56 protein-coding genes and 2 pseudogenes (1 of these 58 cut by a window edge) are annotated in these 54,853 nt (G+C 65.5%); 37 read left to right on the forward strand and 21 right to left on the reverse strand.

The annotated features are described in order from the left end of the window. The 5 genes and pseudogenes from AQY21_RS21450 to AQY21_RS21465 all read right to left on the reverse strand — a co-directional run. Nucleotides 1–194: transposase (locus tag AQY21_RS21450; protein ID WP_152988312.1), on the reverse strand; the 194-nt coding region annotated here is incomplete at its 3' end. 119 nt (nt 195–313) lie between these two features. After that, nucleotides 314–1,429: an alpha/beta hydrolase gene (locus AQY21_RS21455; RefSeq protein WP_058099631.1), complete on the reverse strand. Its 1,116-nt coding sequence runs from the start codon at nt 1,427–1,429 to the stop codon at nt 314–316. Between the two features lie 392 nt (nt 1,430–1,821). Then, nucleotides 1,822–2,010 (reverse strand): annotated as a pseudogene (locus AQY21_RS28100) (transposase); the annotation flags it as partial. A 52-nt stretch (nt 2,011–2,062) separates the two neighbouring features. Further along, nucleotides 2,063–2,677 carry a glutathione S-transferase gene (locus AQY21_RS21460; RefSeq protein WP_082658219.1) on the reverse strand — a complete coding sequence of 205 codons (615 nt, stop codon included), beginning with the start codon at nt 2,675–2,677 and terminating at the stop codon, nt 2,063–2,065. Beyond that, entirely contained in the window at nt 2,677–3,420 is a 744-nt protein-coding gene (locus AQY21_RS21465) for a GntR family transcriptional regulator (protein ID WP_058099632.1), read from the reverse strand. The genes AQY21_RS21460 and AQY21_RS21465 overlap by 1 nt, the downstream gene beginning before the upstream one ends. 105 nt (nt 3,421–3,525) lie before the next feature. Here AQY21_RS21465 and AQY21_RS21470 point away from each other — a divergent pair, with 105 nt between their 5' ends. The 6 genes and pseudogenes from AQY21_RS21470 to AQY21_RS29910 all read left to right on the forward strand — a co-directional run bounded on the left by AQY21_RS21470 (nt 3,526) and on the right by AQY21_RS29910 (nt 8,241). Then, nucleotides 3,526–4,284 (forward strand): SDR family NAD(P)-dependent oxidoreductase, encoded by a 759-nt coding sequence (locus AQY21_RS21470; protein WP_058099633.1) that lies wholly within the window; start codon nt 3,526–3,528, stop codon nt 4,282–4,284. Between the two features lie 16 nt (nt 4,285–4,300). Then, nucleotides 4,301–4,807: a TRAP transporter small permease subunit gene (locus AQY21_RS21475; protein ID WP_058099634.1), complete on the forward strand. Its 507-nt coding sequence runs from the start codon at nt 4,301–4,303 to the stop codon at nt 4,805–4,807. Nucleotides 4,808–4,816: 9 nt separating this feature from the next. Next, nucleotides 4,817–5,587, forward strand: a complete 771-nt coding sequence (locus tag AQY21_RS21480) for a TRAP transporter large permease subunit (protein ID WP_238986859.1) — start codon at nt 4,817–4,819, stop codon at nt 5,585–5,587. Beyond that, the gene (locus AQY21_RS21485; RefSeq protein ID WP_058099635.1) at nt 5,536–6,720 is read left to right on the forward strand and encodes an SLC13 family permease; all 1,185 of its coding nucleotides are present in this window, start codon (nt 5,536–5,538) and stop codon (nt 6,718–6,720) included. The genes AQY21_RS21480 and AQY21_RS21485 overlap by 52 nt, the downstream gene beginning before the upstream one ends. Nucleotides 6,721–6,904: 184 nt before the next feature. Then, a pseudogene (locus AQY21_RS29430) lies at nt 6,905–8,006 on the forward strand (glycerate kinase). Nucleotides 8,007–8,100: 94 nt separating this feature from the next. Further along, on the forward strand, nt 8,101–8,241 hold the full coding sequence (locus tag AQY21_RS29910; RefSeq protein ID WP_238986871.1) for a hypothetical protein: 141 nt from the start codon (nt 8,101–8,103) through the stop codon (nt 8,239–8,241). A gap of 335 nt (nt 8,242–8,576) precedes the next feature. Here the strand turns inward: AQY21_RS29910 and AQY21_RS21500 are convergent, their stop codons facing one another. Further along, nucleotides 8,577–9,488, reverse strand: a complete 912-nt coding sequence (locus AQY21_RS21500) for a LysR family transcriptional regulator (RefSeq protein WP_058099637.1) — start codon at nt 9,486–9,488, stop codon at nt 8,577–8,579. A gap of 95 nt (nt 9,489–9,583) precedes the next feature. Between AQY21_RS21500 and wrbA the strand changes: the two genes are divergently transcribed. Both wrbA and AQY21_RS21510 read left to right on the forward strand, forming a co-directional pair. Then, on the forward strand, nt 9,584–10,210 hold the full coding sequence (gene wrbA / locus AQY21_RS21505) for an NAD(P)H:quinone oxidoreductase (protein WP_058099638.1): 627 nt from the start codon (nt 9,584–9,586) through the stop codon (nt 10,208–10,210). After that, nucleotides 10,210–11,388: an MFS transporter gene (locus AQY21_RS21510; RefSeq protein WP_058099639.1), complete on the forward strand. Its 1,179-nt coding sequence runs from the start codon at nt 10,210–10,212 to the stop codon at nt 11,386–11,388. The genes wrbA and AQY21_RS21510 overlap by 1 nt, the downstream gene beginning before the upstream one ends. Here the strand turns inward: AQY21_RS21510 and AQY21_RS21515 are convergent. Further along, nucleotides 11,376–12,239, reverse strand: a complete 864-nt coding sequence (locus tag AQY21_RS21515; RefSeq protein ID WP_058099640.1) for an EamA family transporter — start codon at nt 12,237–12,239, stop codon at nt 11,376–11,378. The two genes, AQY21_RS21510 and AQY21_RS21515, sit on opposite strands and share 13 nt — an antisense overlap. A 19-nt stretch (nt 12,240–12,258) precedes the next feature. Then, complete coding sequence (locus AQY21_RS21520; RefSeq protein WP_058099641.1) at nt 12,259–12,876, reverse strand: nitroreductase family protein; 618 nt, start codon at nt 12,874–12,876, stop codon at nt 12,259–12,261. 109 nt (nt 12,877–12,985) lie between these two features. Between AQY21_RS21520 and AQY21_RS21525 the strand changes: the two genes are divergently transcribed. Further along, nucleotides 12,986–13,879: a LysR family transcriptional regulator gene (locus AQY21_RS21525; RefSeq protein ID WP_058099642.1), complete on the forward strand. Its 894-nt coding sequence runs from the start codon at nt 12,986–12,988 to the stop codon at nt 13,877–13,879. A 166-nt stretch (nt 13,880–14,045) separates the two neighbouring features. On the opposite strand, the gene AQY21_RS21530 is transcribed toward AQY21_RS21525, so the two are convergent. From AQY21_RS21530 to AQY21_RS21540, 3 genes are all read right to left on the reverse strand, one after another. Then, nucleotides 14,046–16,838 (reverse strand): bifunctional aconitate hydratase 2/2-methylisocitrate dehydratase, encoded by a 2,793-nt coding sequence (locus AQY21_RS21530; protein ID WP_058099643.1) that lies wholly within the window; start codon nt 16,836–16,838, stop codon nt 14,046–14,048. Between the two features lie 488 nt (nt 16,839–17,326). Next, nucleotides 17,327–17,947 (reverse strand): TetR/AcrR family transcriptional regulator, encoded by a 621-nt coding sequence (locus AQY21_RS21535; protein ID WP_058099644.1) that lies wholly within the window; start codon nt 17,945–17,947, stop codon nt 17,327–17,329. Further along, on the reverse strand, nt 17,932–19,212 hold the full coding sequence (locus AQY21_RS21540) for an amidase (protein ID WP_203416607.1): 1,281 nt from the start codon (nt 19,210–19,212) through the stop codon (nt 17,932–17,934). Before AQY21_RS21540 ends, AQY21_RS21535 begins: the two co-directional genes overlap by 16 nt. A 364-nt stretch (nt 19,213–19,576) precedes the next feature. On the opposite strand from AQY21_RS21540, the gene AQY21_RS29190 reads away from it, so the two are divergent. Together AQY21_RS29190 and AQY21_RS21550 are read left to right on the forward strand one after the other, a co-directional pair. Continuing rightward, nucleotides 19,577–19,909, forward strand: a complete 333-nt coding sequence (locus AQY21_RS29190; protein WP_058099645.1) for a hypothetical protein — start codon at nt 19,577–19,579, stop codon at nt 19,907–19,909. A gap of 2 nt (nt 19,910–19,911) precedes the next feature. Beyond that, a complete protein-coding gene (locus AQY21_RS21550) occupies nt 19,912–20,175 on the forward strand; it encodes a hypothetical protein (protein ID WP_203416609.1) in 264 nt (87 codons plus the stop codon). A 113-nt stretch (nt 20,176–20,288) separates the two neighbouring features. Here AQY21_RS21550 and AQY21_RS21555 read toward each other — a convergent pair whose 3' ends face one another. Continuing rightward, complete coding sequence (locus AQY21_RS21555) at nt 20,289–21,479, reverse strand: MFS transporter (RefSeq protein WP_058099702.1); 1,191 nt, start codon at nt 21,477–21,479, stop codon at nt 20,289–20,291. Nucleotides 21,480–21,758: 279 nt separating this feature from the next. On the opposite strand from AQY21_RS21555, the gene AQY21_RS21560 reads away from it, so the two are divergent. Both AQY21_RS21560 and AQY21_RS21565 read left to right on the forward strand, forming a co-directional pair. Continuing rightward, nucleotides 21,759–22,595 carry a DMT family transporter gene (locus tag AQY21_RS21560; protein ID WP_238986860.1) on the forward strand — a complete coding sequence of 279 codons (837 nt, stop codon included), beginning with the start codon at nt 21,759–21,761 and terminating at the stop codon, nt 22,593–22,595. Nucleotides 22,596–22,762: 167 nt separating this feature from the next. Further along, nucleotides 22,763–23,722, forward strand: a complete 960-nt coding sequence (locus AQY21_RS21565; RefSeq protein WP_058099647.1) for an aldo/keto reductase — start codon at nt 22,763–22,765, stop codon at nt 23,720–23,722. Between the two features lie 249 nt (nt 23,723–23,971). Here AQY21_RS21565 and AQY21_RS21570 read toward each other — a convergent pair whose 3' ends face one another. Continuing rightward, complete coding sequence (locus AQY21_RS21570; RefSeq protein WP_203416625.1) at nt 23,972–24,781, reverse strand: LysR substrate-binding domain-containing protein; 810 nt, start codon at nt 24,779–24,781, stop codon at nt 23,972–23,974. 73 nt (nt 24,782–24,854) lie between these two features. Between AQY21_RS21570 and AQY21_RS28110 the strand changes: the two genes are divergently transcribed. Further along, on the forward strand, nt 24,855–25,001 hold the full coding sequence (locus AQY21_RS28110; protein WP_238986861.1) for an SDR family oxidoreductase: 147 nt from the start codon (nt 24,855–24,857) through the stop codon (nt 24,999–25,001). A 509-nt stretch (nt 25,002–25,510) separates the two neighbouring features. On the opposite strand, the gene AQY21_RS21575 is transcribed toward AQY21_RS28110, so the two are convergent. From AQY21_RS21575 to AQY21_RS21585, 3 genes are all read right to left on the reverse strand, one after another. Next, complete coding sequence (locus tag AQY21_RS21575) at nt 25,511–25,864, reverse strand: cupin domain-containing protein (protein WP_058099648.1); 354 nt, start codon at nt 25,862–25,864, stop codon at nt 25,511–25,513. A gap of 22 nt (nt 25,865–25,886) precedes the next feature. After that, the gene (locus tag AQY21_RS21580; protein WP_058099649.1) at nt 25,887–26,267 is read right to left on the reverse strand and encodes a helix-turn-helix domain-containing protein; all 381 of its coding nucleotides are present in this window, start codon (nt 26,265–26,267) and stop codon (nt 25,887–25,889) included. A gap of 137 nt (nt 26,268–26,404) precedes the next feature. Then, nucleotides 26,405–27,268: a LysR family transcriptional regulator gene (locus tag AQY21_RS21585; RefSeq protein ID WP_203416613.1), complete on the reverse strand. Its 864-nt coding sequence runs from the start codon at nt 27,266–27,268 to the stop codon at nt 26,405–26,407. A gap of 171 nt (nt 27,269–27,439) precedes the next feature. Between AQY21_RS21585 and AQY21_RS21590 the strand changes: the two genes are divergently transcribed. The 6 genes from AQY21_RS21590 to AQY21_RS21610 all read left to right on the forward strand — a co-directional run bounded on the left by AQY21_RS21590 (nt 27,440) and on the right by AQY21_RS21610 (nt 30,838). Further along, on the forward strand, nt 27,440–27,676 hold the full coding sequence (locus AQY21_RS21590; RefSeq protein ID WP_058099651.1) for an SRPBCC family protein: 237 nt from the start codon (nt 27,440–27,442) through the stop codon (nt 27,674–27,676). Nucleotides 27,677–27,696: 20 nt separating this feature from the next. Then, entirely contained in the window at nt 27,697–27,933 is a 237-nt protein-coding gene (locus AQY21_RS21595) for a hypothetical protein (RefSeq protein WP_152988315.1), read from the forward strand. A 53-nt stretch (nt 27,934–27,986) separates the two neighbouring features. After that, nucleotides 27,987–28,859, forward strand: coding sequence for a MurR/RpiR family transcriptional regulator (locus AQY21_RS21600; protein WP_058099653.1), 873 nt, complete (start codon nt 27,987–27,989; stop codon nt 28,857–28,859). Nucleotides 28,860–29,046: 187 nt separating this feature from the next. Beyond that, on the forward strand, nt 29,047–29,313 hold the full coding sequence (locus tag AQY21_RS29435; protein WP_203416615.1) for a LysR family transcriptional regulator: 267 nt from the start codon (nt 29,047–29,049) through the stop codon (nt 29,311–29,313). Continuing rightward, complete coding sequence (locus AQY21_RS29440; RefSeq protein WP_203416617.1) at nt 29,244–29,582, forward strand: LysR substrate-binding domain-containing protein; 339 nt, start codon at nt 29,244–29,246, stop codon at nt 29,580–29,582. The genes AQY21_RS29435 and AQY21_RS29440 overlap by 70 nt, the downstream gene beginning before the upstream one ends. A gap of 62 nt (nt 29,583–29,644) precedes the next feature. Beyond that, complete coding sequence (locus AQY21_RS21610) at nt 29,645–30,838, forward strand: ABC transporter substrate-binding protein (RefSeq protein WP_238986862.1); 1,194 nt, start codon at nt 29,645–29,647, stop codon at nt 30,836–30,838. Nucleotides 30,839–30,877: 39 nt separating this feature from the next. Here AQY21_RS21610 and AQY21_RS21615 read toward each other — a convergent pair whose 3' ends face one another. After that, nucleotides 30,878–31,432, reverse strand: a complete 555-nt coding sequence (locus AQY21_RS21615; RefSeq protein ID WP_082658223.1) for a type II 3-dehydroquinate dehydratase — start codon at nt 31,430–31,432, stop codon at nt 30,878–30,880. Continuing rightward, a complete protein-coding gene (locus AQY21_RS21620) occupies nt 31,429–31,920 on the reverse strand; it encodes a type II 3-dehydroquinate dehydratase (RefSeq protein WP_058099657.1) in 492 nt (163 codons plus the stop codon). Before AQY21_RS21620 ends, AQY21_RS21615 begins: the two co-directional genes overlap by 4 nt. A 497-nt stretch (nt 31,921–32,417) precedes the next feature. On the opposite strand from AQY21_RS21620, the gene AQY21_RS21625 reads away from it, so the two are divergent. Both AQY21_RS21625 and AQY21_RS21630 read left to right on the forward strand, forming a co-directional pair. Next, complete coding sequence (locus AQY21_RS21625) at nt 32,418–33,458, forward strand: cupin domain-containing protein (RefSeq protein ID WP_058099658.1); 1,041 nt, start codon at nt 32,418–32,420, stop codon at nt 33,456–33,458. Between the two features lie 73 nt (nt 33,459–33,531). Further along, complete coding sequence (locus AQY21_RS21630; RefSeq protein WP_058099659.1) at nt 33,532–35,178, forward strand: FAD-dependent oxidoreductase; 1,647 nt, start codon at nt 33,532–33,534, stop codon at nt 35,176–35,178. A gap of 58 nt (nt 35,179–35,236) precedes the next feature. Here the strand turns inward: AQY21_RS21630 and AQY21_RS21635 are convergent, their stop codons facing one another. After that, nucleotides 35,237–35,932 carry a dienelactone hydrolase family protein gene (locus AQY21_RS21635; protein ID WP_058099660.1) on the reverse strand — a complete coding sequence of 232 codons (696 nt, stop codon included), beginning with the start codon at nt 35,930–35,932 and terminating at the stop codon, nt 35,237–35,239. 125 nt (nt 35,933–36,057) lie between these two features. Here AQY21_RS21635 and AQY21_RS21640 point away from each other — a divergent pair, with 125 nt between their 5' ends. The 6 genes from AQY21_RS21640 to AQY21_RS21665 all read left to right on the forward strand — a co-directional run bounded on the left by AQY21_RS21640 (nt 36,058) and on the right by AQY21_RS21665 (nt 43,365). Next, nucleotides 36,058–37,242: a CaiB/BaiF CoA-transferase family protein gene (locus AQY21_RS21640; RefSeq protein ID WP_058099704.1), complete on the forward strand. Its 1,185-nt coding sequence runs from the start codon at nt 36,058–36,060 to the stop codon at nt 37,240–37,242. A 131-nt stretch (nt 37,243–37,373) separates the two neighbouring features. Next, nucleotides 37,374–38,618, forward strand: a complete 1,245-nt coding sequence (locus AQY21_RS21645) for a cytochrome P450 (protein ID WP_238986863.1) — start codon at nt 37,374–37,376, stop codon at nt 38,616–38,618. 51 nt (nt 38,619–38,669) lie between these two features. Further along, nucleotides 38,670–38,879: a ferredoxin gene (locus AQY21_RS21650; protein WP_238986864.1), complete on the forward strand. Its 210-nt coding sequence runs from the start codon at nt 38,670–38,672 to the stop codon at nt 38,877–38,879. Next, nucleotides 38,872–40,110 carry an NAD(P)/FAD-dependent oxidoreductase gene (locus AQY21_RS21655; protein ID WP_058099662.1) on the forward strand — a complete coding sequence of 413 codons (1,239 nt, stop codon included), beginning with the start codon at nt 38,872–38,874 and terminating at the stop codon, nt 40,108–40,110. The genes AQY21_RS21650 and AQY21_RS21655 overlap by 8 nt, the downstream gene beginning before the upstream one ends. Nucleotides 40,111–40,132: 22 nt before the next feature. Next, nucleotides 40,133–41,623 (forward strand): aldehyde dehydrogenase, encoded by a 1,491-nt coding sequence (locus AQY21_RS21660; protein ID WP_058099663.1) that lies wholly within the window; start codon nt 40,133–40,135, stop codon nt 41,621–41,623. Between the two features lie 29 nt (nt 41,624–41,652). Beyond that, complete coding sequence (locus tag AQY21_RS21665) at nt 41,653–43,365, forward strand: GMC family oxidoreductase (protein WP_058099664.1); 1,713 nt, start codon at nt 41,653–41,655, stop codon at nt 43,363–43,365. 63 nt (nt 43,366–43,428) lie between these two features. Here AQY21_RS21665 and prpB read toward each other — a convergent pair whose 3' ends face one another. Then, nucleotides 43,429–44,328, reverse strand: a complete 900-nt coding sequence (prpB, locus tag AQY21_RS21670) for a methylisocitrate lyase (protein WP_058099665.1) — start codon at nt 44,326–44,328, stop codon at nt 43,429–43,431. Nucleotides 44,329–44,442: 114 nt separating this feature from the next. On the opposite strand from prpB, the gene AQY21_RS21675 reads away from it, so the two are divergent. The 9 genes from AQY21_RS21675 (at nt 44,443) to AQY21_RS21715 (ending at nt 53,793) form a co-directional block, all read left to right on the forward strand. After that, nucleotides 44,443–45,582, forward strand: coding sequence for a CaiB/BaiF CoA-transferase family protein (locus tag AQY21_RS21675; RefSeq protein ID WP_058099666.1), 1,140 nt, complete (start codon nt 44,443–44,445; stop codon nt 45,580–45,582). Beyond that, complete coding sequence (locus AQY21_RS21680; RefSeq protein ID WP_058099667.1) at nt 45,579–46,478, forward strand: fumarylacetoacetate hydrolase family protein; 900 nt, start codon at nt 45,579–45,581, stop codon at nt 46,476–46,478. The genes AQY21_RS21675 and AQY21_RS21680 overlap by 4 nt, the downstream gene beginning before the upstream one ends. Before the next feature lie 22 nt (nt 46,479–46,500). Next, nucleotides 46,501–47,760, forward strand: a complete 1,260-nt coding sequence (locus AQY21_RS21685; protein ID WP_238986865.1) for an ABC transporter substrate-binding protein — start codon at nt 46,501–46,503, stop codon at nt 47,758–47,760. 71 nt (nt 47,761–47,831) lie between these two features. Beyond that, complete coding sequence (locus AQY21_RS21690; RefSeq protein ID WP_058099669.1) at nt 47,832–48,713, forward strand: branched-chain amino acid ABC transporter permease; 882 nt, start codon at nt 47,832–47,834, stop codon at nt 48,711–48,713. 5 nt (nt 48,714–48,718) lie between these two features. Then, complete coding sequence (locus tag AQY21_RS21695) at nt 48,719–49,720, forward strand: branched-chain amino acid ABC transporter permease (RefSeq protein ID WP_058099670.1); 1,002 nt, start codon at nt 48,719–48,721, stop codon at nt 49,718–49,720. Beyond that, on the forward strand, nt 49,717–50,526 hold the full coding sequence (locus tag AQY21_RS21700; RefSeq protein WP_058099671.1) for an ABC transporter ATP-binding protein: 810 nt from the start codon (nt 49,717–49,719) through the stop codon (nt 50,524–50,526). The genes AQY21_RS21695 and AQY21_RS21700 overlap by 4 nt, the downstream gene beginning before the upstream one ends. Next, on the forward strand, nt 50,513–51,241 hold the full coding sequence (locus tag AQY21_RS21705; RefSeq protein ID WP_058099672.1) for an ABC transporter ATP-binding protein: 729 nt from the start codon (nt 50,513–50,515) through the stop codon (nt 51,239–51,241). The genes AQY21_RS21700 and AQY21_RS21705 overlap by 14 nt, the downstream gene beginning before the upstream one ends. A gap of 18 nt (nt 51,242–51,259) precedes the next feature. Then, entirely contained in the window at nt 51,260–52,675 is a 1,416-nt protein-coding gene (locus AQY21_RS21710; protein WP_065169975.1) for an FAD-dependent oxidoreductase, read from the forward strand. A 26-nt stretch (nt 52,676–52,701) separates the two neighbouring features. Continuing rightward, entirely contained in the window at nt 52,702–53,793 is a 1,092-nt protein-coding gene (locus AQY21_RS21715; protein WP_238986866.1) for a zinc-binding dehydrogenase, read from the forward strand. On the opposite strand, the gene AQY21_RS21720 is transcribed toward AQY21_RS21715, so the two are convergent. Continuing rightward, nucleotides 53,780–54,853: the 3' portion of a Bcr/CflA family efflux MFS transporter gene (locus AQY21_RS21720; protein WP_058099675.1), read on the reverse strand. Its footprint extends 135 nt past the window's final position; 1,074 of the gene's 1,209 nt are visible here — the last part of the coding sequence; its start codon lies beyond the right edge, outside the window; it ends in the stop codon at nt 53,780–53,782. The genes AQY21_RS21715 and AQY21_RS21720 overlap by 14 nt on opposite strands.

Below are 54,853 nucleotides of genomic sequence, written 5' to 3' on the forward strand. Positions count from 1 at the left end.
CGATAGTCCTTCCGCCAGCGCGTCAGCAACGCGCGAGAGATATCGTGACGCCGCGCCGTCAGCGCCACGCTGCGCGGGCGCGACAGGCTTTCCTCGACGATACGGATCTTCTCGGCAGCCGACCAGCGACGCCGCCGACCACTATCGGTCACCGAGAGAACCTCGACTTGGGAACTGAAGCTATGGGTGTCCATAGCTTCAGCCTCCTACATCCATCCCACCTTCAGCGTCAGACGGTCCTCACCGGGAGCTTACGTTTCGGGAGAGCAAGAGCTTCCAGAACCGCGCCATCGGCGATCATCCCGGCATCCGCTCAGTTTCCGATGATGCGGATCGGCATGCCTGCCATAAGCTGCGCAAGCTCAGGCGTGTTGCTTTCGTCGAAGCCGCCGACAGAGTTGAGCCCGGCGCCGATGAGACGGACGACCTCGGGCGAGCCGGCGAACTTCGAATGGCTGCCTGAGCTTGAATCGTGGATCTCGGAAAGGTCGATAACGGTCACCCCGAGCTGTTCCAGTTCCGCCGCGTCGGCGGCGCCGACGCGTGGAACGCCGCCCGCGATCCGGCGCGATATGCGCAGCGCGCTGTCGTCCCTGGAAACCAGGAGATACATCTTCCTGCGTATTTCCGGGGGCAGCAGCGCGAGCTGAGTCCGAAAAAGATCTAGGTCGATATCGGGCGAGGCCAGCATGATGTGGTTGATGGTCTTGCGGCGGCCCAGCCGGCCGGCCTGCTGGGCGTCGATCAACCCCTCCATTGTAAGAAGCGTTCCCATCGAATGGGCAAGGATGTCGGCGCTCTCCGCATTCGTCCGGACGAGAATGTCGGAGACTTCCTTTACCTTGAAGCGCGCGACCAACGCGCTATTGAGGTCGTAGACATAGCGTGGCGTTCTGGCCGCAGAGGCCCATGTGAACAGCACCGGGACGCCCTCGAATCCGGTGTCCTCGACGAACTGCGCCAGCCGGAGCAGCGCATCGCTCGTGGTGTTGTTGTAGCCATGGACAAAGAGAAGCAGCTTGCGCTCGCCCGCCGGACGGGTCGCAAGCTCGCGGTTGATCTCGGCGATGAAGGAAGCATCGGTGCGATAGATCAACGGATCGACAACCGCGAATTCGCGCCGCGGATCGGGCGGCAAGCGCCATGGTCGTTCAACCTGTCCAGGGGCATGGTTCGGTGGAATGGTCACGTCAACCGAGGCGAGGCCAAGCTCAGGCGCACGACCGGACGAGTAGAAGGCGCCCACCACCTCGGATGCCTCGCGCGTCGTGGTGATGAAGATGCGGTGCCGGCTGAGATCGGCCACGGATTCGACTGGAATCGCCGGGTTTTCGATACCGACGAGCTCCGGCGGGCGGCTGCACCCAACCAGCGTCAAAGCAAGGAAAGTGACAACCAAGGGCAACGAACGCAAGCGACCGTGGGTCATCACATGCCTCCGGAGCAGTTTGGTTGTCGGGCCGCTGGGCCCAGTTGCTGTGACGCGAAATGTAACATGCGGGTGGATCGATGTATAGGATGAGCTGCGAGCTCGCGTTATAGCTAAACGATTTTAGTTGACTACGTTTTTTGTGAATTGCTCCGGGTTTGCCGGAGGCTCACTGTGTGGATGCCCCGGTTGATGCAGTTGCCTTTTTCGCCGTGGCGCATGTGATCCGGTGCGGATCATGTGTCAGGCCTGTTCATGCGGCGCCATGGTTGCCGCCGGCCGTCATGGAGATACGCGGAGCAGGCGCAGATCGACTCGACGAGCTTTGCGTTCCGGGAGCCTCGGTGCTTTCCTGATCCCGCAGCGTCAGATCGCTAGCCCATGCTGCTGCGAGGCCGGGATCCCGATAGTCCGAGCCAGGCAGCAAAGTCGCGACCGCGCTTGAAGGTGGTCTTAGATTGTGCGATCGCCTCCGCCGCCATGGCTGTGATCGGGCCAATTCCCGGCATCGTCTGCAAGCGGCGCGTTTCTTCGCCGCATGGGGCTTCATGTCGAAGCGTCTTTTCCAGGCCGGCCACTCTCGGAGAACAACTCGCTGAGGACAGGTTCTGGGTTCCGATTCCGGCATGTGCTTCAGGCCGCGGGCACCGACGCGGCCAGCGACGGGCGTGCCGAAACGCCGGCGAACCACTTGGCGAGCTTCGGATGGGTCGCGCGCCAGTCCTTTCCGGCAAAGCGAAAGTCTAGATAGCCGAGGGCGCAGGCAGCGGCGATGCTGCCGGCATGGAAGCCGTCCGAGATCGCATCGAACCAGCGACCTTCCAGGTCATCAAGGCCGGAATCGACCTTTTCCATCTGCCCGCGCGACCAGTCGTCCCAGCGTTTCTCCTCGGGCCGCAGCACATTTTCGTAACGGTGCAGCAATGCCGCCTCCAATATCGCGTCGCCAAGCGCCTCGAGCGTCAGAATGGTGAACCGCCGCGCGTCCTGCGGATACAGCGTTTCCCCCACCGTGCCCTTGGAATCGACATAGGCGCAGATCACGCGGCTGTCGAAGACCGGGGTGTCGTCCTCGAGCAGCAGGCAGGGCACCTTGCCGGTCGCGTTGTGGCGCACGATTTCGGGGTCGCGCTTGACCGGCCAGGCCGCCGAGGGCAGTTTCTCGATCTCGACACCGCGCTCATGAGCGACGACCATCACCTTGCGCACGAAGGGCGAGGCGGGTGAGAAGAAGAGGCGGATGGTCATCAGGGGTTCCTCCGATTGCGGTTGCCGTTTCGGCCTTTTGCGGGTTTGTCAAAGCTGGGCATGCGCAGGAAATCCTGCGGGTAGAGCTTCATCTGCTCGTGCAGATGTTCCAGGGCGAAGGTGATGTGCTCGCGCATGAGGGCGGCCGCGCGCTCGCCCTGACCCTTGGACAGGGCAAGGGCGATGCGGTGATGGTCGTCATGGGATCGTTCGAGCACGCCAAAATCGCGCCACATGATCACGCGGTCCGATGCGGCGGGCACGTTGTGCAGGCTTTGCACGAATTCCATGATCCAGGCATTCCCGGAAAGCGTCATCACCGCCGTGTGGAAGTTCACGTTCATCCGGCGATAGTCGGCCAGGTTTTCAGGCAGCAGTTCGCCGGGGCTCAGCAGCCTGTCGCCCTCGGCGACCAGATCGGCCAGATGCCGGCTTGCCTCCTCCGTCATGTTGCCGGCTGCCAGGCGGCAGGCCAGCGCCTCGAGCTCCGCGCGCACCTCGAAGGCGCCGGACACTTCGGCGAACGAGAACTCGCGCACGTAAAAGCCGCGACTGCTTGCGTATGAGACAAGGCCCTTTTGCGCCAGCGCCGTCAGTGCCGCGCGCAGGGGCGTGCGCGAGATGCCCAGCATTTCCGCCAGTCGATCCTGGTGCAGCTTGTCGCCCGGCAGAAGCTCGCCGCTGAGAATTGCCTCGCGCAGTTTCTGCGTCGCCACTTCGGTGCTGGTATGTGCTTGGGTCAAGGGTCCCCCGGTCGGGCAGAGATAAAATGTACCTCATGCAGATTCTCTTTGGAATATACGCATAAATGCGTTCATTGCGTTTGCAACGAGTAGGGGCCTCAAGCCATGTCTGGAATCGTGCTTGTCACCGGTGCCGCCGGTGGCATCGGGGAAGCTGTTTGCCATCGCCTTGCGCAGGACGGCTTTGCAGTCCTTGCCGCGGATCTGTCGCAGGAGGCGGCAGGGCGGGTCGCAGCCGCCCTGCCGGGCCGGGGTCATCGCGCCATCGCGCTGGATGTCGCGAACGAAGCCGCGGTGATCGCCGCCTTCGCCGAGGCCGAGGCGCTGAACCAGCCCGTCGGCCATGTGGTCGCCGCCGCCGGCATTCTGCTGTTTGCCGCCAATGGCGACCGCCCGCCGATCACCGACATCCTGCTGGCCGATTGGGAGCGGACGCAGGCCGTCAATTCGACCGGCACCTTCCTTCTGCTGCGGGAATACCTGCGCGGCGCGAATCGGCGGGCCATCGCCGGCGGGCGCTTCGTGGGCTTTGCCTCGGTCGCGGCCCAGCTGGGCGGCTATCGCTCCAGCTCGGCCTATATCGCCTCGAAAGGGGCGGTGATGGCGCTGGTCAAGGCCGGCGCGCGCGAGGCGGCAAACCTGGGCATCACCGTGAACGCGGTGGCGCCGGGGCTGATCGATGCGCCGATGCTGCGGCAGTCGCTGCCGCCGGAACGGGATGCGACCGTCGCGGCCAATATTCCGCTGAACCGCATCGGCACGCCACAGGACGTGGCGGGGGCGGTGTCGTTCCTGATGGGGCCGGATGCGGCATACATCACCGGCGCCGTCGTCGACGTGAACGGCGGCTATCGCATGCAATGACGCCGGGGAGGACGTGATGGTCAAGCTGACGGAAAAACTGACCCATCTTCTGGGGTGGATAGCGGGGGTGACGGTCCTGCTGATGATGTTCCACGTCATGATCGACGTGATCGGCAAATATGCCTTCAATGCGCCCCTGCCGGGCACGGCCGAGGTGGTGGCGGCCTATTACATGATCGCCTGCGTCTTCCTGCCGCTGGCCTGGGTCGAGGCCGCGGGCGGATCGATCGTCGTCGAGGTCGTCTATGAAAAGGTCCCGCCCCGCGCCCAGGCCGTCATGCTCAGGATCGCCGATATGGTCTCGGCCGTCTACTACGCGATCCTTGCCTGGTTCTCCTGGGGCGTGGCCATGCATGCCTGGCGCATCAACGAAACGGTGGACGGCATCTGGCGGATCGTCACCTGGCCGGCCAAATTCCTGCTGCCCTTCGGTTTTTTCCTTGCGGTGGTCGTGATCCTGCTGCGGCTGGTCCTGGGGGACCGGGGCCGCATCCGCACCGCAGCCCATGCTCTGGATATCTGAGGTCGCCTCATGGAACGTCTTGAAATCGGCTTTGCCGGCGTTGCCGCCATTCTGCTTCTGATCGGCGTCCGCGTGCCCATCGGGGTGGCCATGGGGTCGACCGCCTTCTTCGGCATCTGGGCGATGATGGGGCTGAAGCCCGCCATCGGTATCACCAAGGCCATCCCGTTCAACCTGATCGGGGACTGGAACCTGTCGGCGATCCCCATGTTCCTGTTCATGGGTTTCGTCGCGGTCGAGGCCAGGCTGACGCGCGGCCTGTTCGGCGCGGCCCGCATCTTCCTGGCGCGCATCCCCGGCGGGCTTGCCTCTTCGACCGTCTTCGCATCGGCGCTGTTCGGCGCAGCGAGCGGGTCGAGCGTCGCGACCTCGGCCGCCTTTTCGCGCATCGCCGTGCCCGAGATGCTGGACAGCAAATACAATCCCGGCCTTGCGACGGGCTCCGTCGCGGCCTCGGGCACGCTGGCCGCGCTGATCCCGCCCTCGGTGCTGATGATCGTCTACTGCCTGCTGGTCGACACCTCGATCAACACGCTGTTCATGGCCGGTGTGATCCCCGGCATCCTGACGGCGACGGCCTTCATCCTGATGATCACCACGCGCTGCATGCTGAATCCGGGGCTTGCCCCCCGCTATGTCGACCACACCACCCGCACCGAAAAGATCGCCTTGCTGCCTCGGGGCGGGCGGCGCTGCTGCTGCCGGTCTTTGCCGCCATCGCGGCGGCCTTGCCCGATCCGCGCCTGCGCCGCCGGCTGGCCTTGCTGTTCCCGACGGTGATCCTGCTGTCGGCCGGGGCCTCGCTGATCGGGGCGGGGGCGCATCTCTTGGCGGCGCAGGCGGTCCGGGGCGCGACCGGCATCCATCTTGGTTATGTGGAATGGGCGATGCTCGGCCTGCCAGTTTCGCTGTTGGCCAGCCTTGCCGGCGCGGGCCTGATCCTGTGGCTGTTCGTCCCGCGCGAGGCGCTGCTGGCGCCGTTGCCCCGCATCGCTACGCCCGCCCCGGACGCCGCCACCCGCGCCCGCCAGCGCCGCATCGGGCTGGTGCGGGCGCTGGTCGTGAGCCTGTGGCTGACGGCCGGGCTGCACGGGATCGGCATGGCGCTGGTCGCGCTGATCGGGGCGCTGGCGCTGCTGACCCCACTCTTTACCATCCGCAAGCCCAAGGAGATCTTCCGCGCCGTCGATACCGAGCTTCTGCTCTACATGACCGCGACCGTGCTGATGGCCGAGGCGATGGTCGCGACCGGGGCCGACCGCTGGCTGGCGGAACAGGCGCTGGCGGCCTTGCCGCCCGGCCTGTCGGGCAGCCTGCCCACCGTGGTGGTGCTGCTGTCGGCGGTGGCGGTGCTGGCGCATCTGGCGATCACCTCGCGCTCGGCCCGCGCGGCGGTGCTGATCCCGGCGGTGGCCCTGCCGCTGGCGGCGATGGGGCACGACCCGGCGCTGATGGTCATGGTCGCGGTGATGGGCACGGGCTTTTGCCAAAGCATGATGGCCTCGGCCAAGCCGGTGGCGATCTTCGGCCAGGCCGAGGAAGCGGGCTTCTGCCAGCGCAACCTGATCCGGCTGGCACTGCCACTGGCGCCGGTCGTGACGGTGCTGCTGATCGGCTTTGCCCTGCTGGTCTGGCCCGCGCAATTGGCGCGGATGCGGGACGATGTGCAACCGGCGCCCGTTCCGACCCTCCCGGCCATGTCCGCCGCCATGCTGGTCGCGCCCGCCGTGGCCTTGCCGCCCCCTGCCGTCCCGATGATCGAGGCAGCGCGGCCCTTGCCCCGCCCCCAGCGGCTGGCCCAGGCCGTCCCGCAAAAAACGTCGCCCCAGGCCGGCCAGCCGCGCCCCGAGCTCGGCTTGCGAGCGTTGAACCGCATCCTGAGGCCTGCGGGCATCCGGCTCGTCATCCGGTGATCCGCTGCAAATGCGATGAAAGGGCGGCTCGGGACCGCCGTTTTTCCACGCCGGGGCGGAATATTTCGCCCTTGCCGGGAATAAGGCAGGGGGTGCGGGCGTAACCCCATCAGATAACCGGAAAGGATATGAAAATGTCTCTCACCGTCCTGATCGCGCCTTCGGGCTTCAAGGAATCAAGGATGTGGCCGAGGCCATCGCGCGGGGCGTCCGTCGCGCCGCCCCCCATGCAACCATCCTGACCGCGCCGATGGTCGATGGCGGCGAGGGCCCGACCGAGGCGCTGGTTGCCGCGACCGGCGGTCGGTTGATGCAGGCCGAGGTGACCGGCCCGGTGGGCCAACCCGTGGACAGTTTCTGGGGGCTGATGGGCGGCGATGGGCCGCGCACCGCCGTGATCGAGATGGCCGCCGCTGCCGGGCTGTCGCTGGTGCTGCGCGACCGGCGCGACCCGACCCTGACCACCAGCCGCGGCGTGGGCGAGTTGATCCTGAAGGCGCTGGACCATGGCGTGGACCGCATCCTGATCGGCTGCGGCGATAGCGGCGTCAACGACGGCGGCGCGGGCATGGCGCGCGCTTGGTGCGCGGCTGCTGGACGGCGAGGGGCGCGAGTTGCCCGAGGGCGGCGGCGCGCTGGAGCAACTGGCGCAGATCGACGTCTCGGGGCTGGACCCGAGGCTGGCCGGGGTCGGGATCGACGCGGCGGTGAACTGGCACAACATGCTGCTGGGACCGCGCGGCGTGGCCCGCGTCTTCGGCCCGCAAAAGGGCGCGACCCCTGAGCAGGTCGAGCAACTCGACCGCGGTATGACCCGCTATGCAAAGGCGATCATGGCGGCCACGGGCCGGGACGTGGCGCCGATGCAGGGCGCTGGGGCCTCGGGCGGGCTTGGCGCCGGGCTGGTCGCCTTTGCCGGTGCGGTGCTGCATCCGCGTTTCCAGGTCATGCTGGATTACCTGGATTTCGACCGGCTGCTGGGCCGCGCCGACCTGGTCATTACCGCCGAGGGTGCGCTGGATGCGCAAAGCCCCTTCGGCAAGGCTCCCTGCGAGGTCGCCTGCCGCGCCGAGGCGATCGGCCTCCCGACCGTCGCGCTGGCAGGCATCATCGGCAGGGGCGCACGCCAGACCTATGAGCACGGGATCGGCGCCTATGCCTCGATCATGCGGCGGCCCTGCTCGCTGGAAAAGGCCATCGGCGAGGGTGCAAAACTGCTGCGCAACGCCGCTGAGAACACGATGCGGATGCTGCTGGTCGGCCAGCGGCTTGCCGCTCGCGTCTGAGCCACGACCTATGCCGCGACCGGAGGAGCCGGCAGCCGGGCTGCGGATCACGGTTCGATCATGCCGATCCAAACCAAAGTGACGGAGAGAAACCATGGCCAGAATCCGTGGCAATGATGACGACAAGTGCCTGGTCGGCACCAAGTTCGCCGACCAGATCTGGGGCCGCTCGGGCGACGGCCTGCTCTTTGGCTGCGCGGGCAAACGATACGCTGGATGGCGGCGAGGGCAATGACCGCATCAACGCAGGCGAGGGCAACGATACCTTGAACGGCGGAGAAGGTGCCGACGTCTTCATGGGCGCGACCGGATCACGCCGACCGGCTGGTGATCGAGGGCACGCGCCTCGGCCAGCTTCGCAGCAACGATTTCGACTTGTAGAAGCCGGAAGATCGCGGGGGCCGGCGTGGCAGCGCCGGCCCCGGGCTGCAAAGCCACCGTTCCGACCGGGACGCCATTCGTCGCCTGGATCGTGATCGCCGCCTGTTGCGGCTGAAGCCCGCCGCCTCGCCGCAATTCATTCCGGGGTGCCGCGCCAGAGGCTTAATGCAACCGGCAGCAGGTCCTCGTTTACCCTGCTGCATCGCTTTCACAAAGCCGCATCAGCACCTTGGCGAACGTGCTTGCGGCGGGACCGAAGGGCTCGTCGAGGCGATGGGCGAGATAGCTTTGGGAAGTGACCTGGGCGTTGCGGCCAAGCGCGGCCGTGTCCAGCCGGACCAGCCTGCCGGATCTCAGGTCATCCGCGACCAGCCAGGACGGCAGCCTGCCCCAGCCGACGCCCGACAGGATCAGCGCATGCTTGGCGCCCTGGGTATTGACCCGGCAGGATTGCGGCGACAGCACGCCGAAATCCCGCCCCTCCGACAGGGGCGAGGGATCGGACAGCACGATCTGGACGTGGTCGGCCAGATCGGGGATGCCGATCCCGCGCCCGGCCGCCAGGGCATGGCCGGCCGCGACCACCGCCACCTGCGAGACGGGGGACAGGGCCTCGAAGCTGATGCGGGGATCGCGGAAATCCTCGCCGACCATGATGGCGAGCGTGCAGCGTCTTTCGGTCAGCGCCTGCAACGGCCCGCCAAGCGGCTGGATGGCAAGCCTGACCGCCACCGAGGGATAGGTTCTGCGCATCTCGGCCAGCGCCGCGCCGACCAGTGGGATCGGAAACAGCGTGTCGGCGGTGATGCACAGCTCCAGCTCGACGCCCTCGCCAAAGCCCCGCGCCCTGGCGCGCATCGCGTCGACCCGCAGCAGGATGTCGCGCGCATCGGCAAGCAGCGTCTTGCCCTCGGCCGTCAGGACCGGGCGGTGGCCGGAGCGGTCGAACAGCTGCACGCCCAGCTGGGCCTCCAGATTGGCCACGCTTGCGCTGACGCCGGATTGCGCCCGCGACAGGCTGCCCGCGCCGGCGCGAAAGCTGCCTTTGTCGGCGACCGCGACGAAGGTGCGGATCTGGTCGAGGGTCAGGGCGTCCAGCATGATCGCTTCAGATGATCGGAACCATCGGGATTATATCACTCCTGCCGTTCATCCGTCACCCCTATCCTGGACGCGACAGGAACAGGAGAGAACCGATGACCGATGTGCTGGTGCTTTATTATTCGTCCTATGGGCATGTCGAAACCATGGCCGCTGCGGTCGCCCAAGGTGCGCGCGAGGCTGGGGCGAGGGTCGCGGTCCGGCGCGTGCCGGAGCTGGTGCCCGAGGCCGTCGCGGAAAGGGCGGGCTACAAGCAGGATCAGCGCGCACCCGTCGCGACGGTGGGCGAACTGGCCGATTACGACGCGATCATCATCGGCACGCCGACCCGCTTCGGCAACATGGCCTCGCAGATGAAGAATTTCCTCGACCAGGCCGGCGGGCTGTGGGCCGAGGACCGGCTGGTCGGCAAGGTCGGTAGCGTCTTCACCTCGACCGGCAGCCAGCATGGCGGGCAGGAAACGACGATCCAGTCCACCCATACGGTGCTGCTGCATCTGGGTATGATCGTTGTCGGCCTGCCCTACAGCTTCAAGGGCCAGATGCGCATGGACGAGATCACCGGCGGCTCGCCCTATGGCGCCTCGACGCTGGCCGATGACGGCGATGGCGGCAACCGCCAGCCAAGCGCGAACGAGCTGAACGGGGCGCACTTCCAGGGGCGGCATGTGGCGGAAATCGCCGCGGCGCTGGTCGCGGGACGCAAGCGCGAGGCGGCGTGATGGCGACGCGCTGGGGTGCCGTCTCGCTGATCGTGGCGGCCGGGATCGCCGCCGCCATGCAGGTTGGCAAGGCGGCCATCGCTGCGCCGATGTTGCAGGCCGATCTGGGGCTGGGCCTGTCCGCCATCGGCTGGCTGACCGGGGTTTTCGCACTTCTCGGGCTGGGCGGCGGCATTCTGGCCGGCGCGTTGGTCGCCGTCATCGGCGGGCGGCGCATCATTGTCCTCGGCCTGCTGGCGACGGCGGCCGGATCGGCGCTCGGCGCATCCGCCGGCGGCTTCGCATCGCTCCTGGTCTCGCGCATCGTCGAGGGGGCGGGCTTTCTGCTGGTCACGGTCGCCGCGCCCTCCATCCTGGAGCATGTGGCCCAGCGGTCGCGCCGCGACCTCGCCTTTGCGCTGTGGAGTTGCTTCATGCCCGCCGGCATGGCGATCGCGATGCTTGCCGGGCCGCTTTTCGACGGCTGGCGCGACATCTGGTGGGCCAGCGCCGGCCTGGCGCTGGCGGTCGGGATCGCGGTCCCGTGCGTGCTGCCGCCGGACGGCCAACGCAGGCGCTGGTCGTGGCAGGGCCTTGCCGCGGATGCGACCGCCACCGTCAGGGCGGGCGGGCCGCTGGGCCTTGCCGCCGCCTTCGCGCTCTACAGCCTGATGTTCTTTGCGCTGTTCGGCTTCCTGCCGGTGCTGCTGATGGAGCGGATGCAGGTCACGCATCAGATGGCGGGCCTGCTGAGCGCGCTGGCGACGGCGGCCAATATCCTCGGCAACCTGGCCGCGGGCCTGCTGCTGTCGCGCGGCGTCGGGCGCAGGCCGTTGCTGGCGGGGGCGAGCCTTGCGATGGGCGTGGCCGGGCTGGGGATATTCCTGCCGGTCTTGCCGGACGTGCCGACCTTTGGGCTGTGCGTCCTGTTCTCGGCCATCGGCGGGCTGATCCCGGCGGTGCTTCTGTCCTCGGCGCCGCTGGCGGCGCCAACGGCAGGGCTGGTTCCCATCGTTCTTGGCCTGATGGTGCAGGGCAACAACCTGGGCCAGATCGCCGGGCCGGTCGCGGTCGGCAGCGCCATCCAGAGCCATGGCTGGACCGCGGCGGCGGTGATCGTCGGCATTGCCGCGCTGGCCGGCATGGCGATTGCCGTCACGCTTGGCCGCGCGCTGCGGCCCGCCCCTTATCGGGCGTGAACCTGCCTCGATGGCGTGGCCTGCTGGCTCAGCCAGATGCTGGCGACGACGACCGCCGCGCCGATCATCTGCGATGCGGACAGCGCCTGGCCAAGGATTGCCCAGCCAAGCAGGATCGCCGTCAGCGGACTGAGCAAGCCCAGCGAGGACACCGCCGCCGGCTCCAGCCTCGCCACGCCGCGAAACCACAGGACATAGGTCAGGGCCGTGAACAGCACGAGATAACCCGTGCCGGCCGCGTTGGCGGCATCGAGCGGCGGCATCGGCGGGTCCAGCAGCAAGGCCAGCGGCAAAAGCAGCAATCCACCCGCCGTCAACTGCCATGCCGTCAACACCAGGGCGGAAACCGGCGGCCGCCATTTGCGGGTCAGCACGGTGCCGAAGGCCATCGAGAAGGCCCCGCCAAGCGCCGCCGCGATACCCGGCATGTCCGGCGCGGCGCCATCTTGCAGCACCAGCAGCGCGACGCCTGCCATGCCCATGGCCGCCGCCAGCACCGACAGCGCCCTGATCCGCGTGCCAAGCACCGCGTTTGCGGCAAAGACCACGATCAGCGGCTGCACCGCCCCCACCGTCGCGGCGATGCCGCCGGGCAGGCGATAGGCTGCGACGAATAGCAGCGCCCAGAAGACGGTGAAGTTCAGCGCCCCCAGCACGAACGAGCGCCAGAGCCAGTCCCCCTTGGGAAGCTGCCGCACCAGAAGCAGCAGGATCAGCCCCGTAGGCAGCGCGCGGATCGCGGCGACGCTTAGCGGCGGGGCGCCGGGCAGCAGCTCGGTCGCCACGATATAGGTGCTGCCCCAGACCGCCGGGGCAAGCGCGGTCAGCAGGATGTCGGACGGTTTCGGCATGTCGGTCGGCCTCGGGCTGCTAGAGCGTCGTCAGGATCTGCGCCACCGGAAGGCGCGGCTTTTGCGGCCGGTTGCCCTCTGCGGCATGTCCGACGGCGACAAGAAGGACGGGGATCTCATCCGCGGCCAGCGCCAATTCGCGCGCCAGCCGTTCCGCGTCGAAGCCCACCATTGGGCAGGAGGCGAGCCCATGGGCCTGGGCGGCGAAGATCAGGAAGGCGGCGCCCAGCGTGGCCGAGCGGATCGCCTCGTCGCGCCGCATTCCGGCATTGCCGGCATAGGTCTGCTCGACCGCCGCAACCCAGGAACCGACGGTCGAGGGCGGCATGATCCCGGCATCGACGGCAGGTCGCAACCGGTTGGCCAGCGTCCTGTGCGACGGCGCCTGGCCGCAGACGACATAGACCACCGCCGCCTCGGTCACCTTGGCCTGCCCGAAGGCGATGTCGCGCAGCCGTGCCTTGGCCGCGGGCGAGCGCACCGCGACCAGGCGCCAGTTCTGCAGGTTGTAGGCGGTGGGGGCGCAGGTCGCCAATTCCGCCAGGGCCTGGACCTGCACGTCGGGCACGGTCCCTTCCCCATCGAAGCGGCTTGCGGAAGCGCGGGCCCTGATGCCGGAGATGATCGCGTCGTTCATCTTTGCCTCTTGTGGTCGGCGGATTGGTTGTCCCTTCGATCTAATTGCTTCTTGGAAAGTCGATAATCGGCTAAATGATCTCAATACTCGCTACCGATGGTGAATAGTGATGGACCAGATGGTCGCCCTGCGCGTGTTCAGGACGGTGGTGGAACAAGGTTCCTTTGCCGCTGCCGCGCGCCGGATGCGGCTGTCGCCCGCTGCCATCAGCAAGAACATTTCCGCACTGGAAGACCAGCTGAACGTCAGGCTGCTGAACCGCACCACCCGCCGCATGAGCCTGACCGAGCCGGGCCGACGCTATTACGAGCAGGTCGCCCGGATCCTGGACGATCTGGCCGAGGCGGACCATTCGCTTGGCCCCCTGCAAAGCCAGCCAAGCGGGCTGCTGCGCGTCAGCGCGCCGATGACCTTCACGCTGACCCGGCTTTCGACGGCGATCCCCGGTTTCCTGATGCGCCATCCCGATCTGTCTCTGGACCTTCAACTGGACGACCGACGGGTGGATATCGTCAAGGAGGGCTTCGACCTGGCCATCCGCGGCAGCGACCGGCTTGAGGATTCAAGCCTGGTCGCCCGTCGCCTGATGACCCTGCATCACGTCGTCTGCGCCTCGCCCGATTATTTCGCGCGGCGCGGCATGCCGCGCGTGCCGCAGGACCTGCGGGCGCATGACTGTATCCGGTTCACCCTGTCGGGCCATGTCAGCGAATGGGAGTTCACCCGCGGGGCCGAGACCGTCCGGGTGCCCATCGAAGGCCGCTACCGGGTGACCAGCGGGCTGGCGATCCGCGATGCGTTGCTGGCGGGCTTTGGTCTGAACCTGATCCCCCGCCAGTATGTCGCCGGGGACATCAAGGCCGGGCGGCTTGTCACCGCGCTGGACGACTGGGTGCCGGTGCAGACCGCGATCCATGCCGTCTATCCATCGCGCCGCTATCTTCTGCCCAAGGTCCGCGCCTTCGTCGAATTCCTGGTCGATGAGACGAGGGACGAGGATTAGCCTGTCACGAACCGGCCCGCCATCTCGTCATCGTTACAGGGGCAACCCGGATGGAGCGGACCAGACACCCGTCTTGTCTGTTCCAGGGCTGCCCCTGATGCGATGCGGGCGCTGGAGCATCCAGCGCCCGATGAACGTTTTCGTCTCGCCCGGTCGGGCCAGCCCTTCAGAAATGGACCGATCGTGCAGTTCCCGGCTTTTCCAGCGGCGGGGCGAACCTGGTAAGATCGATCCCCTCGACGGCTACCTTGTATTCCTCGGCACTGGGCGTTCGGCCAAGGATCGCGGACAGCACGACGACCGGCGTCGAGGCAAGCAGGGATTCCCCCTTCTTCTCGGCGGTGTCTTCGACGACCCGTCCCTGGAACAGACGCGTGGACGTGGCCAGGACCGTATCGCCCTTTGCAGCCTTTTCCTGGTTGCCCATGCACAGGTTGCAGCCGGGCCGCTCGAGATACAGGATGTTCTCGTATTCGGTGCGCGCCTTGCTCTTGGGCAGCAGGTCATCGAACTCGAAGCCCGAATATTTCTGCAGGATCTCCCAGTCCCCCTCGGCCTTCAGCTCGTCGATGATGTTGTAGGTGGGTGCCGCGACGACCAGGGGCGCCTTGAACTCCACCTTACCCTGCGATTTCTCGAGGTTCTTGAGCATCTGGGCGACGATCTTGATGTCGCCCTTGTGCACCATGCAGGAACCGACAAACCCGAGATCGACCTTTTTCTCGCCGCCGTAATAGGAAACCGGCCGGATCGTGTCGTGGGTGTAGCGCTTGGAGACATCCGCGTTGTTCACGTCCGGGTCGGCGATCATGGGCTCGTCGATCAGATCGAGATCGACGACGACCTCCGCGAAATACTTCGCATTCTCGTCGGGGGCGAGTGCCGGCTTCTCGCCGGAGCGGATTTCGGCGATGCGCTTGTCCGCCTTGGCGATCAGGCCATGCAGCGTCCCCGCCTCGTTCTCCATGCCCTTGTCGATCATGATCTGGATGCGGCTCTTGGCGATCTCCAGCGATTCGATCAGGGTCTCGTCCTGCGAGATGCAGATCGAGGCCTTGGCCTTCATCTCGGCGGTCCAGTCCGTGAAGGTAAAGGCCTGGTCGGCCAGCAGCGTGCCGATATGCACCTCGATCACGCGTCCCTGGAACACGTTGTCGCCGCATTGCTTCAGCATCTGCGCCTGGGTCGCGTGGACCACGTCGCGGAAGTCCATGTGGGGCTGCATGGTGCCCTTGAAGGTCACCTTCACCGATTCCGGGATCGGCATGGTCGCCTCGCCCGTGGCCAGCGCCAGCGCCACGGTGCCGGAATCCGCCCCGAAGGCCACGCCCTTGGACATGCGGGTATGGCTGTCGCCGCCGATGATGATCGCCCAGTCGTCGACGGTGATGTCGTTCAGGACCTTGTGGATCACGTCCGTCATCGCGTGATAGACGCCCTTAGGGTCCCGCGCGGTGATCAGGCCGAAATTGTTCATGAAGGCCATGAGCTTCGGGATATTCGCCTGGGCCTTCGCGTCCCAGACCGAGGCCGTATGGCAGCCGGACTGATAGGCGCCGTCCAGGATCGGCGAGATGACGGTCGCCGCCATGGCCTCCAGCTCCTGCGCGGTCATCAGCCCGGTCGTGTCCTGCGAGCCGACGATGTTCACCCTGACCCGCACGTCCGACCCGGCATGCAGCACCTTGCCGGGCGTCACGCCGACGGCATTGCGGTTGAAGATCTTCTCGACCGCCGTCAGGCCCTGGCCCTCGCGCGAGATTTCCTTGTTGGGGGCGAAGACCGGCAGCGGCTCGATGCCCAGGGTTTCGGCCGCGAAGGTCTGAAGCTTCTTGCCGAAGACGATGGCGTAGGAGCCGCCGGCCTTCATGAACTCCACCTTCTGGGGCGTGAAGGCCGAGGCCACGTCGACCAGGTCCCTGGTGCCGGTTTCGTCGTAAAGCTTCTTGTCCCGGGTGTTGATGGTCAGGACCGTGCCCGTCTCGACGGAATATTTCTGTTCGAGGATCGGGTTGCCGTCGTTGTTCAGGATCGGCTTGCCGTCCTCATCCGTTTTCCTGACCCAGTTCTTCAGGTCGATGCCGATGCCGCCGGTCACGCCGACCGTCGTCAGGAAGATCGGCGAGATGCCGTTGGTCCCGGCGACGACCGGGGCGATGTTGACGAAGGGCACATAGGGGCTGGCCTTCTTGCCGGTCCAGAGGGCGACGTTGTTCACGCCGGACATCCGCGACGAGCCGACGCCCATGGTGCCCTTTTCCGCGATCAGCATCACGCGCTTGTCGGGATGCTGTTTCTGTAGCGCCTGGATTTCCTTTTGCGCCTCGGGCGAGATCATGCACTGGCCATGCAACTCCCGGTCGGAGCGCGAATGCGCCTGGTTGCCGGGTGACAGCAGGTCGGTGGAAATATCGCCTTCCGCGGCGATATAGGTCACGACCTTGATCTCTTCCTCGATGTCGGGAAGCTTGGTGAAGAACTCTGCCTTCGCATAGCTTTCCAGAATGTCCTTCGCGACCGCATTGCCGGCCTTGTAGGCTGCGCCCAGCCGGGCCATGTCCGCGTCGTAGAGGAATACCTGGGTCTTGAGCACCTCTGCCGCCTGCTGCGCGATGGCGGCATCCTCGCCAAGGGCAAGGTCGAGGAGGATCTCGACGGACGGGCCGCCTTTCATGTGCGACAGCAGTTCGAAGGCGAAGGCGGGGGCGATCTCCGGAACGGTGGTCTCGCCGACGATGATCTTCTTCAGGAATGCCGCCTTGACACCCGCGGCGCTCGTGGTGCCGGGCAAGGTGTTGTAGATGAAGAAGTTCAGGGAATCGTCGCGGTATTCGCTGCCGGCATCTTCGATCTGCGCGATGAGCTCTTCCACCAGCGCCCCATCCTCGATGGGTTTGGGATGCAGGCCCTGACCCTTGCGCGTTTCGATTTCGGTCAGGTAGTCCGTGTACAAGCTCATGACGATCCCTACGATTCAGTGCCGGATAAAGCTGGACCCCCGGGCCGTGAGAACTGTTTGGCGAGCGGCGGCAAGCTTATTGTATGCTGATGTATACCGAAGTGGCTCCGGTAGCAAGAGGCGCGCTGCGGGTATGTTGCTGCAAGGGCCGGTTCCGGGAGGCTGTCCCGCATTCCCGAGATCGGTTTGAACCGCAGTTCCGGCGCGGCCGGTTTGATGACCTATGGAGGATCTGCGCCATCGCCGCAATCGTCATGTTCTGGCCATGTGTCCCGACCCTGGGAAACGGGAACGCGATTGGTGGTTCCGATTCCCGTTCTTGCCCATCGGTCCGGGGTCCGCGCGCAATCGCATTCTTGCCGCTGCAAGGGTTGCTGTTTGGCGGCATTTGGCGGGTTTGGGGGACTTTGCCCGCCGGGCTTACCCGTCCCCTGTGCCGTGTCCTGGCCATCCGCCTCATCGTCCAACGCCGGATGCGGGTTGACGCGTCATGGCTGGCCTGACCCCTGGTGCTCTGCGACCAGCAGGGCCCGCAGCCCGGCCAGTTGGAAGCGCCAGAAATGGCGGATCGCCTCGCGGATGTCCTCGGGCCGTTCGTATTCCCGCAGGATGGTGGAGATCGTGTCCAGCGTGCCCGAAAAGATCCGGCGCAGCACGAAGGCCAGCGTCGGATCGTCCCCCTGCGGAAAGCGCAGCAAGGCGCGGGTCGCCATCTCCTCGGTCATCCGCTCGCGCATGGTCTCGTAGCGGGTGCCTTGGGCATTGTTCATCAGGATCGCCACCGGGTGGCGATGCGTGGCCCAGAACGCCAGCAACGCGCCCGCCGCCGTCGACCCGTCGGCGGTCAGCGAAGTCCAGGCTTCGCCCTGCTCGAACCCGGCCAGGCGGGCGCGCAGCAGGTCCATGTGGCGGGCGGCCAGTTCCGGCGGCACGGTCTGGAGGAACAGCGCCTCCTTGTCGGGTGCGTATTTGTAGAGGTTGCTGGCCGTCGTTCCCGCCTGCCGGGCGATATCGGCAAGACGCGCGGCCGCGAAGCCGCGGGCGGCGAATTCCGACCCCGCCGCCCGAAGGATGCGCGCCCGCAGCTCTTCCTTCAGGACCTGCGCCATGCCAGCCTCCGCGACAGCGCCTGTCGGCGCGGCAGCCACGGCGCCGCCCGTTCAAGCTGGAAGGCGAGGCGGAAGAGCAGCGCGTTGCCGCCCGCCGGGGCGCTGAAATGGCTGCCGAGCGGCAGACCGGGCGGGCCGACATGCAGCGGCACCGACATGGCCAGGCAGCCGGCCAGCGAGGCGGGGGCGGTATCTGCCGCGCTGCGCTCGACATGGGCGCGCAGCACCTCGTTGGCGGTGCCGGGCGCGAATGCGCCAAGCGGAAAGGCGGCAAAGGGGATGGTCGGCGACAGCAGCAGATCGACCCCATCGAGGCAATCCGTCAAGGCCGCGCCGGATGCGGCGATCACCTGCATCGCCTCGCCGATGCGCGGCGGCGCCAACCCGCACCCGTGATCGGCAAGCCAGCGCGTATAGGGCTCCAGCAGGTCGGCGGTGTCTTCCAGCCCCGGCGCCAGCATGTCGATCATGCCCGCCGTCGTCACCGCCATCAGGTGGAACATCGCCCGGCCCGCAACCGCGCGCTCCAGTCGCGGTCCCGCCACCGGAACGAGTTGATGGCCGAGGGTCTCGCAGAGTGCTACGGTCCGCTCCAGCCCGGCCAGCACCTCCGGCTCGGGCAGTTCGCCGAAACAATCCCGCGCGAACCAGCCGATCCGCAACCCGGCCGGTGGATCGTTGGCCAGCGCAGTTGCCTCGGGCAGCGGATGGGGCAGCCCCGCCGCCTCGGTCGCGCGCAGCCATGTCGTGCTGTCGCGGACCGTGCGGCTGAGGCAGTGATCGCTGAGGATGCCTGCCAGCGGCGCCTCGGGCGGGATGCCGGTCGAACTGATCCGCCCGCGCCCCGGTTTGAAGCCGAAGACGCCGCAAAGCGCCGCCGGCCCGCGGATCGAGCCGCCGCCGTCCGAGGCATGCGCCACCGGGACCATGCTCGAGGCCACCGCCGCCGCCGCACCCCCCGACGAACCGCCGGCCGAGCGCGTCAGGTCCCAGGGATTGCGCGTGGCGCCCGTGGCCGGCGGCTCGGTCGTGCCCAGGAGCCCAAATTCCGAAGTCGTGGTCTTGCCCAGCACGACCAGCCCGGCGGCATCCAGCGCCTCCGTATAGGCCGAGCCCTGCGGTGCGATCTGTCCCGCCATCAGCCGCGATCCCAGCCCGATGGGCAGGCCGGGATCGGCCAGCAAATCCTTCAACAGGGTCGGGACGCCATGGCAGGCCCCATCCGGCGCCAGCCCTTCGATGCGCTGCCGGGCGGGCGTGGGCATCCAGCGAAGACAGGGCGTTCAACGCCGGGTTCAACCCATCGCATCGCGTGATCGCGGCCCGCAGCAGGTCCATCGGCGTCGCCGCGCCGGTCCTGACCATCTCGGCCTGGGCAGTGGCGTCCAGGTCGACCAGCACAGGGTGGTGGAGTCGGCTTGCTCGGCGTTCATGACCGCGCCCATAAGAGAATGAATGATTCTCATTTAGCGTGAACGCCTTCGCTGTCGATCCGTTCGGCGGGGTGGCAGATGCAGTCGGCCGCAAACTGCCCAGGGCAGCGTGCAAATGGCAGGGCTGTGTCGCCGCAGGCCCGATTGTGGTATGAACGCTGCCCATGCGACTTTTCCGGATGAAAAGGAGGTCACATTGCGCCTGACCATACGTGGCCTTACGGCAATGGTTGCGGCAGTCGGCTGTCACCTGCCGGCCATCGCGGACGAAAAGCTTTTCCCCGAAGCGACGGAAAGCGACGATGAACTCAAGAAGCTCCACCATGACGCCGGCGACCTGTGCCTCAGGAATCCCAGCCGGGACGTCGAGGTTGTCGTCGCCTGCAAGGCGATGGTCATCTACGGCTTGGCGCTGAATGAGCGGGGCTGGTGCCACGGCCGCCGTAACGAGGCCAATGCCCAGAAGGGCTGGCATAGGTGCGAGAGCGGTTCCGACAGGTTCACGCTCGATCACCTGACGGATTTCTAGCGATGCGCCCCGTGCTGAAGAGAATTGCGCTCCTCCTCGGCAGCCTGGTCGCGCTTGTGCCCATATGCGGGATCCTCGGCTATGCCATCGGCTACGTCATTGCAGTGTTTGTTTTTTCCGCAACATTGGAGCCTCATACCTATGAGCACGACCGCGACCTGTTCGCCGGCATCTACGGCATCATGTTCATCGGCGGCTTTCTCTATGCCGTCTCGGCCGGCTTTGCGATATTCCGGTTTGTTCGCAGCTTTCGATCAGGCCGATAGAGCCGAAGCGTTCCGCGATGAATGGCCCCGGGCGGGGGCGGTGCAGGTTCCCCTGGATGGATTTCCGCATGTTCCAGATAGGTCTGAGGGCATCTCCAACCCCAGCGCGGACATCAGATATGGAACCGCCGCTGCCTGATCGCGATCCACAGCATGGCAACGCCCGAGAGGCCGGCGCCGATCAGGAAGGGCGCCTGCGATCCCGCACTGTGCCAGAACCATCCGGCGGCAGTATTGCCCACCAGCATCACCACGCCTGTCACCAGGTTGAACGTCCCGAAGGCGCTGCCCCTGATCGCATCGGGCGTGGCGGCGGCGATCATTGCCCCCAGAAGCCCCTGGGAAAATCCCATGTGAAGGCCCCAGAACACGGTTCCCAGGACATAGGCCCAGACCGTCCCGGCAAAGGCCAGCGTCAGATGCGCGATCATCAGGAAGACAAGGCTCCAAGACAGCAGCCCTGCCGTTCCGATCCGGTCCGAGAGGCGGCCGACCGGCCATGCCGCCAGCCCATAGACCGCATGCATGACCACCATGGCCAGGGGAACCCAGGTCGGGGCGAACCCGGCCTCCAGCGCTTTCAGCAGCACGAAGGCCTCGCTGAACCGCGCGAGCATGATGATGGCGGCCAACCCGATCACTGCCCAGACGGCGCGGTTCAGCCGGAGCGCGTCCGCAAGGCGGAAGCCTGACCGCTTTGCCACGCGGCTCGGCTCGGGCTCATGCACGGCAAGGACCAGCACCAGCATGGCAAGGGCGGCGGGAATCGCCGCGATCCAGAAGACCGCGGCGATGTCGCCGGCGAGCAGGATCATCGCCCCGACCGCCACCAGCGGCCCCAGGAAGCCGCCCACCGTGTCCAGCGACTTGCGCAATCCGAAGCTGGCGCCACGGATCTGCGGCGGGGCGACGGCGGCGATGATGGCGTCGCGCGGCGTGCCGCGGATGCCCTTGCCGACCCGGTCCAATGCCTTGGCCAGCACGATCTGGTCGACGCTGATCGCCAGTGGAAAGATCAGCCGCGACAGCGCACCCAGCCCATATCCCAGAACCGCCAGCGGCTTCGCCCGGCGGCTCCAGTCGGCGAACACGCCCGAGAGGAACCTGGCCGCGGTGGCGATGGCGACCGAGAGCCCCTCGATGAAGCCGATGGCGAGGGCCGACGCGCTAAGCCCGCCCGCCAGCCAGAGCGGCAGCAGGGTGTTGATCATCTCGGACGACACGTCCATCAGCAGGCTGACAATGCCCAGCATCCAGACCGTTGGCGGGATGGGCGGGGCAAGATTCTGCAAAGACTGGGGCATGGCGTTCCGTTGGCTGGTCCAGGCGAACTGATGCATGGTCCGCGGCCATGGCGCAATGTCCGCAAGGTCCCGCCCCGCCGACCGCGGCGATGACGAAGGGCCGGTCCTGCGGCCGGTCGGGGTGGGTGGCGTGCAAGGGCGCGGACTGATAGCACCCCGGGCAAAGGTCTTCTTACCATTCATTGGACGAGCCCATCCATGGAACGCGTTTCGGCCCCTCCGCAAGAAACCCTGGTCGCGCGCCCGCGCCATGCCGCCAACCTTGTCGGCGCCTTGTGGATGGTGGCGGCGATGGCGGGATTCACCTTCGAGGATGCCCTGATCAAGGGCGCGTCCTCCACCATCCCGATCGCTCAGATCCTCGTCACCTTCGGGGCAGGCGGCGCGCTGGTCTTTGCCGGCCTGGCCCGATGGGCAGGCGAAAGCCTTTTCACGCCCGAGGTGCAGTCGTTCCCGATGCGCCTGCGGGTGGTGTTCGAGATCGCGGGCAGGCTGTTCTATGTTCTCGCGCTGGCGCTGATACCGCTTTCGGCAGCCACCGTCATTCTCCAGGCGACGCCGGTCGTGGTGGTGGCCGCCGCCGCCCTGGTCTTCGGCGAGCGGGTCGGGTGGCGCCGGTGGAGCGCCATCCTGCTGGGCATGGCGGGCGTGCTGGTGATCATCAGGCCGGGAACGGACAGCTTCTCCATGCTCTCGCTCCTCGCCGTCGCGGGCATGCTGGGATTTGCCGGACGAGACCTTGCCAGCCGGGCGGCCCCCGCGACGCTGGGGACCAATGTCCTTGGCTTCTACGGGTTTCTGGCGGTGGCGATGGCCGGCATGATCGTTTCCTTCTGGTCGGATGCAGCGTTCGTCCTTCCTGAAAATCGGGCTTGCCTGTTTCTGGCGGGCGCGGTGCTTTGTGGTGTCTGCGCCTATGCCTGCCTGATGAAGGCGATGCGCACGGGCGAGGTATCTGCCGTCACGCCCTTCAGGTATGTGCGGCTGATCTTTGGCGTCGCGCTGGGCGTCCTTCTGTTCGGAGAGCGCCTCACCGCCCCGATGCTTCTCGGTTCGGCCATGATCGTCCTGTCCGGGCTGTTCATCATGTGGCGAAGCGCGTCCAAAGGGGCTTAGATTGCCGGAAGCACCGCATCGAGCATGAACGTCGGTTCGACGAACGGGCCCCAATGCGGTGCCTGGATGCCGCGTTGGTGCCAGGGGCCGCCGGAAATGAGGGCGCTTTCGCTTGACGGGCGGGGCAGGCCGCGTTTCCCTGCCGCACCGCGGCACAGGAGGCAGGAATGGAACAGAGACGGCTCGGCGACTGCAACGTCGGCGCCATCGGTTTCGGCACGATGAGCTTTGGCGGCATGTTCGGCGCAACGGACGAGGCGACTTCGCTGGCCTGCCTCGACGCGGCGATGGATGCCGGCATCAGCCATTTCGACACGGCCAATATCTACGGCATGGGCGTATCGGAACAGATCATCGGTCGCTGGGGGCGTCGCGACCTGCATCTGGCCACGAAATGCGGCATCGTCAACGGGCCGCCGCGTGCGGTGCGCAATGACGAGCCCTATATCCGCCAATGCCTCGAGGAATCGCTGCGCCGGCTGAAACGCGAGCACGTGGAGCTTTACTACATCCACCGCCGCCAGCCCGACATCCCTGTCGAGGACCTGGCCGGGACGATGTCGAAGCTGGTGCAGGAGGGAAAGATCGGCGGCTATGGCCTGTCCGAGATTGCACCATCGACCTTGCGCCGCGCCCATGCCGAATATCCCGTGACCGCGGTTCAAAGCGAATTCTCCCTCTGGACGCGGCTGCCCCAGCTGGGCCTGATCCAGGCTTGCCGCGAGCTTGGCGTCGCCTTCGTCGCCTTTTCTCCGCTGGGCCGGGGGATGTTCGGACGCGAACCGCTGAAACGGGATTTCCGGGCCGGCATCGATTTTCGCGAAACCAACCCGCGTTTCACCGAGCCGAACTTCTCGGCAAACCTCGCCGCCATTGCGCCCTTCCGCGATCTCTGTGCCCAGCGGGGCTGGACGGTCCCTGGCGCGGCGCTGGCATGGGTTCTGGCGCAGGGGGATCACATCGTTCCGATCCCGGCAACCCGGACGGCGGATCACCTTCGCGACTGGCAGGTTCCGGATCTTGCCGCTGCGGATATTGCGGCAATCGAGCGCATCCTGCCTGCGGGGTTTGCCCATGGCGACCGCTATGGCGATCATCAGATGGCTTTCGTCGAGCGCTATTGCTGAGCTCGGCGCTGGCCCGTTTTTCGCTGTGCGCTGGCCTGGCCTGTGTTTCGGCCTGCGGGTGAGGCTGACCGAGTCCCGCGATGCACCCGCGACGCAATTGCCGGCGAATATCGGCCTTTCGATCTCCGAGATGATTCCCGGGGCGGTCTGGCTGGTCGCGAACGATGCCTCGGGCCATCTGCATTATCCGGCGGGCCTGGATGCGGGGGGTGCTGGCAGGGGCCAGTTGAGCGGGAAGCAGAGGGGCCGTCAGCCCCATTGCGCCTGCCGCGCCATCTCTCGCGCCATCGCGAGGAAGGCGGTGAACCCCGCCGAGGGGTTTCTGCGGCCGGGATAATACAGGCAGAAGCCGGGGCGCGGCGGGGTCCAGTCCTCCAGCAGGCGGATCAGGCGTCCGGCGGCGATGTCCTCGGCCACGTTCTGCTCGATGAAGAAGCCGATGCCCGCGCCCTCCAGCACGGCAGCGCGGGCGATGGCCGCCTCGTCCAGGATCATGCGGCCGCGGACGTCGATCTGCACCACCTCGCCCTGCCGCTCGAAATACCAACGAAAGAGCCTTCCGTCGGGCAGCCGGACCCGGATGCAATCATACGCCAGCAGATCGGCCGGGACCAGCGGCCCGGGCCGGTCCGCCAGCCAGGCCGGAGTCGCGACGACCGCATAACGCTGCGGCTTGCCGAGCGGCAGGGCGATCATGTCGCTGGGCACCAGGTCGGCGGTGCGAATGCCCAGGTCGAACCCCTCGGCCACGATGTCGACCAGCCGCTCCTCGGTTACCAGATCGACCTGCATCCGGGGATGACGGCGCAGGAACTCCAGCACCAGGGGCGAGATGATCTCTCGCCCCGCTACCGCCGAGGCGTTGATGCGCAGCATCCCCGAGGGCGTCTGGCCCTGCGCGCGGACACTGTCCATCGCCCCGCGGATCTTGGCCAGCGCCGGCGAGACGCTTGCGATGAACTGCCGCCCGGCATCGCTCAGCGATACGCTGCGGGTGGTCCGGTTGAACAGCCGCACGCCGAGGCCCGCCTCCAGCCGGGCGATGGCGGGCGGCCGCATCACCGATCTGAAGATCCGCTGATGACCGGCTTTCTGACCCTGCAGGGCAAGCGCGCCCGGCAAGCGGATCATCATGGAAGCGCTTGGCGGCATCCCCCTCGGCCGGCCCGCGGAACCGGCTGAGGGGCCCCGCCTCATCGCTTTTCTCGCCTCGGATCGCGCAGCCTCTATCACGGGCACGAAACATGTGATCGACGGAGGAACCGTGCCGACCGCGTGAGGCGCCCACCGGGCCAGCCACCCCTGAGCCGGGGCCAGCGGTGGTGGCCTGCGGCTTTGATCGCCGTCCTCATGCCGCGGCTTCCGGGCCGGCGGCGGGCAACCGGGCTGCGGAAACCGACTATTTGCAGGCCGCTTGATCGTTCAGCGCGATCATCCTGCGATGGACGCGCAAACGCGATTCCCGCAGGCTCTTGCGGATCCTTGCGCGAGGGTCGCGTGCGTCGATCACGGCCTGCACCTCGGTGAGGGAGGGGTCGACAGGCGTGCCAGGGCTGGTGCGGCCGCCCATCCGACCGTTGGGCGCGGCTCCCAGGCGGCGCTGAGCGAGCAGGGCCGCGCCGTTCTCACCAACGCCATCGCCCGCGCGAAACAGGTGAGCGATGCGCTTTGCGAGTGCTTCGGCGACGAGGTGATCGCGATGGGGTGGAGCGCTGGCTCGGGGCGGTCGGGCAGCGCCATGCGCCGTGATCGCGGAACGCAGGGGGCGACGGTCCTGCCGCCTTTCGATCAGATGAGGTTGCGTTCGGCAGCCGTAGCAGCATCGCCGGTATTGGGCGTGCCGGTCGGCTCGATCAGCAACAGATGGGCTTCCTTGCGGGCAACCGGGCAATGCTCGACGCCCTTCGGGACGACGAACATCTCGCCGGCCTTCAGCGACACCACCCGGTCCCGCAGCCGGATCTCGATCTCGCCTTGCAGGACAAGGAAGAAATCGTCCGTGTCGGGATAGGAATGCCACCTGAACTCTCCCTCGACCTTGACGACCGTCACGTCATGGCCGTTGAACGTCGCCACGGTCCGGGGCGACCATTTTTGGTCGAAGCTTGCCAGTTTCTCCGCCAGGTTTATCGCGTCGCTCATCAGCTCTCTCCGTTTGTCGCCATCATGCCATGCCTTCCTGCGCGTTATAGCGGCGCTTGGCCGCCTCGACGTTTTCCAGTTCGCGCCCGATCCAGCCGGTCAGCCCGTCCATGATGCCCAGCAACCCCTCGCCCAGGCCGGTCAGGGCATAACTGACCTTTGGCGGGACGCTCGGCTCGACATGGCGGGTGATCAGCCCGTGACGGCACAGCTTCTTCAGCACCTCGGACAGCACGCGCTCGCTGGTGCCCTCGACCGCGTTGCGGACCTCGTAGAAGCGCTGGGGGCCGTCCCGCGGCGACCAGAGGATCAGCAGCGGCCCGCGGCTGGTGATCAGTTCGAACAGGTCCCGGCCCGGGCAGAACAGCATAGCCAAGCCTGCGGGATTCTGCCCGACCAGCATGATCCGGTGCTCTCTTCGGGGCCACCACCACAGCGTGATCGCATTCGGTGGGACGGAGCGGTCGCCGAAGCCCAGGGCCGCGTTCGGCCTGCACGGGATAACCGTCCGCATCCGATCATGCGCGACCTGACGACGGCTCAAGCCTGCCGAAGCCATCGTATTTCCGAATAGGCGGCGAGGTTTTCGGCCAGATGGTCGAACAGCAACCGCATCCGGCGCGTGTCGCGCAGGTCTTCGTGCATGGCGATCCACATCTCATAGCCGAACTCCACCATATCCGGCAGCACCCGCACCAGATCCGGCTCATTGGCCGCAAGTCCAAGGTGGCAGGCGCCGATGCCGCAGCCGGCCTTCACGGCCATTAGCTGTGCCACGGCGCTGTCGCAGCGAAAGGCGAAGCTCTCGCGCGACAGCGGGTGGCCGCCGAACGATATGTCGGCGACAAGGCCTTCTTCCTGATCGATGCCGATCAACGGGTAGGAGAACAGCTCTGCGGCCGTCTCTGGCAAGCCGTGGGCGGCGACATAGCGGCGATGGGCGAACAGGCCGACCCGCACGAACCCGACATGGCGCGCAACGATGGCCTGCTGTTCGGGGCGAACCATGCGCACCGCGGTGTCGGCCTCGCGGCGGAGAAGGTTCTCGTTGCGGGTCGACAGCGTCAGTTCGATGTCGATCCCGGGGTGGCCCTCGTGGAAGGCGGCCAGGATCGGCGGCAGCACGAAGGTTCCGACTATATCGACCGCCGCCAGCCGGACGGTGCCGCGCAACTCATCCCGCTCGCCCGAGGCCGTGCGGAGCAGGTCGTCCGCGATCATGGCCATGTCCTTTGCCTGCGGCACCAGCGACAGTGCCAGTGGGGTCGGATCCAGTCCGCCCCGCGAACGGGTGAAGAGCCTTGCCCCGATCCCGTCCTCGAGCGCGTCGACATGACGGCCCACCGTCGGTTGGGTCAGCCTCAGGGCTCTGGCCGCCCCCGACAGGCTGCCTTCCTCGACCACGGCGAGAAAGCTGCGCCATGATCCCAGCTATCGACACGACCAGACATACGATTTTGTATATCGTCCCTACGCCATTCGTCAATTTTCGTTCCTCCTTGCGCGGCCTATGTCTTGTCCACGGACAGGGTCAATGCGGAGGGACGCCATGAACATCCTGCTTGCAGCCGGCCGGTGGCCGCCATTCTGGTGGCGGCGTTCGCGTTCGCTCCGCGGCAGGAGGTGGTCACGGAGGTCGGGATCGACGCCACGCCCGCGCAGCTGTGGGCGCTGCTGGGTGATCCGGGCAGCTATCGCGACTGGAATCCCTTCATCGTGTCGGTGGAGGGCGCATTGGCCGAGGGCGAAACGCTCGTCAACAGGATGCGGCCCGGAACCGGCAACCAGATCACCTTCAAGCGGTTGTGCTGAAGGTCGAGCCGGCAAGGGAGTTGCGCTGGCTTGGCCGCCTGTTCCTGCCGCACGCCCTCGACGGCGAGCATTACTTCATCCTCGACGAGCGCCAGGGCAGCACCTATCTGATCCATGGCGAGGGGTTTCATGGCGTGCTGCTGGGGTTCATCGACGCGAAGCGGTTCGGTGCCGATTTCGAAAGGATGAACGCGGCGCTGAAAGCCAGGGTGGAGGCGGGACAATCGCCCCGGGAAAGGAGCGGTGATGCGCAATAGGAAAATCGGCATCGGAATCGCGGTCGGCCCGGCTGATCGCCGCCTTCGACAGCATGCCGTCGCAATTGCAGCAGGCCGCGCGCTATATCCTGGAACATCCCGACGAGGTGGCTCTGGTTTCGATGCGGCAGCTGGCCCGCAACGCGGAGGTGCAACCTTCGACCATGACTCGGCTGGCCAAGTTCCTGGGCCTGGACGGTTATGACGACATCCGCACCCATCATGCCCGCGCCATCCGCCAGCGTATCGACGGCTTTGCCGCGCAGCAGGAACGCGCCAGCGCCAGCGGCGAAGGGCTGGCCGTGCAGATGCTGCAAAGCCTGTCGGTGCAGATTGCGCGCCTGACCGAGCCCGGTGCTATCGCCCGGCTTGAAGCCGCTGTCGCGCGCCTGGGCCAGGCGCGCCGGATTTACGTTCTGGGACTGCGCTCGTGCCACCTGGTCGCCTGGCATTTCCACTATGTCATGACTCTGCTGGGCGAACGCAGCGTGCATCTGGACGGGCCGGCGGGCACAGTCGGCGACGGACTGATGGGCGCCGGGACCCAGGACGTGCTGCTGGCGGTGTCGATCACCCCCTATGCGCGGCATTCGCTGGAACTGGCGCATATGGCGCGCGACAAGGGGCTGGCCGTGGTGGCGATCACCGACAGCGAAGTCTCGCCTCTGGTCGCCATCGCCGACGAGGTGATCCTTTGTCCAACCGAAAGCCCGACCTTCTTTCACACGCTGGCCCCGGCACTGGCTGTGTCCGAGGTGCTTTGCGGTTTACTGGCCAATCGCGACCGCGACGGCGCGCTGGCCGCGTTGCAGAACGCCGACCGCCACCTGCTGGAGCTCAATACCTATTATACCGCCCCCAAGCGCCGCTTGCCGCCCAGGGGTTCGAAGAATGGCGAGACCGACAAAGCAGATCGCGAGGGATAACGGCTGCGGCACAGGGCGAGCCAGCGCCAGCAGGGCGGGGGGCATTGTCGCAAAGCTGGGGTCGGGGCCGGGAATGCCATCCCAACGCCGCCTCTCGACGTTTCAAGTGAGGTGTCTCTGAAGCACTTGCAACAGTGAGGCCATGGTAGCTCTTATCGCGTCGGGAGTGAATCCGCCGAATCCCAGCATGGAACTATCCGGCGACGTCAGGCTGTTGGAACGCGGGCGGCGCGGCGTGACGCTGACCGAGGCCGGTGAGGCGCTGGCCCATCATGCGCGGCTGATCTGCCGCCAGATGGCCATGTGGCGCGGGGAGCTTGGCGAATATGCCAAGGGGCTGCGCTCGACCCTGCGGGTGACGAACACGCTCCCATGGCCGAACCCATGGCCGAATTGCTGCCGCTGCGGCTTGCCGACTGGAGGGCCGCCAATCCGTGCATCGATCTCGACCTGAAGGAACGCCAGAGCATCGAGATCGCGCGCAACGTGGCGGCGGGCTTTGACGATCTTGGCATTCTCTCGGCGGCGGAGCGGGACAGGCTGGAGCTGCATCCCTTTGCCAAGGACCGGCTGGTCGTCGTCGCGGCGCATCAGGACGATCTGGCCCGGATGTCTGGCTTTGATCCCGATGGAACTCTCGAATCTGTTCGACCGCCCGCCGGGCACTCAGGCTTGCCGGCAGGAACCTCAACCTATGACAAGAAAATTTATACAATGGATTAACCATTGACAAAAATTCTGATCGATGGCGTCATGAACCTGTCTGTAGACAGGGAGGAGACACGTTGAAACGAAAGCTCTTATTGTCCGGCTGCACATTTGCGATCGGGATGCTTCTTGCCGTGCAAGCAATGGCGGCTGAGCCTATTCGCATTTGCTCTGTGGATGATCGAAGCGGCGCTGCAGCCGATACCGGAAACGAAAGCTTCCGGGGGCTGCTGTTGGCCGTGGACGAGGCAAACGCTGCCGGAGGCGTCGCCGGTCACCCAATTGAAATCATAGAATATGACGGAAAGACCGATCCGCAACTGACAGCCAGCTTTGCCGCGCGCTGCGCCGAGGATGACGGTGCGCTGATGATCCACGGTGGAAATGTCGCCGCAGCCGCCGCGGCAATCACGCCGGTCGCGAACGAATATGGCATCCCGTATTTCATGATGTCTGCGGGAACCAACAATCTCACGGACAATCCGGCTCCCTATTTGTTCCGGTTCGGACCACGCAACGCCCAGGACGCCGCTGCATATGTCGAACTGCTGGCGGAGCAGGGGTTCAAGCGGGTTGCGATCATCCATGTTTCCCTTCCGTTCGGAATGGACAGCGCCCGTGACGCCCAAGAACTGATGACAGCAAAAGGCATTAAGATCGTCGCGCAGGAATCGTACGATCCCGCAGCCGCAGACCTGTCGCCCCAGGTGCTCAATGTGCGCGACGCAGATCCAGAGGTGATCGTGCTTTTCCCCTATCCGGCGGATGGGGGGCGGTTGCTGCGGACGATCAGGCAGCTTGGTGTCGACCTTCCCATCGTCGTCACGCGTAGTGGTCTGCTCAAGACACTGCGGGACATTGCGGGCAGCGCAGCTGATGGGATGATCATTCCGAATACAGTTGACACCGACCGTCCCGATGTACAGGCGTTCTTCGATGCCTATACAAAGAAGTTCGGCGAGAAGACGCAGCCCACCCTCTATCCCATTATCGGCTATGACGGTGCGAAGCTCGCTCTTGAGGTCGCTGCACGGCCAGAGGTGCTGACGGCGATCGATGCCGGGGATATCGAGGCTGCCAGGACAGCTTTCCGCGACGGGGTTCTCGCCATGGGAACCTGGCAGGGGCTGCAGGGGAATGAGGATGCCGCCTATCGTTTTGCTGACGATCAGCGCCATGGATCGCCCGATTCGGGCTGGTTCACCTTTATCACCGTTGCGAATGGTGGAAAGGATCTGGTGAAACCGGACCTGACTTCGTTCCATCCGTAACGACGAAAGGAAAGCCCGGCGTTTGCACGCCGGGCCTATCTATGTTCTGGAATCGATTTCCCCGGCGTCGAGCGCGCAGATCAGACCGAAGACCGCGGCGAGATAGCTGTATTGTCGCAAGCCCATCACGACTGCCGTAGCGAGGGGGGTCGTCTGTCCTCCCTGCCAGCCAATCGCGGATATGTTCGAGAAATGCAGCTCGATGAGTGGTCGCCGTGCTTCCACGAGCGCGATCCTCAGAGGGGCACCGAAGCGCGTGAGCGCTGCCGGATTCACGAAGAAGCCATCGCAATCCGCGGCGGTTTCATAGACGAGCGCGACCAGATCGGCCTCGTGATAGGACGAATGGGCCTGGATGACGGTCCCCAGGCCTTCCGCGAAGCCGGAAACTGCGGATTGCAGGTCATTCAGCGAAGTGACCGAGCCATAGGTCCGCGGATCCCGTCCTCCGGTTCCGCCACCACGACCAAGGTTGGCCATATTCGGCCCGTCGATCAGGTAGAAGCGCCATTGGTGATGTCCGGGTCGAAAGCTACGCAGTGCGACGCCGAACTGGTATGCCCATGCGGGGTCTGGAACGGCTGGCCTGTTCATGTCAGTCGGAAGCTGTAGGGTGTACCCTGGCGCCGCACCGTCTCGGTGCTCGGTGCTTCGGGATGTAGGAAAGATTCGTCATCGAGTGCAAGGACAAGGGACAGGATCGCCGCCAGATAGGAATATTGCCTCAGGCCCATGATGCGGCCGATGACCGTTGCGCCGAACGTCGATTGCTCCCCTTGCGCCACCATGTTGTAGAAACACACCTCAACGACGGGCTTGCGGCTTTCGATCAGCGCATGCGGCCAACCCTGGCTGACGGTTGCCAGTCCGCCAGGGTCGACAACGTAGCCGTCTGTAAAGGCCGCTGTCGCGTAAACATGTTCGAGCAGTTCGCCCTCGCGGTTGGAGGCGAAGGTGTGCACGTCGACACCCAGCGACTCCCCGAATGCAACGACCATCTGTTGCAGATCCGCAAGTGACGCCATGTCGCCAAAAAGCCTCCGGTCACGCTTGCCGAGATGTGGCATGTTGGGGCCGTCCATAACTTCAATGTGCCATCGCCGGTCACTGCGGCGCAGAGCGCGGAGGTTGGCGGAAGCCTCCCCCGGGTAGGTTGTGACAGTTTGTGTCAAGGGAATCGTCCGGATTTGGTTTCGGTGAGTACCAATATCTGAGGCTCGCCTCGCGTTTCGGGCGCTCGCGGGCGGCCGGGCCTGAACTCTGCCTTTTGCGGTTGTGCCCCGCTACCCGGCTGCTGCGGTGTGGCAGTCCTTCCGACATGGTGATCTTTGGATACTCCGTTGCACACTAATTGTCAATGGTTAAACCTTTTGAGATCAAGCTCTCACTTTCGCGACATGCTTGCCGGTATGTCTTGCACAGATGTCGTCGGCATAGCTGGAAATTAATGGTTGATCCATTGACAAACACTTTCCGCCGCCGCATGATAGCGTCGATGGCGTGGGTTATCCGGGGCCGGATCGGGCTGACGGCCCACCCGGAAGGCCATCAACCCGTCGGATAGTGAAGGGAGGATTGGATGGCTGAGGTGCAGATGGTTGATGCCGATGAACGGCAGGCCCTGATTGCCGAACTTGAGAAGTATAATTTCCGGGTCAGCTCGCCTGACCGGCCGCTGTTCACCAAGGAGCCGAATTCCTCCATGGTGCCGGTCTTGTGGAAAGCGAAGGATATTGCCGAGCAGCTGGAACAGATCGGCTCGCGGCTAAAGCTTCAGGCGGGCGGTGTGCGCCGGACCTTGCAACTCAGCAATCCGGGCCTGCCCTATGGCACGACGCCAACCTTCTGGGTCTCTATCCAGTATATCCTGCCCGGTGAAATCGCCACGGCGCATCGCCACATGGCCTCGGCGCTACGCTTCATCATGCAGGGCGAAGGGGCCGATACCACCGTTGACGGCGAGATGTACCAGATCAACGAGGGCGATCTTGTGCTGACTCCGAACTGGACTTGGCACGATCATGAGCACAAGGGCAGCGAGCCCATGGTCTGGATCGACGTTCTGGACATCTCGCTGGTGCGGTCCTGCCATGCCGTCTTCTTCGAGGATTTCGAATCCGCACGGCAGACGCCCAATGTGATCCCGGATGAGTCTTATCGTCGTTACGGCAGCGGTCTGATGCGGCCGCCCCGCCGGCCCGGTCCGACGAAATACAGCCCGATGCTCGCCTATACCCGCGCCATGTCGGAAGAGGCGCTACGGCAGGCTGCTGGACTCGACCCCGACCCTTATGACGACGTGATCCTGGAATATCAGAACCCGCTGACCGGCGAGCCGGCATTACCGACCATCGGCACGCGGCTTCAGATGCTGCGCCCGGGCACGCATACGCGTGCGCATCGTCACACCGGTAGTGCGGTCTATTACGTGGTGCGGGGCGAGGGGGCGACGATCATCGACGGCCAGCGCTTCGACTGGGCCAAGGGCGATTTCCTGGCTCTGCCGCCCTGGGCCGTGCACGAGCATCTGAACACCGGGCTGAACGAAGCCGTGCTGTTCCAGGTGAACGACATCCCCGCCCTCGAAAAGCTCGGCTTCTATCGCGAGCAGCCGGCCTGACGCGGAAACTCGTCGCGGGCCTCGCCCGCAGTTATCAGGCGCGCTGCGCCTGCCACATTCAGGGAAGAAAAGTATGGACACTCCTGTTTTGATCGTCGGCGCTGGCCCGATTGGTTTGGCGCTGGCTGGGGATCTGGGCTTTCGCGGCACCGCCTGCACGCTGGTCGAGCGGAGCGACGGCCAGATCTTGCAACCGAAAATGGACATGATCGGCATCCGCACCATGGAATTCTGCCGTCGCTGGGGAATCGTGCCCTGGGTCGAAAGCGCGGGCTACAACCGCGCTTATCCGCAGGACTGCGCCTGGGTGACGTCGCTGACTGGACATGAATTCGGGCGCGAGGTGTTTCCGGCCCCGCAGGACGAGAAATGCCCGCCGCAAAGCCCGCAGAAGCGCGAACGCTGCCCGCAGAATTTCTTCGACCCGGTGCTGCGGCGCTTTGCCGGCCAATATCCGCATGTCTCGCTGCGCTACCGCACCGAGCTGGTCGGCTTTGTCGAGGACGAGGACGGCGTTCTCAGCACGCTGCGCGATCTGGAAAGCGGCGAGACCTTCGAGATCCGCTCGCAATACCTGGTCGGCACCGACGGTGGCGCCAGCAGCGTGCGGCAGGCGCTGGGCATCGCCATGGCGGGTGAGCCGACCCTGACCTATACGACCAATGTGGTGTTCCGCACCAAAGATCTCGAGGGGGTTCACGATCTGCGTCCGGCCTATCGCTATATCTTCATCGGGCCCGAGGGCACTTGGGCCACGCTCGTCGCCATCAACGGTCGTGATCAGTGGCGCTTCTCGCTGGTGGGTGACGACACGATGCAGACCCATTCCGAGGAGGTGATGCGGGCTGCCATCATCCGGGCGGTCGGCAAGGAGTTCGATTTCGAGATCCTTTCCTTGCTGCCCTGGGTCCGCCGCCAGCTGGTCGCGGACAGCTATGGCACCAAGCGGGTTTTCCTGGCCGGGGACGCGGCGCACCTGACCTCGCCCACCGGCGGTTTCGGGATGAACACCGGCATCCAGGACGCGGTGAATCTGTCATGGAAGCTTGCCGCTACGCTGGAGGGCTGGGGCGGGCCGAACCTGTTGGGCTCCTACGAGAGCGAGATGCGGCCGGTGGCGATCCGCAATGTGTCCGAGGCGACCGGCAACCTGAAGCGGATGCTGTCGCCGCGGGTGGTCTCCCCGGGGCCCGAGATGTTCGCCGACACCCCCGAAGCGGAACAGAAGCGCCGCGAGTTCGGCGAGGCCTATACCGAGCTGATGAAGCGGGAATGGTTCTCGATCGGCATCCATCTTGGCTATGTGTTCGAGGGCTCGCCTATCGTCATTCCCGACGGCACGCCGCGTCCCGAGGACACCGTGCAGACCTATACCCCGACCGCGCGGCCCGGCTCGCGCGCCCCGCATGTCTGGCTTGAACCCGGCAGGTCGATTCTCGACCTGTTCGGCAAGGAATTCGTCCTGTTGCGCTTTGGCGAGGATGCGCCCTCGGGTGACGGGCTTGCCACCGAAGCGGCCGCGCGCGGGGTTCCGTTCCGGGTCGTCACCATCGACAACGCCGAAGCGGCGGTGCTTTACGAGCGCCGGCTCGTCCTGGTGCGGCCGGACGGCCAAGTGGTCTGGCGCGACGATAATGCCCCCGCGCGGCCGGGCGAGATCATCGATGCCGTGCGCGGCATAGCAGACGGTCAGGCTCTGGGTATCCGCAGCGCGGCCTGAGCGCGGCATCGGATCGGCCCCTTTCGGGCGCGGCAGGGAAACCCGCCGCGCCTTGTTTCTATCTGTCCGACCCGACCGGCGGCTTCCTGTCCAGGTGACGGTCGAAAAAGGCCAGGCTGCGCTGCCATGCCAGCGTGGCGGCCGGCTCGACATGGCTGGCCCGCTCGGTGCAGCCGAAGCCATGCCCGGCGTCATAGATGAAGACCTCGGCATCCGGGCGGGCGTCCCGCACCTTCAGGGCGTCCTCCAGCGGGATGGCGTGATCCTTGTCGCCATAGTGCAACTGCACGGGGCAGTTCAGCCGGGCGTCCAGATCGGCGGCGATTCCGGTGCCGTACCAGCCGACCGCGGCATCGAAAGCCGTGCTGCGCGAGGCGGCCTGCCAGCACAGCGTGCCGCCCATGCAAAAGCCGATGATTCCCTTGCGTCCAGGCAGCAGCGCCGCCGCCGCCAGAATGTCGTCGAGCGCCAAGGCCTCGTCCAGCTGACGCCGGATTGCCATGCCCTCCTGCGCCTCCTCGCGGCTGTAGCCGCGCTCGTAGCCACGGCTGACGCGGTCGAAAAGGGCAGGGGCCATGACGCGGTAGCCCAGATCAGCCAGCTTGTGGCACACCGAGCGGATGTAGTGATTCACGCCGAAAATTTCCTGTACCACGACCAGCGAGCGGGTGGCTGCGGGCGGACCGGCGCTCCAGGCCGAAAGGACATGGCCATCGCTTGCGGTGACGTCGATAAAGCCGGGGGTTTTGTTCATAGGGCACCTTTCCGAAAGTCCTGTCTATTTCTGCTTGACTTCTATCCAGCAGTTGAGGATAAAAGTCAAAGGTTGAGCCAATGTGCCATTCGGTCAATGCCGGAGGCGAGAAAGAAGGAGGCGTCATGACCGGTGCTTTGGATGGAATCCGCGTGCTGGACTTCACGCAGATGATGAACGGTCCGATGGGGACCATGCTTCTTGCGGATTTCGGGGCGGACGTGATCAAGGTCGAGCCGCCGCAGGGCGACACGTTCCGCAAAACCGGCGAGACGTTCCTGGGTGACGACGCGGCCTACTTCCTGACGATGAACCGCAACAAGCGCAGCGTCGTCCTTGATCTGAACACCGAGGCCGGCAAGCGCGCCGCGCGCGAGCTGGCCAAGCATGTCGATATCGTCGCGGTGAATTTCCGCCCGGGCATCGCCGAAAAGCTGGGAATCACCTATGAGGAGCTCAGTGCAGAGAATCCCGGGCTGATCTATTGCCAGACCACCGCCTTCGGTGCCGAAGGCGACGACAGCACCCGTCCGGGGATGGACCCGGTGATCCAGGCGCTGTCGGGCCTGATGCAATTGACCGGCGACGAAAAGACCGGTCCGCTGAAGACCGGCATGCCCTATTGCGATTTGATTACACCCCTGCTTTCGACCATCGGCGTCATGGCCGCCCTGAACGCCCGGCAGAAGACCGGCAAGGGCCAGCGCATCGACCTTTCGATGATGGACGCCACCATCTACAGCATGATCCCGCGCGATTCCTATTATTTCTCGACGGGCGACACGCCGGCCCGCATGGGGAATGCGCATTGGCAGATCGTCCCCTACAACACCTATGAGACGTCCGACAAACGCCACATCATGATCATCGCCCATACCGACAAGTTCTGGCGGGCACTGGCGGGCGCGCTGGAGGCAGATGAGCTGCTGGCCGATGAGCGCCTTGCTACCAAAGAGGGCCGTCTGGCTCATCGTGAGATCGTCGATGCCGGCCTAGCGCGGGCCTTTGCCAAAAAGCCGATGGAACATTGGAACAAGGTGCTTCTGGAAGCCGGGACCATGTTCGCGCCGGTGGCGACCTTCGACGAGGTTTTCGCGGATCCGCGCATTCAGCGCGATCTTGTGGTCGAACTGGACCATCCGCGGGCGGGTCGCTTCAAACTGCTGGCCAATCCGTTGAAGCTTTCGGGAACGCCGCTGAAAAAGGTCTCGCGCCCGCCGGTCCTCGGGGAGCATACCGAAGAGGTTCTGGCCGAATTCGGCATCATGCTGAACAGGGAAGACGAGGCAGGCAGGCTTGAGGAGGCCTGACCGGCACCGGTAAGGACGTGGTGGCCCGGCTACGGAGCCGGCTTCGCGAGGTGATACGACCAGCTGCATCGATCGATGCAGCGACCCGCATAACTGGGCCTGGGTGGACAGGTTCCAAGGAGGAGAAAGCAATGTACCCGTCGTCCATTGACACGTCAGAGCGCTCCGTCGGTGAAGACGGGCTGCCGAACTTTCCGATGCAGCGTTGTCCCTTCGCGCCGCCAGCGGAATATGCCGAGATCCGCAAGAAGCCGGGGCTGAGCAAGGTCCGCATGCCGGACGGCGCCTGGGCCTGGATCGTCACCCGGCATGACGAGGTGAAGCAGGTCCTTGGCGACAACCGCTTTTCCACGGTGCCCTCGACGCCCAATTATCCGATGATCGCGCCGGCGCGCGCTTCGCTGCTGCGCAACGAACATCCGCCGACCCTGATCCGCATGGATCCGCCCGAACATACAAAGCATCGCCGGATGTTCTCGCGCGAGTTCATGGTGAAGACCATCGAGGCAATGAAGCCTTATCTGAACGATCTCGTCGATCGGCTTTTCGACGAGATGGAGGCCAAGGGCGGCAGCTGCGATTTTGCCGAGGTCTTCGCCTTGGCGCTGCCGACCACGGTGATCTCGCATATGCTGGGCGTGCCCTACGAAGATCAGGAGTATTTCCACGAACGGGCCTTGCAGAAGCTCGACCTGAAGGCCGATCCGGAAGTCCCGCTTCGGGCGGGGCGCGAAATGCGCGAGTATCTCGACGGGCTTATCACCCGCAAGCTCGAGGCGACCGAGCCGCAGGACGATCTTATCACCCGGATGCTGCACAACTACATGCTGCCGGGGCACATCACCCGCGAGGAGGCCCTGGCAACCGCCGAGCTTCTGCTGATGGGCGGGCACGAGACCACGGCGAACATGATCGCCCTTGGCTGCCTTTCGCTGCTGCTGCACCCCGACCAGAAGGACGACCTGGTGGCCGATCCGTCGCTGGTGGTGAACGCGGTAGAGGAGATGCTGCGTTTCCACACGATCGTGCATTACAACGGCCCGCGGGTGGCGCTGGAGGATGTCGAGGTCGGCGGGACCCTGATCCGCAAGGGCGATGGCGTCTTGGCGCTGATCAGCGCCGCGAACCGCGATCCGGGCGCCTTCGACGATCCCGACCGCTTCGACATTCGCCGCAAGGCGCTGCATCATGTGGCTTTCAGCTTCGGCTCGCATCAGTGCCTGGGCCAGGCGCTGGCCCGAGCCGAGTTGCAGATCGTGTTCAGCAAGCTGTTCCAGCGCTTCCCGAACCTGAAGCTCGCGGTCCCGGTCGAGGAGCTGGAATTCCGCTATGACGCTTTCGTCTACGGTATCGAAAAGCTGCCGGTCACCTGGTGACGAAGGGAAACGGCCATGGCGCCCCGGTGCCCGCGGCTGCCAATGAGGAGGATGGCGATGAAAATTACAGTCGATATGGACAAGTGCATCGGCGCGGGGCTTTGCGTGGTCGCGGCTCCCAAGGTCTTTGCGCAGAATGATGACGACGGGCTGGTGATCGTCCTGGATGAAAACCCGCCAGCGGATCAGCACGAAGCGGTGCGTGAGGCGGCCCGCCTGTGCCCGGCTCTGGTCATCCATTTGCAGGACGACAATGACTGACGCCGGGATCGTGATCGTTGGTGCAGGGCAGGCTGGCTATCAGCTTGCCGGCGCCCTGCGGGATGCCGGCCATCAGGGCAGGCTGGTCCTGATCGGCGACGAGGCCGAATTGCCCTACCAGCGCCCGCCGCTCTCCAAGGCCTTTCTCAGCGGCACCATCGGCGCCGAGGCGCTGACCTTCCAGCAGCCGGCGCATTTCGAGAGCAAGGGGATCGACCTGCGGATCGGCACCCGGGCCGAGCGGCTGGACCGGGCGGGCCGCAAGCTGATCCTCGCCGACGGAAGCCACATCGGCTATGACAAGCTGGTGCTGGCGACCGGCGCGGCGAACCGGGCCCTGCCGGGCGCCGAAGGAATTGGCGGCATCCACAGCATCCGCACCATTGCCGATGCCCGCGCGATCCGGGAGCGCCTTGAGCGCAGCAAGAATGCCGTCGTCATCGGCGGCGGCTTCCTTGGCCTGGAATTCGCCGCCGTGGCGCGCGAATGGGGCCTTGCCGTCAGTATCATCGAGGCCGGTCCGCGCCTGATGGGGCGCGCCATATCGCAGCCGATGGCCGAGGCTTTCCGGGCGCATCACGTCGCGTTGGGAAGCCAGCTTTTCCTTCAGGCCAAGGTTCGCCGGTTGATTGCCGAAGCCGGCGAGATCAGTGCGGTCGAGCTCGATGACGGCATCCTTCTGCCCGCCGACCTGGTCGTGGTCGGTATCGGGGTCGAGCCGCATGTCGCGTTGGCGCGGGATGCCGGGCTTGATTGCGACAACGGCATCGTCGTCGATGGTCGCCTTGCCACCAGCGACCCGGCCATCTTCGCGCTGGGCGATTGCGCGGTGTTCCCGTCGCGCTTTGCGTTGCAGCCGTCGCGGCTTGAGTCGATCCAGAACGCAATGGACCAAGCCCGGCATCTGGCGGCGGTGCTGACCGGCAAACCCGCCTCCTACGACGCTGTGCCGTGGTTCTGGAGCGATCAGGGCGGCGCCAAGCTGCAGATCGCGGGCCTTGCGCAGGGAACCGACCGGGAAGTGCTGCGGGGCGACGGGGCAGAGATGAAGTTTTCGGTCTTCTGCTATCGCGGCGACCGTCTGGTCGCGGTGGAATCCGTCAACCGGCCGGCCGATCACATGGCGGCGCGTCGCCTGCTGACCGCCGGGCTGTCGCCGACCCCCGAGCAGGCGGCCGATCCCGGCTTTGATCTGAAATCCCTGTTCGTCGCGGCGCAGCCAGCCGCGTGAACCGCAACCAGGACGTGGACAGATGACATTGCATCCCGGGCTTTCCGCCGACGCCGCCAGCTTCATTGCCGGCCGGCATTTGCTGCTGATCGACGGGCAATGGGTTGCCCCGAGCGAGGGGCGGCGCTTCGATGTGTTCGATCCGGCGACGGGGGGCGTGGTTGCCGCCGCGTCCGAGGCCGGGACTGAGGATGTCGATCTGGCGGTGGCGGCCGCGCGCCGGGCGTTGGAAGGCCCCTGGTCGCGCTTTTCGGGACCCGAGCGGGCGCGGCTGCTGATGCGCCTTGCCGACTTGATCGAGGCGAACGGCGAACTGCTGGCCCAGGTCGAGGTGATCGACAATGGCAAGCCCCTGGCATTGGCGCGCGCGGGGATCTCCGGTGTTGCCGAGATGGTGCGCTATTTCGCCGGCTGGACGACCAAGCTGAATGGAGAAACCGTCAAGATCTCGTTGCCCGGCGAGTGGCACGCCTTCACCAGCCATGTGCCCATCGGCGTAGTGGCGCAGATCATCCCGTGGAACTTTCCGCTTTCCATGGCGATCTGGAAACTGGCGCCGGCCCTGGCAGTGGGCTGCACGGTGGTGCTCAAGCCCGCCGAGCAGACGCCGCTCAGCGCGATCAAGCTGGGCGAGTTGATCCTGGAGTCGGGGTTCCCGCCCGGCGTGGTGAACATCCTGACCGGTTTCGGTTCGGGTGCCGGCGCGGCGCTGGCGCGGCATCCCGGCGTGGACAAGGTGGCCTTTACCGGCTCGACCGGCACCGGCAAGAAGATCGTCGAGGCCGCGCTGGGGAACCTCAAAAAGGTCACGCTGGAACTGGGCGGAAAATCCCCGGTCTTCATTTTTCCTGATGCCGATATCGAAGCTGCGATCCAAGGGGCGGCAAACGCCATCTTTCTCAACAGCGGGCAGGTCTGTTCGGCCGGTTCGCGGCTTTACGTGCATGAGAGGATTTTCGATCAGGTGGTCGAGGGCGTTGCCGCGATAGGCGACGGCATGAAGCTTGGGCATGGGCTGGACGCGGAAACGCAGCTGGGACCGCTTATCTCCGCAGTGCAGCGCGAGCGGGTTTCCGACTACATCGACAGCGGGCTGCATGAAGGCGCCCGAATTGCCGGGTCGGGCGCCAAGGCGCAGAGCGAGGGATACTTCGTCGCGCCGACGGTTCTGGTCGATACGCGCCCCGAGATGCGCGTCGTCCGGGAAGAAATCTTCGGGCCGGTTCTGGTCACCCAGAAATTCGGCAACGAAGAGGATCTCGCCGCCTTGGCCCGCACCGCGAACGATACCGAGTACGGGCTTTTCGCCGGCATCTGGACCTCGGATATCGGCCGGGCGCTCCGCTTCGCGCGGCAGATCCGGGCCGGGTCCGTCTCGGTGAATGCCCATATGGTCAACGAGCCGGCGCTGCCCTTCGGCGGGTTCCGCCAGTCTGGATGGGGTCGCGAACGCGGGCGCGAGGTTCTGGAACTTTATACCGAGTTGCAGAGCGTGGCGGTCAGACTCGCTTGAACATGAATGCCCACAAGGCTGGGAGCAAGATGTCGGAATACGATTTCATCATCGTCGGAGGCGGCTCGGCGGGCTGCGTCCTGGCCAATCGCCTGTCGGCGCAGGCCGCGAACCGGGTGCTGCTGTGCGAGGCCGGGCCGGATACGCCCGCGGGTGCGGTGCCGCCGGCGATCCTCGACAGCTATCCGGGCACGGCCTATCTGAACCCGGGATTTCTCTGGCCTGATCTGATGGTCACCACCGAAGGTGTCGCCTCGTCCAACAGTGCGGTGGCGCCGCGGGCGCGCAAATACGAACAGGCGCGGATCATGGGCGGCGGCTCCTCGGTCAACGGCCAGTTCTTCAATCGCGGCGGTCCCTCGGATTACGACGAATGGGCGGCGCGCGGGGCGACCGGCTGGGACTGGGACTCGGTCCTGCCCTGGTTTCGCAAGGTCGAGACCGATCTCGATTTCGACGGGCCGCTGCACGGAAAGGACGGGCCGGTCCCGGTCCGGCGGATTTTCCCCGATGCCTGGCCCGGACATGCGAAGGCGCTGGCCGAAGCGATTGGCGAGCAGGGATACCGCTACCTGCCCGACCAGAACGGACCGTTCGAGGACGGCTATTTCCCCATCGCCATCTCGAACCGGGACGAGCGGCGGGTTTCCTCGGCCATGGCCTATCTGGACAACGCGACCCGGGCGCGCGCCAATCTTCACATCCGCCCGGAGGTAACGGTCAGCCGGCTGGTGTTCGACGCCGGGCGCTGCACCGGTATCTGCCTGGTCGGGCCGGACGGGCAGGAGGAGCAGCATCGCGCCGGAACCGTGATCCTCAGCGCTGGGGCGCTACAATCGCCGGCGATCCTGATGCGGTCGGGGATCGGACCCGCCGCGCATCTGGCCGAGAACGGGATCGAGCTGCGGCAGAACCTGCCCGGCGTGGGCCAGAACCTGATGGAACATCCCTCGATCGCGCTCGCTGCCTTCCTGCGCCGCGCCTCGCGGCTGAACGGCGGGCCAAGCCGGCGGCATATCTATATTGGCTGGCGCTATTCCTCGCAGATCGGCGGCGCGCCGGCCGGCGACATGTTCGTGGCCGGGGTGACCAAGACCTCATGGCACGCGGTGGGCGACCGGATCGGCACCATGTTGATGTATGTCAACAAGCCCTATTCCGACCGGGGCGCGGTGCGGCTGCGCGGGGCGGACTGGCGGGTGAACCCGGCTGTCGATTTCAACCTGCTCTCGGACAGCCGCGATCTGGACCGGCTGACGGACGGCTTTCGCCGCATGGCTGCCGTCCAGCTGAGCGCCGCGATGCAGGCGGCCACCGCCAACCCGTTCCCGGCCAGTTATTCTGAGAAGGTCCGCCAGATCGGTATGTTGAGCCGCAAGAACAAGCTGCTGACCGATACGCTTGCGACCCTGCTGGATGGGCCCGCGCCGCTGCGCGACTTCCTGATGCGGCGTGTGGTCGCCGGCGGCCCCGGCCTGCATGAGCTGCTTGCCGATCAGCAGGCATTGGAGACATTCGTGCGCGGCGCCTGCGTCGGGGTCTGGCACCCGTCCTGCACCTGCCGGATGGGGGCGGCCGACGATCCGCTGGCGGTGCTGGACCCGCAGGGCCGGGTGCGCGGCATCGACGGGCTGCGGGTCTGCGACGCCTCGATCTTTCCGGTGATCCCCTCGGGCAACATCAATTTCCCGACCATGATGGCGGCCGAGAAGATCGCGCATTCCATCCTGTCGCGCGAGTAGGCCCGACCGATCCTGCTGTCATTCCTGGCGAGGCCCCGCAAATTTGCGGGGCCTGCTGTCGTTTCAGGGCAGAACGGTGGCGATGATCGAGGCATCCAGGGCCTCGAACTCATGATAGCCGATGGTGTCATAGAGCTCGGCGCGGGTCTGCATCCGCTCCAGCATCGCCTTGGTGGCGCCGGTATCGCGAATCGTCGCGTAAAGCTCTTCCTGCGCGCGGGCGGCGACGCGCAGCGAACTGACGGGCCAGATCACCATGCTGTAGCCCAGGTTCTGGAACTCCTGCGCCGTCAGGAAGGGCGTGCGGCCGAACTCGGTCATGTTGGCCAGAAGCGGCGCGTCCACCTGCCGGGCGAATTCGCGGAACATCTCGGGCGTGGTCAGCGCCTCGGGGAAGATCGCATCCGCCCCCGCCTCGAGATAGAGCTTCGCGCGGGCCACAGCGCCCTCCATGCCCTCGCTGGCGGCAGCATCGGTGCGAGCGACGATGTAGAGATGCCGACGCGCCTTGGCCGCCGCAGCGATCTTGGCGGCCATGTCCTGCGGCGTGGCCAGCTTCTTGTCGTTCAGGTGGCCGCATTTCTTCGGCAGCAACTGGTCTTCCAGATGCACGGCCGCCGCGCCAGCCTCCTCGAAGGCGCGGACCATCTGCATGACGTTCAGCGCCTCGCCATAGCCGGTGTCGCCATCGACCAGAACCGGCAGCCCCGAGGCGCGCGTGGCCTGCCGGATGAAGAAGCAGACATCCTCGACCGAGATGATGCCAAGATCCGGCAGGCCCATGGATGCGCTCATCGCCGCCCCGGACAGATAGGCCGCCTGGAAGCCCGCGCGCCTGACCTGGATCGCGGCCAGGCCGTTATGCGCGCCCGGCAGTTGCAGGATGTCCTGCGCCTCGACAAGGGCGCGAAAGCGTTCGCCGGCGGGCGTCGTCTCGAGACTGCCGGCAACCAGATAAGTCATGGTGTTCCCCTTCCTGGCCAAGAGCGGCCGAAGCAAATCATGCGAATGAGACTTTACAACACGAACAGGGCAAAGTATCAATGGTTCATCCAATGAAGTAAATCGGAATCGAAGATGACGATCGAAAGCCCCACGACCGCCGACCGCCCCTTGAGCGGGATCACAGTGATCGAAACCTCGAGTTTCCTGACCGGCCCATTTGCGTCGATGATGCTGTCGGACCTGGGGGCGGACGTCATCAAGGTGGAACCCCCGGGGGGCGACGGCTTCCGCCGATTCGGCCACAATCGCGACGGGTTCGGCGCCTCTTGGACCAACGCCAACCGCGGCAAGCGCAGCATCGTCATCGACCTGAAGACGGCCGAGGGCTTGGCCCGGCTGAAGCGGTTGCTGAAGACCGCCGATGTGCTCATCGAGAACTGGCGTCCGCGCGTTTCCGAGTCGCTGGGCCTGGGCGAGAATGTGGTGCGCGAACTCAATCCGAGGCTGATCCGGCTGTCGATCAACGGCTTCGGCAAGAGCGGTGCGCTGGCCAATGCCCCGGCATTCGACTCTCTGATCCAGGGCCGCACCGGGATCGTTGCCTCCGAGGGGCGCAATGGGACACCCGCCGTCACACCCTTCAACATGGTCGACAAGGTGACCGGCACCTTCGGGGCCCAGGCAATCCTGGCCGCGCTCTACGAGCGCGAGCGCACGGGCAAGGGCGCGGTGATCCAGCTGCCGATGCTGGACGTGATGGGCTATTTCAACTTCCCCGACATGTTCCAGCACCGGACCTTCGAGAACGACCGCAGCGACTGGAAGCCGCCGGCGTCGCAGGTTCTTGCGACCTCGGACGGATATGTCGTGATCTCGCCCGCGAACGGGCAGCAGATGTCCAAGACCCTCAATGCCATCGAACGCCCCGAATGGAAGGAGGATTTCAAGCGGATGCCCGACCCCGTTGCCATGGCGAACGAGTTCTTCCGCCGTGTCGGCGAGGTGGTCGCGCAGAAGGATACTGAACATTGGCTGCGCGTCTTTGCCGAGCGGGATGTGCCGGCAGCCCCGGTGTTCAGCCTCGACGAGTTCCTTGAGGATGCGCAGGTGGCCCATAACCGGATCTTCAACGAGGTCGACTCGCATGTCGGCCCGATCCGCACCGCGCGGCATCCTGCCATTTTCGATGACCGGCTGATGACGGCGCGCTCGGGTCCGCCGGCCATCGGCGAACACGATGTCGAGATCGCCCCGGCTGGAGGTGAGGTATGAAGCTTGTCAGCTTTGACGGTGGCCGTATCGGGGTCGTTCTGGAAGAGGGGATCGTTGACATCACCGCTCTGTCCGGCGTTCCGGCCGGGAGCTGGCCGCCCGTGGGGATGGTTCGGCTAATTGCGGATTTCGACGGCCTGCGCGATCTCATTGCCGAAGCCGTCGCCGGAGGGCCGCGCCTCGACCCGGCCCAGCTGCGGCTCGAGGCGCCGGTGCAATGGCCCAACAAGCTGATCGCCTATCCGGCGAATTACCTGGCCCATATCGAGGAGCAGATCACCTCGAAGGTCGGGCTGATCTCAACCTTCAAGGCCAGCGGTCAGGGCTTCTTCCTGAAGGCCAATTCCAGTCTGAGCGGCCCGTCCGATCCCATCGTCCTGCCGGCCTTGCCGGATCGTGACATTCACCATGAATGCGAGCTGGCGGTGATCATCGGCAAGGGCGGGCGCGATATTCCCCGTGACCGGGCGATGGAGCATGTCTTCGGCTATTCCTGCCTGCTCGACATGGTGGTACGCGGCCGCGAAGAGCGGGTGATGCGCAAATCCTTCGACACGTTCTGTCCGCTTGGTCCGCATATCGTTACCGCCGACGAGATCGCCGATCATGCTGCGATAGACCTTGAGCTGCGTGTGAACGGCGAGCTGCGCCAGCAGGCCAGAACGCGGGATCTGATTGTCGATATTCCCGAGATGATCGCCATGGCATCTTCGGTTATGACGCTTTGCCCGGGCGATATCATCGCCAGCGGCACGCCCGCAGGCGTGGGGCCGGTGGTCGGTGGGGACGTGGTGACCATCTCGATCCGCGGGGTGGGAGAGATGAGCCTGCCCGTGGTTCAAGGGGCCGCCGGAGGCCATTCGGTCTGGGACAAGCGCGAGGCGTTGCCCGCCTAGAGAAAGCGCCGGAAGCCCGCGCGTGGATGCGGACCCGGCACTACAGATTGTGTCATCGAGGGAGGAGCGAATGACAAGGATAGGGGAAGGGCTGCTGAAGACCAGCAGTCTGGCGATTGCGATAACCGCCCTCATGGCCGGTTCGGCGTTATCCAAGGATGCGATCCGCATCTGCTCGATCGATGATCGCAGCGGTGCGGCGGCGGATACCGGCAATGAAAGCTATCGCGGCCTCAAGATGGCGGTGGAAGCTGCGAACGCTGCGGGCGGCATCAGCGGCCACATGATCGAGATGATCGAATATGACGGCAAGACCGACCCTCAGCTCTCTGCAAGCTTTGCCGCGCGTTGCGCCGAGGACGACAATGCGCTGCTGATCGTTGGCGGCAATCCCGCCGGTCCTGCGGCAGCGATCCTGCCCATTGCCGATGAATACGACATTCCCTTCTTCATGTTGTCCGCGGGCACCGACAACCTGACCGACAATCCGGCGCCCTGGCTTTTCCGCTTCGGACCGCGCAACGCCCAGGACGCAATCGCCTACGCCCAGCTTCTGGATGAGCAGGGCTTCAAGAAGGTCGCGCTGATCTACAACACGCTGCCCTTCGGTCTGGACAGCGCCGCTGCCGCGCGCGAGCATCTTGCAGAACATGGCATCTCGGTCGTTGCTGAGGAGGGATATGATATCGCGGCGACCGATCTTTCGCCGCAGGTACTGAACCTGAAGGCCTCGGATGCGGAGGCGGTCCTGGTCTTCCCCTATCCCGCCGATGGCGCACGGGTGCTGAAGACGCTGGATCAGTTGCAGGTGGGCAAGCCCGTGATCGTCAGCCGCAGCGCACTACTGAAGACCCTGCGCGAGATCGCTGGGCCGGCCAGCGACGGCATTCTGATCCCGAACACCGTGGACACCGCGCGCGAGGATGTCCAGGCGTTCTTCCAGGCCTATGAGAAGGCCTATGGCGAGGAGACGCAGCCGACTCTTTATCCGGTGATCGGTTATGATGCCGGCATGATTGCGCTTCAGGTCATGGCCCGTCCCGAGGTCGTGGAGGCGATCGAGAGCGGCGACATCCAGGCTGCGCGCACTGCCTTGCGCGACGGCGTGCTTGCCCAGGCCGAGTTCAAGGGACTGCAAGGCAAAGAAGCAGCCAGCTACAGTTTCGCCGACGACAAGCGGCACGGCTCGCCCGACCAGGATTGGTTCACCTTCACGACCGTTGCGAATGGCGGGGTCGATCTGGTGCCCCCCGATCTGAGCAAGTTCGTCCCGGCGCGCTGACTGACTCCGACGGCCTCCGCGATCCCGGTCGCGGAGGCCGCCCAAATCCAACCAAGAAGGGAGGCCGTTACATGGACAAGTTCAGTGTCCTGCTTTTCTCGGGTCTTACGAATGGCAGTGTCTACGGCCTCGTCGGACTTTCGCTTTCGCTGATCTATGGCGCCAACCGCGTGATCAATTTCGCCCAGGGCGAATTCGTGATGATCGGCACCATGTCTGCGATCCTTTTCATGGCAACCTACAACCTGCCGCTTCCGGTGGCGCTGGTCCTGACGCTGGGCGTTGTGCTGGCCATGGCGCTTGCTCTTGAGTTCGCCGTGTATCTTCCGCTGCGCAAGCGTGATGCTCCGCCCTTGACCATCATGATCGGAACGATGGCCTTCGCCATCACCACCATGGGCGTGGCACTTCTTATCTGGGGTCCCAACCAGCTTTCCGTGCCCAACATCCTGCCGATGGAGCCCATGACCGTGGGTCCGCTGATCACCAACTGGCAGCAGCTTGCGATCATCAGTTCCTTCGTGGCCTTTCTGGGGCTCACCTGGTTCATCCTCTATCGCACGTCCTTCGGTCTGGCGATCCGTGCCACCGGCGTGGATCCCAAGGTGGCCCTGCTGATGGGCATTCGTTCGGACCGGATCGTGCGTTTCGCCTTTCTGTTCAGCGCCACGGTGAGCGGCCTTGCCGGCGTGCTGATCGGGCCGCTGCTCGGCGGGCAGATCTCCATCGGTTTGGCCTTGACGGTCAAGGGCTTCATGGCGGCCATTCTCGGCGGTCTTGGCAGCCCCTTCGCGGCTGCGGCCGGCGGCCTGGCCATCGGCGTCGCCGAAGCGATGATCGCCGGCTATGGCAACAGCCTTTACGCCGAGCCGATCATTTTTCTTATCATTCTCATGGTCCTGTTCGTGCGGCCCTACGGCCTGCTCGGGGACTTCGAAGCCGCCCGGAGGTAAGCGAGATGCGGAGTTTGTTCCGGAACGGAAACCTTGCCATCGTCCTGATCGTCGTTGTTGCGCTGATCCTGCCGGCCCTGCTGTCCAGCGGCTATCAGCTTCGCATGGTCTCGATCATCTGGGTCTTTGCGCTGCTGGCCATGGGGTTCAACCTGCTCTATGGCATCACCGGCCAGATCTCGATGGCCCAGCAGGCCTTTTTCGCCATCGGCGCCTATGGCTTTGCCATGCTTCAGGCCAAGCTGGGCTGGTCGCCCTTTGTGGCATTGCCGGTGGCGGTCGTGATCGTCGCCTGCGTGGCGGCGGTGATCGGCTTGCCGCTGCTGCGGCTGCGCACGCATTATCTCGCCATGGCGACGCTGGCCTTCTCGCTGATGATGGTTGGGCTGACGAACAGATGGGTGGATTTCACCGGCGGGTCGGCGGGTATCCAGATCCGCACCATCACGGTCGGCGACTGGAGCATGAGCCGCGCAGAGCTCTACTACACGCTGGTCATTGTCGCGGCCATCGGCCTCGTGATCCACAACTTCATCATCTCGGGCCATCTTGGCCGCGCGATGCAGGCGGTGCGCGACGATGAGACAGGAGCCGAGTCGCTGGGGGTGAACGTCACGGCGGTCAAGCTGCGGGTCTTCGTCCTGGCCGCGGTCTATGCAGCGGTCGGCGGGATCGGCTATGGACTGATCAGCCGCCAGGTCAATCCGAGCTTTGGCGAGTTCCCCGTCATCGTCTCGCTGCTGACCATCGCAGTTGTCGGAGGGCTTGGAACCCGGTTCGGGCCGGTCATCGGAGCCATCGTCGTCGTGCTTGCGCCTCAGGCGCTTGCCCGCTTCGGCGAGTTCGAGACGCTGATCTATGGCCTTTGTCTGGGCGTGTTCCTGATCTTCCTGCCGAACGGGCTTTCCGGCGTCATGGAACGCCTGGGAGCGAGGATGCTTCGGCCCAGCTCTGCTCCTGGTCGGCGTTCGGTCACCAAGAATATCGTCGAGGGAGGTGCAAGATGAACGCGGTAACCCGGAACATCGGGGAAGGCGCACCGCTGCTTGAGGTACGCAACGGCACCAAGCGTTTTGGCGGGCTGGTCGCGGTCAACGATGTCTCGTTCTCCGTGCGCGGTGGCGAGGTCGTCGGCCTTATCGGACCGAACGGTGCAGGTAAGTCGACGCTTTTCAACCTCGTCACCGGCGTTGCGCAGCTCTCGGCCGGAGAGATCTTTTTCGACGGCAAGTCCATCACCGGCCTGCCGCTGCACGGTCGGCCTTCGATCGGCATGTCGCGCACCTTCCAGATCGTCCGCCTGTTCCCAGGCATGACCGTTTTGCAAAACGTGTTGATGGGCTTTCACCCGCAGCTTCCAGACGGGCTGCTGCGCACGCTTCTGGGCCTGCGGCACAGCCTGCGGGAGGAGCGTCGCGTCACTGAGAAAGCCATGGAACTGCTGGAATTCGTCGGCATGGAGGATCTGGCCGACGAGAAGATCGGCGAGCTGCCCTATGGCAAGCAGCGCCTGGTCGAGATCGCCCGCGCCATGGCCATCGAGCCGCGCATCCTGTTGCTGGACGAGCCGGCGGCCGGGCTGAACGGCACCGAGACCGCCAATCTTGGCGCCATGCTGCGGGTTCTGAACGAAAGGGGCGTCACCGTCCTGATCGTCGAACATGACATTGATTTCATGATGGGGCTGTGCGACCAGATCGTCGTGCTCGATCACGGCGTCAAGATCGCCGAGGGTAGGCCCTCCGAAGTGCAATCCAATGAAAAGGTCATCGAAGCCTATCTGGGGCGGAGGGGCGGCAATGCTGAAAATTGAGAACATCCGTGCCGGATACAAGGGCACCGAGGCGCTGCATGGCGTTTCGATGTGGGTGGATGCGGGCACCATCGTGTCGGTGGTCGGCTCGAACGGCGCCGGCAAATCGACGACGGTGAACACCATCTCGCGGCTGGTGAGCACCTATGGCGGCAGCATCACCTTCGAGGGGCGCGACATCACCGGGCTGGGTCCGGCCGATGTGGTCGATATGGGCATCATTCAGGTGCCCGAAGGCCGCCAGCTCTTTGGCCCCCTGACCGTCACCGAAAACCTCAGGCTGGGCTTTCACCGCCAGCGGCGCGGCAAGAACCGCGAGGCCGCATTCCGTGACAAGCTGGATTATATCTATGACCTGTTTCCGCGCCTGAAGGAGCGGGCGGGGCAACGGGCGATCACGCTCAGCGGCGGCGAGCAGCAGATGGTGGCCATCGGTCGCGCGCTGATGGCCGAGCCACGGCTGTTGTTGCTGGACGAGCCGTCGCTCGGCCTTGCGCCGCTCATCGTCGAAAAGATCTTCGACGTGCTGTCCGGCCTGAGGGCGCAGGGGCTGACCATGCTGCTTGTCGAACAGCACGCCGACGAGGCGCTTGCGCTTGCCGATTACGGTTTCGTGCTTTCGGTGGGCAAGGTGACGGTTCATGGGCCCGGCGTCGAACTGCGCAGCAACGCGGCTGTCACCAGTTCCTATCTTGGACATGCGGGGGCGGCCTAAGGGGCGGAGGCGGGACGAATGCAGGAAATGACCTCGGATGTCGTCGTCATGGGCGCCGGGCTTGCCGGGCTGGTCGCCGCCCGGCGGGCGCTCGAACTGGGCGCCAGCGTGGTGCTGCTTGAGGCGGGGGACGGGCGCTACCCCGCGAATTCGCGCTATACCGGCGGCGTGTTCCACGTCGCCTTCGAGGATGTGACAGCGGGTCCCACAGTGCTTCTCGACGCGATCACCGGTGCGGGCGGCGATTGTTGCGACCCGGAGCTTGCCGGCGCCTATGCCGCACATGCCGGGCGGGCCATCGAATGGCTGGCCGCGAATGGCGCCGACTTCGGGCAGGGCGGGGACTTCCCCTGGATGAGCCGGATGCTGGTGCCCTTGAGCCTGCGCGAGCCGGGTTTTCCCAATCACTGGCCCGACAAGGGGGCCGAGCGTCTGTTGGAACGGTTGGCGCGCGATTTCACCGAGGCAGGGGGCGAGTTCCTGCGTGGCTGGCGTGGGCGTAGCCTTTTGACGACGAATGGGCGCTGTCACGGGCTGGACGCCACGCGGGCCGATGGAGAAGTGCTGCGGATCGCCGCGAAATCCGTGGTGATCGCCGACGGTGGCTTTCAGGGCGACCCCGAACTGGTGCGTGAGCATATCTCGCCGCGCCCCGAACGCCTGTGCATGCGGGGCGCCGGAACCGGCCGCGGAGACGGGTTGAAGATGGCCGCAGCGATCGGAGCAAGGCTTGTCGGTCTCGACCGCTTCTATGGCCATGTCCAGGCCGCCGAGGCGATCCGGGACGACAGGCTCTGGCCTTATCCGATCCTCGACATCTTGGCGTCTTCTGCCGTGGTTGTCGGACCCGACGGGCGGCGTTTCACCGATGAGGGCAAGGGTGGTGTCGCTCTGGCCAATGCCATCGCAGCCCTGCCCGATCCGCTGTCCTCCTTCGTGATTTTCGACCAGGCGATCTGGGAAGGGCCCGGGCGGGCCTTTCTTCTGCCGCCCAACCCCAACTTCGAGGAGCGCGGGGTCGCCATATTGCGCGCCGATACCCTTGAGGCGTTGGCCGAGGCCGCCGGCCTGCCCGAGGCAAATCTGGTACGGACGGTGACCAACTATAATGCCGCCGTCGCCACCAGCAGCACCGCACAGCTCGATCCGCCCCGAAGCTCGCGCGCCGATACGCTTTCCGGCGCGGCCCGGCCCATCGACGGGCCCGGTTTCATGGCGATCCGTCTCTGCGCCGGCATCACCTATACGATGGGCGGCATCGCCATCGACCCTTCGGCGCGGGTTCTTTCGCGCAGCGGCAGTGTCATCGAAGGGCTGTTCGCGGCGGGTTCGGCCACAGGCGGCTTCGAAGGCGGTCCGGATGCGGCCTATCTTGGCGGCCTCGCCCGCGCGGCGACCTTCGGCCTTCTGGCCGGCGAGACAGCGGTTCCCTGAATATCCATCGGTTGGGAGATATCTCCATGGCAATGAAAGTGCGCGCCGCGGTGGCGCATCGGCAAAAGACACCTCTGACAATCGAAACGCTGGATCTGGACGGGCCGCGCGCGGGCGAGGTTCTGGTGGAACTCAAGGCCTCGGGACTGTGCCATTCCGATCTCAGCCTGTTCGACGGATCGCGCGACTGGACCGACTATCCGCTGCTGCCGGGCCATGAAGGGGCGGGCGTGGTTCTGGAATGCGGGGCCGGCGTCACCTCGGTCAAACCCGGCGATCACGTGATTCCGGTGGCGATCCCGGAATGCGGCGAGTGTCCGGCCTGCCGAAGCAAGGTCACCAATCTCTGCGACCATTATTTCCAGCCTTGGCCGCGTCGGCCCTTCAGCCTGGACGGCCAACCGGTGCGCGCCTTCTGCGAGCTCGGCACATTCGCCAGCCATATCGTGGTGCGCGAGACCCAGGTCTGCCGGATCCGCAAGGATGTGCCGCTCGAGACGGTTTGCTGCCTGGCTTGCGCCGGCGCCACCGGCATCGGTGCCGCGGCCTATACCGCCCGCGTCGCACAAGGTTCGACCGTTGTGGTGTTCGGTCTGGGCGGGATCGGCACGAATGTCGTCGACGGGGCGCGGATCTGCGGCGCCGCGCGCATCATCGGTGTCGATACCAACCCATTGCGCGAGGCCTCGTCGCGCCTGGCGGGCGTCACCGATTTCATCAATCCGCGGCAGGTCGATGACGTGGTCGGCCATATCCGCGAGATCACCGGCGGCGGCGTGGATTACAGCTTCGAATGCGTGGGCTCGGCCGAGCTGTGGCGTCAGGCGGTGGAATGCACGCGAATCGGTTGGGGCACGGCCGTCATGGTCGGCGTGCCGCCAAGCGTCGAGACGGTGGCCTTCCGGCCGCGTTCCATCCTCGAGGGCCGGCGTATCATGGGCTCGTACCTGGGCAACGTGAAAACCCGCACCGAACTGCCGCAGCTTGTGGAGTGGTTCGCCGAAGGCAAGCTGTCGCTGGACCAGCTGGTCACGCATCGGATCAGCCTTGACCAGATCAATTCCGGCTTCGATCTGCTGAAGCAGGGCAGCGCCCTGCGCAGCGTCATCGTTTACTGAACCACCGCCGGGGCATCGGGCAGAAGGCGGCGGCCGCGACTGCGCTGGCCGCCAGCAGCACCAATGCCATCGCCAGTTCCAGCGGCAAAGGCAGCATCCCGGTGGCTGCGATGATCGCGGCCCCCGTTCCCATCTGCGTGCAGCCGTAAAAGCCCGAGGCGGCGCCGATCGCCGCAGCCTCGGCGCTGATCGCACCGCTCATGGCGAAGGGGCTGCAAAGCCCGATGGCGAAGGATATGACCATGATCGGCAGATGCAGGCTGAGAATGCTCAACCAGCCCGCCAGGATGAGTCCAAGCAGGAACAGGCTTGCTGCCAGCATCGTCAGGCTGGCCGCCCTGACCACGGCCTGCACCGGCAAGCGACCGGCAAGCCGGCTGGCCAGCAGGCTGCCCAGCGTAAGGCTGCCGACCACGACCAGAAAGGCCACCCCCACCTGATCTGGTGTCAGGCCGAAGCGGGTCTTCAGGATGAAGGGGGCCGCGCCGACGAAGGCATAGAAACTGGTGGTGGCAAAGGCGCCGCCGATGCAGAAGCGCATGAAGACCGAGTTCTGACGCAGCGCCAGGATGCGCTGGAAATAGGCCCGGATGTTGATGTCGCCGCGACCGGCATGGGTCTCGGGCAGGGTGGCCAAGGTGATGGCCAGCAGCACCGCATTCATGCAGGCCAGCAGCACGAAGACGGCACGCCAGCCGAAATGCAGGGCAACCTGCCCGCCGATGATCGGGGCGAAGGCCGGGCCGATGCTGATCGCGGCGCCAAGAATCGCCAGTTGGGCGGTTGCGCGATCCGGTCCCGCCGTGTCGCGGGTAATGGCGCGGCCAAGGACCAAGCCCGAGCAGCCGCCGATGGCCTGGAATACCCGGGCGACCAACACCGAGCCGAGGTCGGGCGCGACGACCAGCGCTGCGCTGGACAGAACGTAAAGCAGAAGTCCCGCCAGCAGCACGGGGCGGCGGCCGAAACGGTCCGAGAGAAGACCCAGCATCAGTTGCCCCAGGGACAGCCCGATCAGATAGGCGGTGATCGACAGCTGCATCGCGCCCGCCGAGACCCC

This window comes from Paracoccus sp. MKU1, from assembly GCF_001447385.1.
GTDB lineage: Bacteria > Pseudomonadota > Alphaproteobacteria > Rhodobacterales > Rhodobacteraceae > Paracoccus.

Excerpts from the sequence above, each read along its gene's own strand:
- AQY21_RS21700 (WP_058099671.1), top strand. The coding sequence starts at position 49,717 with ATGAACGCGGTAACCCGGAACATCGGGGAAGGCGCACCGCTGCTTGAG.
- AQY21_RS21550 (WP_203416609.1), top strand. The coding sequence starts at position 19,912 with ATGCGCCCCGTGCTGAAGAGAATTGCGCTCCTCCTCGGCAGCCTGGTC.
- AQY21_RS21470 (WP_058099633.1), top strand. The coding sequence starts at position 3,526 with ATGTCTGGAATCGTGCTTGTCACCGGTGCCGCCGGTGGCATCGGGGAA.
- AQY21_RS21455 (WP_058099631.1), bottom strand. The coding sequence starts at position 1,429 with ATGACCCACGGTCGCTTGCGTTCGTTGCCCTTGGTTGTCACTTTCCTT.
- AQY21_RS21630 (WP_058099659.1), top strand. The coding sequence starts at position 33,532 with ATGGACACTCCTGTTTTGATCGTCGGCGCTGGCCCGATTGGTTTGGCG.
- AQY21_RS29910 (WP_238986871.1), top strand. The coding sequence starts at position 8,101 with ATGGCCAGAATCCGTGGCAATGATGACGACAAGTGCCTGGTCGGCACC.
- AQY21_RS21510 (WP_058099639.1), top strand. The coding sequence starts at position 10,210 with ATGGCGACGCGCTGGGGTGCCGTCTCGCTGATCGTGGCGGCCGGGATC.
- AQY21_RS21535 (WP_058099644.1), bottom strand. The coding sequence starts at position 17,947 with ATGGCGCAGGTCCTGAAGGAAGAGCTGCGGGCGCGCATCCTTCGGGCG.
- AQY21_RS21715 (WP_238986866.1), top strand. The coding sequence starts at position 52,702 with ATGGCAATGAAAGTGCGCGCCGCGGTGGCGCATCGGCAAAAGACACCT.
- AQY21_RS21635 (WP_058099660.1), bottom strand. The coding sequence starts at position 35,932 with ATGAACAAAACCCCCGGCTTTATCGACGTCACCGCAAGCGATGGCCAT.
- AQY21_RS29440 (WP_203416617.1), top strand. The coding sequence starts at position 29,244 with ATGGCCGAATTGCTGCCGCTGCGGCTTGCCGACTGGAGGGCCGCCAAT.
- AQY21_RS21540 (WP_203416607.1), bottom strand. The coding sequence starts at position 19,212 with ATGCCCACGCCCGCCCGGCAGCGCATCGAAGGGCTGGCGCCGGATGGG.
- AQY21_RS21705 (WP_058099672.1), top strand. The coding sequence starts at position 50,513 with ATGCTGAAAATTGAGAACATCCGTGCCGGATACAAGGGCACCGAGGCG.
- wrbA (WP_058099638.1), top strand. The coding sequence starts at position 9,584 with ATGACCGATGTGCTGGTGCTTTATTATTCGTCCTATGGGCATGTCGAA.
- AQY21_RS28110 (WP_238986861.1), top strand. The coding sequence starts at position 24,855 with ATGGAAGCGCTTGGCGGCATCCCCCTCGGCCGGCCCGCGGAACCGGCT.
- AQY21_RS21475 (WP_058099634.1), top strand. The coding sequence starts at position 4,301 with ATGGTCAAGCTGACGGAAAAACTGACCCATCTTCTGGGGTGGATAGCG.
- AQY21_RS21665 (WP_058099664.1), top strand. The coding sequence starts at position 41,653 with ATGTCGGAATACGATTTCATCATCGTCGGAGGCGGCTCGGCGGGCTGC.
- AQY21_RS21560 (WP_238986860.1), top strand. The coding sequence starts at position 21,759 with ATGGTGGCGGCGATGGCGGGATTCACCTTCGAGGATGCCCTGATCAAG.
- AQY21_RS21675 (WP_058099666.1), top strand. The coding sequence starts at position 44,443 with ATGACGATCGAAAGCCCCACGACCGCCGACCGCCCCTTGAGCGGGATC.
- AQY21_RS21520 (WP_058099641.1), bottom strand. The coding sequence starts at position 12,876 with ATGAACGACGCGATCATCTCCGGCATCAGGGCCCGCGCTTCCGCAAGC.
- AQY21_RS21460 (WP_082658219.1), bottom strand. The coding sequence starts at position 2,677 with ATGACCATCCGCCTCTTCTTCTCACCCGCCTCGCCCTTCGTGCGCAAG.
- AQY21_RS21575 (WP_058099648.1), bottom strand. The coding sequence starts at position 25,864 with ATGAGCGACGCGATAAACCTGGCGGAGAAACTGGCAAGCTTCGACCAA.
- AQY21_RS21555 (WP_058099702.1), bottom strand. The coding sequence starts at position 21,479 with ATGCCCCAGTCTTTGCAGAATCTTGCCCCGCCCATCCCGCCAACGGTC.
- AQY21_RS21565 (WP_058099647.1), top strand. The coding sequence starts at position 22,763 with ATGGAACAGAGACGGCTCGGCGACTGCAACGTCGGCGCCATCGGTTTC.
- AQY21_RS21625 (WP_058099658.1), top strand. The coding sequence starts at position 32,418 with ATGGCTGAGGTGCAGATGGTTGATGCCGATGAACGGCAGGCCCTGATT.
- AQY21_RS21600 (WP_058099653.1), top strand. The coding sequence starts at position 27,987 with ATGCCGTCGCAATTGCAGCAGGCCGCGCGCTATATCCTGGAACATCCC.
- AQY21_RS29435 (WP_203416615.1), top strand. The coding sequence starts at position 29,047 with ATGGAACTATCCGGCGACGTCAGGCTGTTGGAACGCGGGCGGCGCGGC.
- AQY21_RS21640 (WP_058099704.1), top strand. The coding sequence starts at position 36,058 with ATGACCGGTGCTTTGGATGGAATCCGCGTGCTGGACTTCACGCAGATG.
- AQY21_RS21570 (WP_203416625.1), bottom strand. The coding sequence starts at position 24,781 with ATGCGGCCGCCCGCCATCGCCCGGCTGGAGGCGGGCCTCGGCGTGCGG.
- AQY21_RS21655 (WP_058099662.1), top strand. The coding sequence starts at position 38,872 with ATGACTGACGCCGGGATCGTGATCGTTGGTGCAGGGCAGGCTGGCTAT.
- AQY21_RS21645 (WP_238986863.1), top strand. The coding sequence starts at position 37,374 with ATGTACCCGTCGTCCATTGACACGTCAGAGCGCTCCGTCGGTGAAGAC.
- AQY21_RS21680 (WP_058099667.1), top strand. The coding sequence starts at position 45,579 with ATGAAGCTTGTCAGCTTTGACGGTGGCCGTATCGGGGTCGTTCTGGAA.
- AQY21_RS21660 (WP_058099663.1), top strand. The coding sequence starts at position 40,133 with ATGACATTGCATCCCGGGCTTTCCGCCGACGCCGCCAGCTTCATTGCC.
- AQY21_RS21650 (WP_238986864.1), top strand. The coding sequence starts at position 38,670 with ATGGCGATGAAAATTACAGTCGATATGGACAAGTGCATCGGCGCGGGG.
- AQY21_RS21515 (WP_058099640.1), bottom strand. The coding sequence starts at position 12,239 with ATGCCGAAACCGTCCGACATCCTGCTGACCGCGCTTGCCCCGGCGGTC.
- AQY21_RS21615 (WP_082658223.1), bottom strand. The coding sequence starts at position 31,432 with ATGAACAGGCCAGCCGTTCCAGACCCCGCATGGGCATACCAGTTCGGC.
- AQY21_RS21710 (WP_065169975.1), top strand. The coding sequence starts at position 51,260 with ATGCAGGAAATGACCTCGGATGTCGTCGTCATGGGCGCCGGGCTTGCC.
- AQY21_RS21525 (WP_058099642.1), top strand. The coding sequence starts at position 12,986 with ATGGACCAGATGGTCGCCCTGCGCGTGTTCAGGACGGTGGTGGAACAA.
- AQY21_RS21480 (WP_238986859.1), top strand. The coding sequence starts at position 4,817 with ATGGAACGTCTTGAAATCGGCTTTGCCGGCGTTGCCGCCATTCTGCTT.
- AQY21_RS21530 (WP_058099643.1), bottom strand. The coding sequence starts at position 16,838 with ATGAGCTTGTACACGGACTACCTGACCGAAATCGAAACGCGCAAGGGT.
- AQY21_RS21690 (WP_058099669.1), top strand. The coding sequence starts at position 47,832 with ATGGACAAGTTCAGTGTCCTGCTTTTCTCGGGTCTTACGAATGGCAGT.
- AQY21_RS21620 (WP_058099657.1), bottom strand. The coding sequence starts at position 31,920 with ATGGACGGCCCCAACATGCCACATCTCGGCAAGCGTGACCGGAGGCTT.
- AQY21_RS21500 (WP_058099637.1), bottom strand. The coding sequence starts at position 9,488 with ATGCTGGACGCCCTGACCCTCGACCAGATCCGCACCTTCGTCGCGGTC.
- AQY21_RS21695 (WP_058099670.1), top strand. The coding sequence starts at position 48,719 with ATGCGGAGTTTGTTCCGGAACGGAAACCTTGCCATCGTCCTGATCGTC.
- prpB (WP_058099665.1), bottom strand. The coding sequence starts at position 44,328 with ATGACTTATCTGGTTGCCGGCAGTCTCGAGACGACGCCCGCCGGCGAA.
- AQY21_RS21580 (WP_058099649.1), bottom strand. The coding sequence starts at position 26,267 with ATGCTGGTCGGGCAGAATCCCGCAGGCTTGGCTATGCTGTTCTGCCCG.